The 56,797-nt window shown below is 72.6% G+C and carries 51 protein-coding genes (1 of these 51 running past the window's edge); 23 read left to right on the top strand and 28 right to left on the bottom strand.

Features of this window, described 5'->3' with window-relative positions; all coding sequences use genetic code 11:
• From ACIBUY_RS02625 to pssA, 8 genes are all read left to right on the top strand, one after another.
• On the top strand, positions 1-1,132 hold the 3' portion of the coding sequence (locus ACIBUY_RS02625) for a polysaccharide deacetylase family protein (RefSeq protein WP_399151490.1). Its footprint begins 173 nt before the window's first position; 1,132 of the gene's 1,305 nt are visible here — the last part of the coding sequence; the start codon falls outside the window, past its left edge; its stop codon occupies positions 1,130-1,132.
• 475 nt (positions 1,133-1,607) lie between these two features.
• The gene (ccrA, locus tag ACIBUY_RS02630; protein ID WP_365568274.1) at positions 1,608-2,945 is read left to right on the top strand and encodes a crotonyl-CoA carboxylase/reductase; all 1,338 of its coding nucleotides are present in this window, start codon (positions 1,608-1,610) and stop codon (positions 2,943-2,945) included.
• 22 nt (positions 2,946-2,967) lie between these two features.
• Complete coding sequence (locus ACIBUY_RS02635; protein ID WP_399151491.1) at positions 2,968-5,016, top strand: protein meaA; 2,049 nt, start codon at positions 2,968-2,970, stop codon at positions 5,014-5,016.
• Positions 5,013-5,975 (top strand): CoA ester lyase, encoded by a 963-nt coding sequence (locus ACIBUY_RS02640; protein ID WP_365568279.1) that lies wholly within the window; start codon positions 5,013-5,015, stop codon positions 5,973-5,975. Before ACIBUY_RS02635 ends, ACIBUY_RS02640 begins: the two co-directional genes overlap by 4 nt.
• A 7-nt stretch (positions 5,976-5,982) precedes the next feature.
• Positions 5,983-6,495: a MaoC family dehydratase gene (locus tag ACIBUY_RS02645; protein WP_361376955.1), complete on the top strand. Its 513-nt coding sequence runs from the start codon at positions 5,983-5,985 to the stop codon at positions 6,493-6,495.
• 2 nt (positions 6,496-6,497) lie between these two features.
• On the top strand, positions 6,498-7,712 hold the full coding sequence (locus ACIBUY_RS02650; protein WP_399151492.1) for an acyl-CoA dehydrogenase family protein: 1,215 nt from the start codon (positions 6,498-6,500) through the stop codon (positions 7,710-7,712).
• A 182-nt stretch (positions 7,713-7,894) separates the two neighbouring features.
• Positions 7,895-8,551, top strand: coding sequence for a phosphatidylserine decarboxylase (locus ACIBUY_RS02655; RefSeq protein ID WP_365568285.1), 657 nt, complete (start codon positions 7,895-7,897; stop codon positions 8,549-8,551).
• Positions 8,552-8,606: 55 nt separating this feature from the next.
• A complete protein-coding gene (gene pssA / locus ACIBUY_RS02660; protein ID WP_051127192.1) occupies positions 8,607-9,389 on the top strand; it encodes a CDP-diacylglycerol--serine O-phosphatidyltransferase in 783 nt (260 codons plus the stop codon).
• Here the strand turns inward: pssA and ACIBUY_RS02665 are convergent.
• Positions 9,346-10,842 carry a hypothetical protein gene (locus ACIBUY_RS02665; protein ID WP_399151493.1) on the bottom strand — a complete coding sequence of 499 codons (1,497 nt, stop codon included), beginning with the start codon at positions 10,840-10,842 and terminating at the stop codon, positions 9,346-9,348. The genes pssA and ACIBUY_RS02665 overlap by 44 nt on opposite strands.
• Before the next feature lie 84 nt (positions 10,843-10,926).
• Here ACIBUY_RS02665 and ACIBUY_RS02670 point away from each other — a divergent pair, with 84 nt between their 5' ends.
• Positions 10,927-11,052, top strand: a complete 126-nt coding sequence (locus ACIBUY_RS02670; protein ID WP_365568424.1) for a PaaX family transcriptional regulator C-terminal domain-containing protein — start codon at positions 10,927-10,929, stop codon at positions 11,050-11,052.
• On the opposite strand, the gene ACIBUY_RS02675 is transcribed toward ACIBUY_RS02670, so the two are convergent.
• From ACIBUY_RS02675 to ACIBUY_RS02695, 5 genes are all read right to left on the bottom strand, one after another.
• Positions 11,031-12,293, bottom strand: coding sequence for an ABC transporter substrate-binding protein (locus ACIBUY_RS02675; RefSeq protein WP_399151494.1), 1,263 nt, complete (start codon positions 12,291-12,293; stop codon positions 11,031-11,033). The two genes, ACIBUY_RS02670 and ACIBUY_RS02675, sit on opposite strands and share 22 nt — an antisense overlap.
• On the bottom strand, positions 12,290-13,351 hold the full coding sequence (locus tag ACIBUY_RS02680) for a branched-chain amino acid ABC transporter permease (protein ID WP_365568427.1): 1,062 nt from the start codon (positions 13,349-13,351) through the stop codon (positions 12,290-12,292). Before ACIBUY_RS02680 ends, ACIBUY_RS02675 begins: the two co-directional genes overlap by 4 nt.
• A gap of 61 nt (positions 13,352-13,412) precedes the next feature.
• Entirely contained in the window at positions 13,413-14,303 is an 891-nt protein-coding gene (locus ACIBUY_RS02685) for a branched-chain amino acid ABC transporter permease (protein WP_365568291.1), read from the bottom strand.
• On the bottom strand, positions 14,300-15,097 hold the full coding sequence (locus tag ACIBUY_RS02690) for an ABC transporter ATP-binding protein (protein ID WP_399151495.1): 798 nt from the start codon (positions 15,095-15,097) through the stop codon (positions 14,300-14,302). The genes ACIBUY_RS02685 and ACIBUY_RS02690 overlap by 4 nt, the downstream gene beginning before the upstream one ends.
• Complete coding sequence (locus ACIBUY_RS02695) at positions 15,097-15,924, bottom strand: ABC transporter ATP-binding protein (RefSeq protein ID WP_399151496.1); 828 nt, start codon at positions 15,922-15,924, stop codon at positions 15,097-15,099. The genes ACIBUY_RS02690 and ACIBUY_RS02695 overlap by 1 nt, the downstream gene beginning before the upstream one ends.
• 267 nt (positions 15,925-16,191) lie before the next feature.
• On the opposite strand from ACIBUY_RS02695, the gene ACIBUY_RS02700 reads away from it, so the two are divergent.
• Complete coding sequence (locus ACIBUY_RS02700) at positions 16,192-17,388, top strand: helix-turn-helix domain-containing protein (protein WP_365568299.1); 1,197 nt, start codon at positions 16,192-16,194, stop codon at positions 17,386-17,388.
• Here the strand turns inward: ACIBUY_RS02700 and ACIBUY_RS02705 are convergent.
• Positions 17,377-18,090: a class I SAM-dependent methyltransferase gene (locus ACIBUY_RS02705; protein ID WP_399151497.1), complete on the bottom strand. Its 714-nt coding sequence runs from the start codon at positions 18,088-18,090 to the stop codon at positions 17,377-17,379. The two genes, ACIBUY_RS02700 and ACIBUY_RS02705, sit on opposite strands and share 12 nt — an antisense overlap.
• A gap of 338 nt (positions 18,091-18,428) precedes the next feature.
• A complete protein-coding gene (locus tag ACIBUY_RS02710) occupies positions 18,429-19,580 on the bottom strand; it encodes a glycerate kinase (RefSeq protein ID WP_399151498.1) in 1,152 nt (383 codons plus the stop codon).
• A gap of 156 nt (positions 19,581-19,736) precedes the next feature.
• Here ACIBUY_RS02710 and ACIBUY_RS02715 point away from each other — a divergent pair, with 156 nt between their 5' ends.
• Both ACIBUY_RS02715 and ACIBUY_RS02720 read left to right on the top strand, forming a co-directional pair.
• A complete protein-coding gene (locus tag ACIBUY_RS02715; RefSeq protein ID WP_365568308.1) occupies positions 19,737-21,446 on the top strand; it encodes a BCCT family transporter in 1,710 nt (569 codons plus the stop codon).
• Positions 21,447-21,499: 53 nt separating this feature from the next.
• Positions 21,500-22,576 (top strand): ADP-ribosylglycohydrolase family protein, encoded by a 1,077-nt coding sequence (locus ACIBUY_RS02720; RefSeq protein WP_365568311.1) that lies wholly within the window; start codon positions 21,500-21,502, stop codon positions 22,574-22,576.
• Here ACIBUY_RS02720 and ACIBUY_RS02725 read toward each other — a convergent pair.
• A complete protein-coding gene (locus tag ACIBUY_RS02725) occupies positions 22,573-22,968 on the bottom strand; it encodes a hypothetical protein (protein ID WP_365568314.1) in 396 nt (131 codons plus the stop codon). The two genes, ACIBUY_RS02720 and ACIBUY_RS02725, sit on opposite strands and share 4 nt — an antisense overlap.
• Positions 22,969-23,026: 58 nt before the next feature.
• Here ACIBUY_RS02725 and ACIBUY_RS02730 point away from each other — a divergent pair, with 58 nt between their 5' ends.
• The 4 genes from ACIBUY_RS02730 (at position 23,027) to ACIBUY_RS02745 (ending at position 26,822) form a co-directional block, all read left to right on the top strand.
• Positions 23,027-23,521, top strand: a complete 495-nt coding sequence (locus ACIBUY_RS02730; RefSeq protein WP_365568317.1) for an NUDIX hydrolase — start codon at positions 23,027-23,029, stop codon at positions 23,519-23,521.
• Positions 23,522-23,698: 177 nt separating this feature from the next.
• Positions 23,699-24,646: a nucleoside hydrolase gene (locus tag ACIBUY_RS02735; RefSeq protein WP_365568320.1), complete on the top strand. Its 948-nt coding sequence runs from the start codon at positions 23,699-23,701 to the stop codon at positions 24,644-24,646.
• Positions 24,643-26,085 carry an MFS transporter gene (locus ACIBUY_RS02740; protein WP_365568323.1) on the top strand — a complete coding sequence of 481 codons (1,443 nt, stop codon included), beginning with the start codon at positions 24,643-24,645 and terminating at the stop codon, positions 26,083-26,085. The genes ACIBUY_RS02735 and ACIBUY_RS02740 overlap by 4 nt, the downstream gene beginning before the upstream one ends.
• Positions 26,086-26,099: 14 nt before the next feature.
• Positions 26,100-26,822 carry a Sir2 family NAD-dependent protein deacetylase gene (locus tag ACIBUY_RS02745; RefSeq protein WP_365568326.1) on the top strand — a complete coding sequence of 241 codons (723 nt, stop codon included), beginning with the start codon at positions 26,100-26,102 and terminating at the stop codon, positions 26,820-26,822.
• 34 nt (positions 26,823-26,856) lie between these two features.
• Here ACIBUY_RS02745 and ACIBUY_RS02750 read toward each other — a convergent pair whose 3' ends face one another.
• The 5 genes from ACIBUY_RS02750 to ACIBUY_RS02770 form a co-directional block, all read right to left on the bottom strand.
• On the bottom strand, positions 26,857-27,351 hold the full coding sequence (locus ACIBUY_RS02750) for a methylated-DNA--[protein]-cysteine S-methyltransferase (RefSeq protein WP_399151499.1): 495 nt from the start codon (positions 27,349-27,351) through the stop codon (positions 26,857-26,859).
• A 12-nt stretch (positions 27,352-27,363) separates the two neighbouring features.
• Positions 27,364-28,830 carry an AlkA N-terminal domain-containing protein gene (locus ACIBUY_RS02755; protein WP_399152149.1) on the bottom strand — a complete coding sequence of 489 codons (1,467 nt, stop codon included), beginning with the start codon at positions 28,828-28,830 and terminating at the stop codon, positions 27,364-27,366.
• Positions 28,831-29,002: 172 nt separating this feature from the next.
• Positions 29,003-29,785, bottom strand: a complete 783-nt coding sequence (locus ACIBUY_RS02760; protein WP_399151500.1) for a hypothetical protein — start codon at positions 29,783-29,785, stop codon at positions 29,003-29,005.
• Positions 29,786-29,954: 169 nt separating this feature from the next.
• A complete protein-coding gene (locus ACIBUY_RS02765; RefSeq protein WP_365568334.1) occupies positions 29,955-30,476 on the bottom strand; it encodes an O-acetyl-ADP-ribose deacetylase in 522 nt (173 codons plus the stop codon).
• Positions 30,473-31,882, bottom strand: a complete 1,410-nt coding sequence (locus ACIBUY_RS02770) for an NAD(P)/FAD-dependent oxidoreductase (RefSeq protein WP_365568433.1) — start codon at positions 31,880-31,882, stop codon at positions 30,473-30,475. Before ACIBUY_RS02770 ends, ACIBUY_RS02765 begins: the two co-directional genes overlap by 4 nt.
• A 98-nt stretch (positions 31,883-31,980) precedes the next feature.
• Here ACIBUY_RS02770 and ACIBUY_RS02775 point away from each other — a divergent pair, with 98 nt between their 5' ends.
• The gene (locus ACIBUY_RS02775; RefSeq protein WP_399151501.1) at positions 31,981-32,640 is read left to right on the top strand and encodes a hypothetical protein; all 660 of its coding nucleotides are present in this window, start codon (positions 31,981-31,983) and stop codon (positions 32,638-32,640) included.
• On the opposite strand, the gene ACIBUY_RS02780 is transcribed toward ACIBUY_RS02775, so the two are convergent.
• Complete coding sequence (locus tag ACIBUY_RS02780) at positions 32,576-33,439, bottom strand: inositol monophosphatase family protein (RefSeq protein ID WP_365568340.1); 864 nt, start codon at positions 33,437-33,439, stop codon at positions 32,576-32,578. The two genes, ACIBUY_RS02775 and ACIBUY_RS02780, sit on opposite strands and share 65 nt — an antisense overlap.
• A 146-nt stretch (positions 33,440-33,585) precedes the next feature.
• Positions 33,586-35,406: a gamma-glutamyltransferase family protein gene (locus ACIBUY_RS02785; protein ID WP_399151502.1), complete on the bottom strand. Its 1,821-nt coding sequence runs from the start codon at positions 35,404-35,406 to the stop codon at positions 33,586-33,588.
• Between the two features lie 113 nt (positions 35,407-35,519).
• On the opposite strand from ACIBUY_RS02785, the gene ACIBUY_RS02790 reads away from it, so the two are divergent.
• The gene (locus ACIBUY_RS02790) at positions 35,520-36,077 is read left to right on the top strand and encodes a GNAT family N-acetyltransferase (RefSeq protein WP_365568345.1); all 558 of its coding nucleotides are present in this window, start codon (positions 35,520-35,522) and stop codon (positions 36,075-36,077) included.
• Between the two features lie 42 nt (positions 36,078-36,119).
• Positions 36,120-36,893, top strand: coding sequence for a GNAT family N-acetyltransferase (locus tag ACIBUY_RS02795; RefSeq protein ID WP_365568348.1), 774 nt, complete (start codon positions 36,120-36,122; stop codon positions 36,891-36,893).
• Between the two features lie 22 nt (positions 36,894-36,915).
• Here the strand turns inward: ACIBUY_RS02795 and ACIBUY_RS02800 are convergent, their stop codons facing one another.
• The 4 genes from ACIBUY_RS02800 to ACIBUY_RS02815 all read right to left on the bottom strand — a co-directional run bounded on the left by ACIBUY_RS02800 (position 36,916) and on the right by ACIBUY_RS02815 (position 40,047).
• Positions 36,916-37,320, bottom strand: a complete 405-nt coding sequence (locus ACIBUY_RS02800) for a cold shock domain-containing protein (RefSeq protein WP_365568351.1) — start codon at positions 37,318-37,320, stop codon at positions 36,916-36,918.
• Between the two features lie 61 nt (positions 37,321-37,381).
• Positions 37,382-38,116, bottom strand: a complete 735-nt coding sequence (locus ACIBUY_RS02805) for a DUF4232 domain-containing protein (protein ID WP_399151503.1) — start codon at positions 38,114-38,116, stop codon at positions 37,382-37,384.
• Between the two features lie 9 nt (positions 38,117-38,125).
• Positions 38,126-38,818 (bottom strand): response regulator transcription factor, encoded by a 693-nt coding sequence (locus ACIBUY_RS02810; RefSeq protein ID WP_365568357.1) that lies wholly within the window; start codon positions 38,816-38,818, stop codon positions 38,126-38,128.
• Positions 38,815-40,047: a sensor histidine kinase gene (locus ACIBUY_RS02815; protein WP_399151504.1), complete on the bottom strand. Its 1,233-nt coding sequence runs from the start codon at positions 40,045-40,047 to the stop codon at positions 38,815-38,817. Before ACIBUY_RS02815 ends, ACIBUY_RS02810 begins: the two co-directional genes overlap by 4 nt.
• A gap of 389 nt (positions 40,048-40,436) precedes the next feature.
• Here ACIBUY_RS02815 and ACIBUY_RS02820 point away from each other — a divergent pair, with 389 nt between their 5' ends.
• The 4 genes from ACIBUY_RS02820 (at position 40,437) to ACIBUY_RS02835 (ending at position 45,787) form a co-directional block, all read left to right on the top strand.
• On the top strand, positions 40,437-41,441 hold the full coding sequence (locus ACIBUY_RS02820; RefSeq protein WP_365568363.1) for a carboxymuconolactone decarboxylase family protein: 1,005 nt from the start codon (positions 40,437-40,439) through the stop codon (positions 41,439-41,441).
• Positions 41,438-42,376, top strand: coding sequence for a class I SAM-dependent methyltransferase (locus ACIBUY_RS02825; RefSeq protein WP_399151505.1), 939 nt, complete (start codon positions 41,438-41,440; stop codon positions 42,374-42,376). The genes ACIBUY_RS02820 and ACIBUY_RS02825 overlap by 4 nt, the downstream gene beginning before the upstream one ends.
• Before the next feature lie 90 nt (positions 42,377-42,466).
• Complete coding sequence (locus ACIBUY_RS02830; RefSeq protein WP_399151506.1) at positions 42,467-43,159, top strand: hypothetical protein; 693 nt, start codon at positions 42,467-42,469, stop codon at positions 43,157-43,159.
• 102 nt (positions 43,160-43,261) lie between these two features.
• The gene (locus ACIBUY_RS02835; protein ID WP_399151507.1) at positions 43,262-45,787 is read left to right on the top strand and encodes an NACHT domain-containing protein; all 2,526 of its coding nucleotides are present in this window, start codon (positions 43,262-43,264) and stop codon (positions 45,785-45,787) included.
• Positions 45,788-45,816: 29 nt separating this feature from the next.
• On the opposite strand, the gene ACIBUY_RS02840 is transcribed toward ACIBUY_RS02835, so the two are convergent.
• The 8 genes from ACIBUY_RS02840 to ACIBUY_RS02875 all read right to left on the bottom strand — a co-directional run bounded on the left by ACIBUY_RS02840 (position 45,817) and on the right by ACIBUY_RS02875 (position 56,755).
• Positions 45,817-48,099, bottom strand: a complete 2,283-nt coding sequence (locus ACIBUY_RS02840) for a hypothetical protein (RefSeq protein WP_399151508.1) — start codon at positions 48,097-48,099, stop codon at positions 45,817-45,819.
• Positions 48,100-48,103: 4 nt separating this feature from the next.
• A complete protein-coding gene (locus ACIBUY_RS02845) occupies positions 48,104-49,690 on the bottom strand; it encodes a hypothetical protein (RefSeq protein WP_399151509.1) in 1,587 nt (528 codons plus the stop codon).
• Positions 49,691-49,736: 46 nt separating this feature from the next.
• Positions 49,737-50,867, bottom strand: a complete 1,131-nt coding sequence (locus tag ACIBUY_RS02850) for a hypothetical protein (RefSeq protein WP_365568381.1) — start codon at positions 50,865-50,867, stop codon at positions 49,737-49,739.
• Positions 50,864-53,518: a hypothetical protein gene (locus tag ACIBUY_RS02855; RefSeq protein WP_399151510.1), complete on the bottom strand. Its 2,655-nt coding sequence runs from the start codon at positions 53,516-53,518 to the stop codon at positions 50,864-50,866. Before ACIBUY_RS02855 ends, ACIBUY_RS02850 begins: the two co-directional genes overlap by 4 nt.
• Before the next feature lie 37 nt (positions 53,519-53,555).
• Positions 53,556-55,145 (bottom strand): Hsp70 family protein, encoded by a 1,590-nt coding sequence (locus tag ACIBUY_RS02860; protein ID WP_365568387.1) that lies wholly within the window; start codon positions 55,143-55,145, stop codon positions 53,556-53,558.
• A 6-nt stretch (positions 55,146-55,151) separates the two neighbouring features.
• The gene (locus ACIBUY_RS02865; protein ID WP_399151511.1) at positions 55,152-55,733 is read right to left on the bottom strand and encodes a nucleotide exchange factor GrpE; all 582 of its coding nucleotides are present in this window, start codon (positions 55,731-55,733) and stop codon (positions 55,152-55,154) included.
• Between the two features lie 32 nt (positions 55,734-55,765).
• Positions 55,766-55,888: a glycoside hydrolase family 95-like protein gene (locus ACIBUY_RS02870; protein ID WP_399151512.1), complete on the bottom strand. Its 123-nt coding sequence runs from the start codon at positions 55,886-55,888 to the stop codon at positions 55,766-55,768.
• Between the two features lie 138 nt (positions 55,889-56,026).
• A complete protein-coding gene (locus tag ACIBUY_RS02875) occupies positions 56,027-56,755 on the bottom strand; it encodes an aspartate/glutamate racemase family protein (RefSeq protein ID WP_399151513.1) in 729 nt (242 codons plus the stop codon).
• Positions 56,756-56,797: the final 42 nt, after the last annotated feature.

Raw genomic sequence — 56,797 nt, forward strand, 5'->3', positions numbered from 1 at the left:
CGACCACGGCATGAAGGCCACGTTCTACGTGAACAGCGGACGCCTCGGCGCCTCGGGCTACCTGACGGCGGCGCAGGTGCAGCAACTCCAGTCCGAGGGCCACGAGATCGCGGGCCACACCGTCACCCACGCCCGGCTCCCCGACCTCAGCCCCGACGACCAGCGCCGCGAGATCTGCAACGACCGCGTGGCCCTCCTGAACCTCGGCCTCACGGTCAAGAACTTCGCCTACCCCTTCGGCGCCGACACCGCCGCCACCCAGGGTTACGTCGCCGACTGCGGCTACAACTCGGCACGCGACGTGGGCGGCCTGGTCACGCCCGGCTCGTGCGGCGGCTGCCCGTACGCGAACACGGTTCCGCCCACGAACCCGTACGCCGTGCGCACGAACGACTCCGTGACGACCTCGACCACCCTTGCCACCCTGCAGAGTTACGTCACCCAGGCCGAGGCGAACGGCGGCGGCTGGGTGCCGATCGTGGTGCACCACGTCTGCAACGGCTGCGACCCGACGTACGCGACGACCCCCGCGATCCTGGACTCCTTCCTGGACTGGCTGGCCGCGCGCGGCACGGCGGTGGCCACGGTCGACGCCGTGATCGGCGGCCCGCTGCAGCCCGGCGTCCCGGGCCCTGCTCCGGGTCCGACCCTGCAGAACCCGTCCCTGGAGGCGTCCACGAGCGGCGTCCCCACCTGCTTCCAGCTCGGCGGGTACGGCACGAACACGTACGCCTGGACGTACACGACCGACGCCCACACGGGCTCGCGCGCGGAACGCGTCGACATCGCGGCGTACACCGACGGCGACCGCAAACTCGTCACGCGCCAGGACTCCGGCACCTGCGCCCCGACCGTCACCGCCGGCCACACCTACACGGTGGGCCTCTGGTACAAGGGCACCTGGCCGGCCGGCACCCCGGTGAAGATCAGCGCGTATCTGCGCAACGCCGCGGGCACGTGGTCGTACTGGACGTCCAGCTCCCCGCCCTACGCGCCCTCGCCCTCGGCCTGGCAGCACGGGGTGTTCACGACCCCGTCCGCCCCGTCGGGCTCCACGGCGATCAGCTTCGGCCTGTCGCTCCCGGCGGCCGGGAACGCGACGGTGGACGACTTCTCCCTCGTACAGAACTGACACAGAACTGACAGCGGAACACCTCACCCCCTCACGTGGCACGCAGTGCCACGCGAGGGGGCCTCCCCTTACCCTCCCCACCCCGTCCGACATGCGGACTGATCGATCATCGATCCCGTTCCCCGCCAGTAACCCACCTCTGACCACCAATGATCGATCATCGCTCACCTGTTGCGTAAAGATTTCACCTGAGCGCAATTGATGGCACGCAGTGCCTTGTGCGCTGTCACGGTGTGCCATACGTTGAAGGAGTCCGGGCGGCCGGCGTGCAGAGAACTTCCGTACGTCGGCTGTCCCCATCAGGTGCGACCGACCGTGCCCGATGCGCCCGGACGCCTGCGTCACAGGCAACCTTCCGCGCCACACCAAGCGCTGCCACGCACCACCCCGCCGAACCGACGGCACGCACCACCCATCCCGCAGCCACAACCCCGACTCAGCGTTTCCCTCAACGCTCTTCGCCGGAGGCAACACCGTGAAGGACATCCTGGACGCGATTCAGTCGCAGACCGCCACGTCTGCCGACTTCGCCGCCCTGCCGCTCCCCGACTCGTACCGCGCGGTCACCGTGCACAAGGACGAGGCGGAGATGTTCGCGGGGCTCACCACCCGCGAGAAGGACCCGCGCAAGTCGCTGCACCTGGACGACGTCCCGGTGCCCGAGCTCGGCCCCGGCGAGGCGCTCGTCGCCGTCATGGCCTCCTCCGTGAACTACAACTCGGTGTGGACCTCGATCTTCGAGCCGCTCTCGACGTTCAACTTCCTTGAGCGCTACGGCAAGTTGAGCGAGCTGACGAAGCGTCACGACCTGCCGTACCACGTCATCGGCTCCGACCTCGCGGGCGTCGTGCTGCGCACCGGCCCCGGCGTCAACGCCTGGCACCCCGGCGACGAGGTCGTCGCGCACTGCCTCTCCGTCGAGCTGGAGTCCAGCGACGGCCACAACGACACGATGCTCGACCCCGAGCAGCGCATCTGGGGCTTCGAGACGAACTTCGGCGGCCTCGCCGAGATCGCGCTCGTCAAGTCCAACCAGCTGATGCCCAAGCCGGACCACCTCAGCTGGGAGGAGGCCGCGGCCCCCGGCCTGGTGAACTCCACCGCCTACCGCCAGTTGGTGTCGAAGAACGGCGCCGGCATGAAGCAGGGCGACAACGTCCTGATCTGGGGCGCGTCCGGCGGACTCGGCTCCTACGCCACGCAGTTCGCGCTGGCCGGCGGCGCCAACCCCATCTGCGTCGTCTCCAGTGAGCAGAAGGCGGACATCTGCCGCTCGATGGGCGCCGAGGCAATCATCGACCGCAACGCCGAGGGCTACAAGTTCTGGAAGGACGAGCAGACCCAGGACCCCAAGGAGTGGAAGCGCTTCGGCAAGCGCATCCGCGAGTTCACCGGCGGCGAGGACATCGACATCGTCTTCGAGCACCCGGGCCGCGAGACCTTCGGCGCCAGCGTGTACGTCACCCGCAAGGGCGGCACCATCACCACCTGCGCCTCCACCTCGGGCTACATGCACGAGTACGACAACCGCTACCTGTGGATGTCCCTGAAGCGCATCATCGGCTCGCACTTCGCCAACTACCGCGAAGCCTGGGAAGCCAACCGCCTGATCGCCAAGGGCAAGATCCACCCGACGCTCTCCAAGGTCTACTCCCTCGAAGAGACCGGCCAGGCCGCGTACGACGTGCACCGCAACCTCCACCAGGGCAAGGTCGGCGTCCTCGCCCTCGCGCCCGAGGAGGGCCTGGGCGTGCGCGACCACGCCAAGCGCGCCCAGCACATCGACGCCATCAACCGGTTCCGGAACGTCTGAACTCCTCGGGGAGCACAGGATCATGACTGAGCGTCAGAAGGACCGGCCGTGGCTCATGCGCACGTACGCCGGTCACTCCACGGCGGAGGCGTCCAACGAGCTGTACCGGCGCAACCTCGCCAAGGGACAGACGGGCCTGTCGGTCGCCTTCGACCTGCCGACCCAGACGGGCTACGACCCCGACCACATCCTCGCGCGGGGTGAGGTCGGCCGCGTGGGCGTCCCGGTGTCCCATCTCGGCGACATGCGGCGGCTGTTCCAGGACATCCCCCTGGAGCAGATGAACACCTCGATGACCATCAACGCCACCGCCATGTGGCTTCTGGCGCTCTACCAGGTCGTCGCGGAGGAGCAGGGCGCGGACATCGCGACGCTCCAGGGCACGACGCAGAACGACATCGTCAAGGAGTACCTGTCGCGCGGGACGCACGTCTTCCCGCCCGGGCCCTCCCTCCGCCTGACGACCGACATGATCGCCTACACGGTGTCCCACATCCCCAAGTGGAACCCGATCAACATCTGCTCGTACCACCTTCAGGAGGCGGGGGCCACACCGGTCCAGGAGATCGCGTACGCGATGTCCACCGCCATCGCCGTTCTCGATGCCGTACGCGACTCAGGGCAGGTCCCCGCCGAGAAGTTCGGGGACGTCGTGGCCCGCATCTCCTTCTTCGTGAACGCGGGTGTCCGCTTCATCGAGGAGATGTGCAAGATGCGGGCGTTCGGGCGGATCTGGGACCAGATCACGCGCGAGCGGTACGGCATCGAGAACGCGAAGCAGCGCCGCTTCCGGTACGGAGTGCAGGTCAACTCCCTGGGACTCACCGAGGCCCAGCCGGAGAACAACGTCCAGCGGATCGTGCTCGAGATGCTGGCCGTGACCCTGTCGAAGGACGCGCGCGCCCGCGCCGTCCAACTCCCCGCCTGGAACGAGGCGTTGGGGCTGCCGCGCCCCTGGGACCAGCAGTGGTCGCTGCGCATCCAGCAGGTCCTCGCCCACGAGAGCGACCTGCTGGAGTACGAGGACATCTTCGCGGGCTCGCACGTCATCGAGAAGAAGGTCGACGCGCTGGTCGCCGAGTCCCTCGCGGAGATCGAGCGGATCCAGAAGATGGGCGGCGCGATGGCCGCCGTCGAGTCGGGCTACCTGAAGTCGCAGCTCGTGTCGTCGCACGCCGAGCGCCGGGCCCGGATCGAGGGCGGCGAGGAGAAGATCGTCGGCGTCAACATCTACGAGTCGACCGAGCCGAACCCGCTCACCGCCGACCTGGACGCCGCGATCATGACCGTGGACCACGCCGTCGAGGCGAAGGTCGTCCGGGCGATCGGCGACTGGCGCACCACGCGGCAGGAGTCGAGCGACCGGCAGGGCATGGGCGATCCGTTCCACTACCCGACCACCCAGCAGGCCCTGGAGCGCCTGAAGGAGGCCGCGGCCGGCACCGAGAACCTCATGGAGGCCACCCTCGAATGCGCCCGCGCCGGGGTCACGACCGGCGAGTGGTCCGAGGCGCTGCGCGAGGTCTTCGGCGAGTTCCGGGCGCCGACGGGGGTCTCATCCGCGCCGGTCGCCGTGACCGCCGAGGCGGGCACGCCGCTCGCCCTGGTCCGCGAGAAGGTGGCCCGCACCGGCGACGAACTCGGCGGAAAACTCCGCCTGTTGGTCGGCAAGCCGGGCCTCGACGGCCACTCGAACGGCGCCGAGCAGATCGCCGTGCGGGCCCGCGACGCCGGGTTCGAGGTGGTCTACCAGGGCATCCGGCTCACCCCGGAGCAGATCGTGTCCGCCGCGCTCGCCGAGGACGTGCACTGCGTCGGCCTGTCGATCCTGTCGGGGTCGCACGCCGAGCTGGTGCCCGACGTCCTGGACCGGCTGCGCGAGGCGGGCGCCCCCGACATCCCCGTGATCGTCGGAGGCATCATTCCGAATGCAGACGCCGAGGAACTGAAGCGGGCGGGTGTCGCCGCCGTCTTCACCCCCAAGGACTTCGGCATCACGGAGATCATCGGCCGTATCGTCGACGAGATCCGGAAAGCGAACAACCTCGACCCGTTGGAGGTCCCCGCATGACCAGCGTCAACCGTCTCCGTCCGCGCCGCTCCTGTCTGGCGGTGCCGGGGTCCAACCCCCGCTTCCTGGAGAAGGCCCAGGGTCTGCCGGCCGACCAGGTCTTCCTGGACCTGGAGGACGCCTGCGCGCCGCTGGCCAAGCCGGAGGCGCGGCACACCATCGTCAAGTTCCTCAACGAGGGCGACTGGACGGGCAAGACGCGCGTCGTGCGGGTCAATGACTGGACGACCGAGTGGACGTACCGCGACGTCGTGACCGTCGTCGAGGGCGCGGGCCAGAACCTCGACTGCATCATGCTGCCGAAGGTCCAGACGGCCGACCAGGTCGTCGCCCTCGACCTCCTGCTGACGCAGATCGAGAAGACGATGGGCTTCGAGGTCGGCAAGATCGGCATCGAGGCGCAGATCGAGAACGCCAAGGGCCTCAACAACGTCAACGCGATCGCTCAGGCCTCGCCCCGCCTCGAGACGATCATCTTCGGCCCGGCCGACTTCATGGCGTCCATCAACATGAAGTCCCTGGTCGTCGGCGAGCAGCCGCCCGGCTACGGCGCGGACGCCTACCACTACATCCTGATGAAGATCCTGATGGCGGCCCGCGCCAACGACCTCCAGGCGATCGACGGCCCCTACCTCCAGATCCGCAACGTGGACGGCTACCGCGAGGTCGCCCAGCGCGCCGCGGCCCTCGGCTTCGACGGCAAGTGGGTCCTGCACCCCGGCCAGGTCGAGGCGTCGAACGAGATCTTCTCGCCCTCGCAGGAGGACTTCGACCACGCCGAGCTGATCCTGGACGCGTACGACTTCTACACGTCGGAGGCGGGCGGCAAGAAGGGCTCGGCGATGCTCGGCGACGAGATGATCGACGAGGCCAGCCGGAAGATGGCGCTCGTCATCTCCGGGAAGGGGCGTGCGGCCGGCATGAAGCGCACGTCGAAGTTCGAAGCCCCGGAGGCGTGACAAACCCATGCAATTCGGCCGCACCTACGAAGAGTTCACCGTCGGGGACGTCTACAAGCACTGGCCCGGAAAGACGGTCACGGAGTACGACGACCACCTCTTCTGCCTCCTGACGATGAACCACCACCCCCTCCACATGGACACCAACTATGCGGAGAAGACGACGGACTTCGGCAAGAACGTCGTCGTCGGGAACTACATCTACTCCCTGCTGCTCGGGATGTCCGTCCCGGACGTGTCGGGCAAGGCGATCGCCAACCTGGAGGTCGAGTCGCTCAAGCACGTCGCGCCGACCTTCCACGGCGACACGATCTACGGCGAGACGACGGTCCTCGACAAGACCCCGTCGAAGTCCAAGTCCGACCGCGGGATCGTCTACGTGGAGACCAAGGGCTACAAGCAGGACGGCACGCTGGTCTGCGTCTTCCGCCGCAAGGTGATGGTGCCCACCGAGACGTACATCAAGGAGCGCGGCGGCGAGCAGCCCGGCCGCCCCGAACTCAAGCAGCAGGAGAAGTAGCCATGGCACGACTCGCCCAGACCGCCGGTATCACCGACGTCCAGCAGGAAATCCTCGCCACCGTCCGGGACTTCGTGGACAAGGAGATCATCCCGGTCGCCACCGAGCTCGAGCACCGCGACGAGTACCCGCAGGCGATCGTCGACGGGCTCAAGGAGTTGGGCCTGTTCGGCCTCATGATCCCCGAGGAGTACGGGGGTCTCGGCGAGTCGCTGCTCACGTACGCGCTGTGCGTGGAGGAGATAGCGCGCGGCTGGATGTCGGTCTCCGGCATCATCAACACCCACTTCATCGTGGCGTACATGCTCAAGCAGCACGGGACGCAGGAGCAGAAGGAGTACTTCCTTCCGCGCATGGCACTGGGCGAGGTGCGCGGCGCGTTCTCCATGTCCGAGCCGGCGCTCGGCTCCGATGTGTCGGCGATCACGTCGAAGGCGGTGCGGGACGGTGACGAGTACGTCCTCAACGGCCAGAAGATGTGGCTGACGAACGGCGGCACGTCAACGCTTGTGGCGGTTCTCACGCGAAGTGACGAAGGCCACGCCCAGTCTGAAACGGTCACCGCCCCGCACAAGTCGATGACGACCTTCCTCGTGGAGAAGGAGCCCGGGTTCGGTGAGGTCCGGCCCGGACTGACCATCCCCGGGAAGATCGACAAGATGGGCTACAAGGGCGTCGACACCACCGAGTTGATCATGGACGGGCTACGCATTCCGGCCAATCGTGTACTCGGCGGACAGACGGGCCGAGGGTTTTACCAAATGATGGACGGCGTCGAGGTCGGGCGCGTGAATGTGGCGGCACGTGGTTGCGGCGTCGCGCAGCGTGCATTTGAACTCGGTGTCTCATACGCCCAGCAACGGCACACTTTCGGCAAGCCGATCGCGCAGCACCAGGCCATCCAGTTCAAGTTGGCCGAGATGGCTACCAAGGTCGAGGCCGCCCATGCGATGATGGTGAACGCAGCACGCAAAAAGGACTCCGGGGAACGAAACGACCTCGAAGCAGGAATGGCCAAGTACCTGGCCTCCGAATACTGCAAAGAAGTCGTAGAGGACGCGTTCCGGATTCATGGCGGCTACGGGTTCTCGAAGGAGTACGAGATCGAGCGTCTCTACCGTGAGGCGCCGATGCTGTTGATCGGTGAAGGTACCGCCGAAATCCAGAAAATGATCATTGGTCGTCGGTTGCTCGAAGAGTATCGATTCCAGGGCTGAGCCTGGGCGGTATGTCCCGTTCGGGGTGTTTTCTTCGCGAAGAAGATCACACCCCGTCAACACTCTTCGGCCGCTGACTCGGCTTCCTGGCTTGCCCAGTTGTGGCTCGCAACCGATAACATCCCCGGAAAAGCCGCCGTCCCCCATAACCAGCGCGGCCTCATCCGCTACGAAGGTCATCCATGCCCCACAGCCAAACCTCTGCACCACGCGACGGCTTCCTCGGTGGTCGCCTTGCGCGCGGAGCATCGCCGTGGCTTCTCCCGACCGTCGCCACGGCTGCCCTCAGCCTGGCGCGCTCGCGTCGTTCAAAGAAGGCAGCAGCACTCGCCGTCCCGACCACCGCTCTGGCGGCCGGCATGCTGTGGTTCTTCCGCGATCCCGAGCGCGAGATCGCCCACGGCCGGGTCATCTCCCCGGCCGACGGCGTGGTGCAGAGCATCATGCCGTGGAAGGACGGTCGCACCCGCGTCGCGATCTTCATGAGCCCGCTGAACGTCCACGTCAATCGCGCTCCCCTCGCGGGCACCGTGACGTCCGTCGAACACATCCCCGGCGGTTTCGTCCCGGCGTTCAACAAGGAGAGCGAGAACAACGAGCGCGTCGTCTGGCACTTCGACACCGAGCTCGGTGACATCGAGATGATCCAGATCGCCGGAGCCGTCGCCCGCCGCATCGTGCCGTACATCCCCCAGGGCACGAAGGTGGAGCAGGGCGAGCGCATCGGTCTGATCCGGTTCGGTTCGCGCGTCGACATCTACCTCCCCGAAGGGGTCGAGGTGGACGTGGAGGTCGGCCAGAAGACGGTGGCTGGGGTGACTCGCATTGACCGTGACTGATCACGACACCACGGGCTGGGTCCCCGAGACCGACGAGGCGGACGACGCGGAGGAGATGCCGCTCTCACTGCGCCTGTCGATAGCGGACACCCTCACGCTCGGTAACGCGACGTGCGGCTTCATGGCGGTCTACTTCACGACGACCGGCATCCTGATCCCGCACATCCAGGGCAGCAACGACTCGGGCATGGCCCGGCACAGCGCGGCCACGGCCGTGATCCTGATGCTGGCCGCCGCGATCTTCGACCTGTTCGACGGCCTGGTGGCGCGCAAGCTCCGCTCGTCGCCGATGGGCGCGGAGCTGGACAACCTCTCCGACCTGATCAGCTTCGGCCTCGCCCCCGCGTACTTCGTGCTCGTCTACGGCATGGTCGCCGACGACGCGCACCAGAGAGTCGCGGCGGTGGGCGCCATCGTCGTCCTGCTGGCGGTGGTGCTGCGGCTTGCGCGGTTCTCGTGCGTGACGGTGAAGGACGGCACGTTCCAGGGCATGCCGTCGCCGTTCGGCGCGCTGACCGTGGTCTCGATCGTGCTGCTCGAGCTGCCGTTCGTGGCGACGCTGCTCGCGATCATCGGCACCGCGTGGCTGATGGTGAGTCGCGTCGAGTACCCGAAGCCCCGCGGCCGCCTCGCCGTCGCGATGCTGTCGTGGATCGTGCTGAGCATGGGCCTGCTGGCGGCGTGGGCGTTCGACGCCCCCGGCGGTCAGCTGCTCCTGCAGACCGGCTGCGCCCTGCAGCTCGTCCTCGGCGCGGTGATCCCGCTGTTCGCGACGGCGCGCCGCGTGAACAACTTCAGGGACAACCGCCGCGAGGCGCGGGCAGCGCAGTTGCCGTAGCCCGGCGGAACGTGTGAGCGGTGGGCCCGAACCTTTTGGTTCGGGCCCACCGCTTTATGTGCGGGCGGGTGCGGCGCCGCACCGTTTCGGGGCTCCGCCCCGAGCACTCCAGGACCATCAGCCGCTGCCCGGCGGCGCGGGGAGGGCTCCGAGACGACGACGGGGGCGACGCGCCGGGGCCGATGGGTCCGGCCCCGATGACGAGGGCGCCCGAGCCGGGCTCAGGGGCGGCCCTGGCGACGTTCCCGTAGCCGACGGCAAGGGGTGCGGTGAGGGTCGCGACGTGCGGGGGCAGGTGCTCGGGGACGGGGACGAGCGCGGCCTCCTGGAGCACGACCCGCTCGCCGAAGCCGCCGGGGAAGGCGGTCGCGCAGCCGACGGTGCGCAGGGTGCCGCCGCTGTCGAGCGCCCACGGGAGGCCGACCACGACGCGGCCCTCCCACTCCCCCGGGCTGAGCACCCGCGCGCACAGCTCGTGGCCGCGGACAGGTCGGAGCCGCGGATGCCGGTGGCGAGGGGCTCGGCGAGCACCTGGCCGGGGCCCGGCACGGGGACGGGGATCTCGTCGACCAGGAACCGGCCGCGGCGCAGGACGGCGGCCCGCATCGTCGCGGCGGCCCGGGCGGCCATCAGGCGCCGCCCTCGCGTACGGCCGCCTCCACCGCGGCGTGCATCGCCCCGACCAGCCGGTCGCTGTTCGCGTGCGCCCACTCCATCGAGGCGGCCCGGCGCCGGGCCGCACCGGTGCGGTGCGGGGCGACGTGCCGGGCGAACAGGTCGTACGAGTGCAGCTTCGCGGCCGGGGACGCCGTGGGCAGGTCGAGCAGGAGCAGGCCGCCAGGGCCTCGATGCGGGCGATCGCGTCGGCCGGGGTGCCGATGGTGGCGATGCCGAAGATCGGGAACCCCTCGGTCGTCCAGCGCTCGACGGCGCCCGCGGCGGTACGGCCCCACGGCAGCAGGGTGCCGGACAGCCCTTCGAGGTAGCGGACCATGTGGCGCACCCCGTACTCGGCCTGCTCGCGGGTCTCCGCGAGGTGCATGGGCACGACGAGGCGCCACTTCGCACGGTCCGGGGTGTGGCCGTGGCCCGCGCAGGTCTTCTCGTACGCCGCCCAGTTCGCGGTCAGCCCGGCGAGTCCGCCCGGGTCGGCGGCGGCGAGGGAGAGCAGCCCGATGCCGTGCCGGCCCGCCTGGACGGCGCCGGACGGGGACACGGTGGAGGCGACGGCGAGCTGCAGGCCCTCGGGGCGGTAGGGGCCCAACTGGAGCCGCGCCTCGGCCAGTTCGTACCAGCCGGTCTTCTCGGTGACCGTCTCGCCGCGCAGCAGCCGGACGAGCGCGTCGGGGGCCTCGGCCATCATGGCGCGCCGGCGCAGCGGGGTGCCCGTCCTGCGGACCCTGCTGCGCGAGCAGGGCCTCGAGGCGTACGCGCTGTGGCTGACGGCGCGCACCGATGACGACGCCGGGCTCGTGCGCAGGGCCTGGGACCTGGGCGGCGTACGGGAGGCGCACGAGGCTTCGAGCGGGATCCGCGGCTGCCCGAGGCGCTGCTGCCGCCCGACTGGCCGGGCCGCGACGCGACCCGGCTGTTCGTCGAGGCATGGCGGGCGCTGCGGTCACCCGCCTGTGCGTACTGGCGTCAACTGGCCGACTCCACGTAGGACTTGGCCTCGGGGGACTCTCCCGGCTCCCGTACGACCTTCAGGCCGCCGACCGTGGACTTGTCGGGCTGCAGGATCACCGACTGGTTCGACGACGGGGCCTTCGGGTCGCTGAAGTCCTGGGTGATGCCGAAGCCCATGTCGTAGCTGTTGAGGGAGAGCAGGGCCTTGTCGACGCCCTCGCGGGTCAGGTCCTTGGTCGTGCAGGCCTTCTTCAGGGCCTCGCCGAAGACGCCGGCCGCGGTCCAGCCGGCGACGACGCCGTTGTCGAGCCCGTCCTTCGGGTACGCCTTCTGGTAGTCGGCGACGAGCTTCTTCGCCGCGTCGGTGGTCGCGCCGATGGGCAGGGACGGGGACGCCACGTAGTAGTTGGCGAGCAGGGCCGGGCCCGCCTGGGTGCCGAGGAGCTGCGGGGCGAACGCCGAGTTGTTGCCGATGACCGGCACGTTCAGCTTCGCCGCGGCCGCGACGCCGACGAGCGAGGCCGCCTGGCGCGGGCCCGCGCTGATCACGATGCCCTTGACGCCCGCCTTCTTCAGGGCGGCGACCTGGGCCGTCATGTCGTTGTCGGTCGGCTTGATCTTCTGCTCGACGACGCTGAGCCCGGCCTTCTCGGCGATGAACTTGGAGCCCTTGAGCGCGTTCTCGCCGTAGTCGCCCTCGAAGTAGACGTGGCCGAGCTTGTCGCCCTTCTTGAGGCCCTTCTCCGTGAGCAGGAAGTCGACCGCGTTGATGGTCTCGATGTCGTACGTCGATCCGATGACACGGACGTACGGGTTGCCGAGCAGGTTCGCCGACCAGGCCTGCGGCAGCACGAGGGCCTTGTCGCGGCCGATGCGCTGCTCCACCGCGGCGACGAACGGGGAGCCGATGAACTGGGTGAAGCCGAGGACCTTGGGCGACAGTTCGGTGTATCCGGCGACGGCCTTCTGCGGGTCGTAGCCGTGGTCGCGGACGGTCAGCTTCAGCTGGTAGCCGCAGATGCCGCCGGCGTCGTTGGTCTGCTTCACGTACAGCTGCTGTGCCTGCGTGACGCTCTTGCCGAGGGTCGCGTACACGCCGGTCATGTCGGTGAGGACGCCGAGTTCGATGGTCTTGCCGGAGATGCCCTGGCCGGTCTTGATGCCGCCCGCGCTCTGCTTGTCGTCGTCGCCTCCCCCGTCCTTGGCCTTGGAGCTGCACGCGGCGGTCAGCGCGAGCAGTACGGCCACGGCCGTCGCGGTGAGCGTGCGCCTGGTCATGCGTCCTCCTGAGGGTGTTTCCGGGTGCGCCGGGCGGCGAGTTGGACGAGCCCGCCGGGCAGGAACAGGACGGCGGCCACGACCGCGGCGCCGTACAGGTAGCGGGCGGCCTCGCCGGGGGCGACGCCGCCGGTGCCGGGGGCGGAGACGAGCGGGAGTGCGTCGCTGTAGCGGGTGAGGATCTGCGGCAGCAGCGAGACGAACGCGGCGCCCACGACGGCGCCCGCCACGGAGCCGAGCCCACCGATGACGATCATGGCGAGGTATTCGAGGGAGAGCGTCATGCCGAAGTAGTCGGGCACGGTGCGCTGGAAGACGAGGGCGAGCAGGACGCCCGCGAGGCCCGCGTACATGGAGGACAGGACGAAGACGGCGCCGCGGTAGCGGGCGACGGGAACGCCGAGGACGCCGGCGGCGATGCGGTGGTCGCGGATGGCGTTCATGGCGCGGCCCGGGCGTCCGCGCAGCACCCCGCGGGCGAACAGTCCACCGGCGAGGGTGAGGACTAGCCCGAGGTACCAGAGCTTCTCGGCGGACCCGAACGGCACGCCCGCGACGGTGAGTTCGCTCTCGTCGAAGGTCAGACCGAAGAGGTTCATGACGGGCACGTCGCGCCCGTTCGCCCCGCCGGTCAGGTCCTCTGCGTTGAACAGGACGTGCTGCCCGATGAAGATCAGCGCGAGCGTCGCGATCCCGAGGTACGCGCCCTGCAGGCGCCCGGCGATGGGACTGAACAGGCCGCCCGCGACACCGGCGACACCGACCGCGAGCACGGCGGCCAGCCACGGCGGGAGCCCGAGCCCGTTCAGCGCCTCGCCGCGCTCCCCGGCGAACACGCAGTACGCGTACGCGCCGACGGCGAGGAAGAAGGCGTGCCCCATGGAGAGTTGGCCGGTGGCGCCGGTGAGCAGGTTCAGTCCGATCGCACCGATGGCGGCGACCATCGCGAACAGGCCCGCCTGCAGCCAGAAGCGGTCGAGGTAGAAGGGGAGCGCGAGGAGGACGAGGGCACAGGCGGCGACGGCGTACGTGCGGGGTCGCGTGAGCGCGGCGCGCAGCCAATTCCCGTACGAGGAGGCGGACTTGATCCGCGTCTCGCGGGCGGCGGCCAGGGCGTCGTCAGACACGGGCCAGCTCCTTCGTGCCGAAGAGTCCGGAGGGCCGCAGGAGCAGGATCACGGTCATCACCAGGTAGGGCGCGAGGTCGCCGAGTCCCCTGCCCATGAAGGCGAGTTCGCTCTGATAGCCGGTGGCGAGGGACTCGGTGACGCCGACGACGAGGCCGCCGACGAGGGCGCCCGTGGTGGAGTCGAGGCCGCCGAGGATGGCGGCGGGGAAGGCCTTCAACGCGGCCAGGGAGGTGGCCCGTTCGAGCCCCGGCGTCGGGAACACGGTCAGGAACAGCGCGGCGACGGCGGCGAGTCCCCCGGCCACGGCCCAGGCGCCGAGCGAGACCCGGCCGAGCCGTACGCCCATCAGCGCGGCCGTCTCCCCGCTCTCGGCGGCGGCGCGCATCGCGACGCCCCACGACGTGTAGCGGAAGACGAGCAGGAAGCCGGTGATCAGCAGGGCGGCGGCGACGAACGCGGCGATGCGGGTGTGGGCGACGGTCACGCCGCCGACGGTGAGCACGGCGTCGCCCCAGGGGTCGCCGAGGGTGAGGACGTCGGTGCCGAGGCGCCGGGTGAGTTCGGTGGTGAGCAGGATGTCGACGCCGATGGTGACGATGGCGAGGACGCTGTGGTCGTGCCCGCGGTAGCGCCGCATGACGAGGAACTCGACGCCCGCCCCGACGACCGCGGCGGCGGCGATGCCGACGCCGAGCGCGGGCCAGAAGCCGAGGTCGTCGTGGAGCGACGCGGTGACGTAGCCGCCGGCGAGGAGGAGGGAGGCGTGCGCGAAGTTGACGACTTCGGTGGCGCGGAAGATGACGACGAAGCCGAGGGCGATGAGCGCGTAGACGGAGCCCATCGAGACGCCGTTGAGGAGGAGTTCGAGGAACGTCGTCACGCGGCCCCTCCCTCCGGTGCGCCCAGGTAGGCCTGGATGACCGCCGGGTCGTTCTGGACGCGGTCCGGTGGGCCCGCGGCGATCCGGCGGCCGAAGTCGAGGACGGTGACCTCGTCGGCGAGGCGCATGACGACTCCCATGTCGTGTTCGACCAGAACGATGGAGATGCCGAGCCCTTCGCGGACGCCCGCGATGACGGCGGCGGTGCGGCGCCGCTCGTCCGCGGTCATCCCGGCGACGGGCTCGTCGAGGAGCAGGACGCGGGGTTCCATGCACAGGGCGCGGGCGAGCTCGGCGAGTTTCTGCTGCCCGTACGGCAACGCGCCCGTGGGGGTGTTCAGTTGGTCGCCGATCCCGACGAACTCGGCGATCTCCCTGACCCGTTCGCGGTGCGCCCGCTCCTCGCGCAGCGCGGACGGCAGTCGGAGCCCGGCGGCGACGAACCCGGCGCGGGTCAGCCGGTGGCGCCCGAGCAGCAGGCTGTCGGCGACCGTGGCGCGGGGCGGCAGGGCGAGGTTCTGGAAGATGCGGGCCACGCCGAGCGCGGCGATGCGGTGCGGGGGCAGGCCGGTGAGCTCCTGGCCCCCGAGGCGGACGCTGCCCGAGGTCGCCCGGTACACCCCGGACAGGACGTTGAAGCAGGTGGACTTGCCCGCGCCGTTGGGTCCGATGACGGCGTGCACGGTGCCGGGTTGGACAGTGAGGCCGACCCGGTCGAGGGCGGTGAGCCCGGCGAACCGGACGGTCAAGTCCCGTACCTCCAGGGGCAGTACGTCACTGTTGACCACGGCCATCACGCACCTCCCCAGCGGCGCAGGGTCGGTGCGTGTGCGGCGCCGCCGGTGGCGTCCTCGGCCGCCGTCTCGTCGACGACGCCCAGGTAGCGGCGGCGCACCTCGTCGGAACCGGCGAGCTCGGCGGCCGGGCCGTGCAGGGTGATCTCGCCGACCTCCATCACGTACGCGTAGGAGGCGAGTCGCAGGGCGAGGGCCGCGTTCTGCTCGACGAGGAGGACGGAGACCTGGCGGTCGCCCTGGGCGTTGATCTCGCGGACGGTGTCGGCGATGCGGGCGGCCATCAACGGGGCGAGGCCCAGGGACGGTTCGTCGAGCAGGAGCAGCCGCGGGCCCGCCATCAGGGCGCGGCCGACGGCCAGCATCTGCTGTTCGCCGCCGGACAGGAGCCCCGCGCGCTGGCCCGCCCGCTCGGCGAGGACCGGGAACAGTTCGTGCACCCGGCGCAGCGCGGCGGCCTTGTCGGCGCGCGAGCCCGTCGAGCCGAGCGCCCCGGCGCGCAGGTTGTCGGCGACGGTCATCCGGGCGAACACCCGTCTGCCTTCGGGGACTTGGCAGATTCCGGCGGCGACGACCCGGTCCGCGGACAGGCCGCTGATCCGGCGGCCGCCGAACCGCACCCGGCCCGAGGTGACCGTCCCGCCGTGGAAGCCGAGGGTGCGCGAGACGGCGCGCAGCAGGGTCGACTTGCCCGCGCCGTTGCCGCCGAGCACGGCCACGACGGCGCCCTGCGGCACGTTCAGGGTCACGCCGCGCAGGGCGCGCACGGGCCCGTAGCCGACGGACAGGTCGTCCACGGCGAGCCCGGGTACGTCTTGGTCGGTCACGGTGCCTGCTCCTCCTCGGTCCGGTGGCCACCAGCGGCCTCCAGCGGCCTCCGGTGGCCTCCGGTGGCGCTCACCACAGCACCGCGCGGGCGGCCCGTCCACGCCGCGACCGGGAATCGCTGCGCGGGACCAGCGCCCGCCCGCCTCGGTTGTGCGCGCGCACAAGACCCCGCGTCAGGGGCCTGCCGGGAAGGGCCGAGCAGTGGCATCCTCCGCACAAGCGGGAAAGTCCTTTGCCGTCGCTTTACGGGCCGTTGGGGAGGGGCGATGGGCGGGCGCAGGCATCGCACCGAGCAGGACTGGAAGCTGTTGAGGGAGGCGTGCGGGAAGCTGTCGGAGCGGTTGCCCGAGCTGGTCGACGAGCATCTGCAGCAGCTGTTCGCGTACTCCGACGTGTACGCGCGGGTGCTGCCGTACGACGTCCAGTGGCGGGAGGCCGAGCAGGCGATGCGGATCGGCGTCGAGACGATCGCCGCGCCGCGGGACGCGCCGCGCAAGGATCTGGAGTACGCGGAGGATGCGGGCCGGCGGCGCGCGGGCCAGGGCCTCCCGCTCGACCTGCTGATCCACGCCTACCGCAACGCGGGCTATCTGGTCTGGGACGCGCTGATCGAGAGCGCGTCGGCCGAACCGGACCGGCTCTCGGCGCTGATGCGGTCCGCGACGATGGTGTGGGCGGCGGTCGACGCGCAGGCCGAGGCGGCCTCGGAGGCGTACCGGGCCACGGAGTTGGAGCTGCGGCGGCGCACCGACGAGCAGATGCAGGCCCTGCTCGACGCGCTTTTGGAGGGCCGCCCCACGCCGGGCCTCGCGGCGCGCGCGGCGGCGGGTCTCGATCTGCCCGAGCACGGCCCGTACGCGGTCGTGGTGCTGCGGGTGGAGCGGCGGGACGGGCGCGAGGCCTTCCACCGGCGGATCCAGGACCCCGGGTTCCGTCTGGTGTGGCGGATGCGGGCGGACTGCGAGGTGGGCGTGGCGGCGCTCGGCGCGGGCCGCACCCTGGACGAACTGGCGGCGCTGCTCGACGGGCGGTGCCCGGGGCCCGGCGGCCTCAGCCCGGTCGTCACCGGCCTCGCCGAGCTGGGCCACGCCCGCCGCCTGGCCGAACTCGCCCTGCGCACCTGCCCGCCGGACACCAGCGGCGTCGTCCGCCTCGACCGGCGGATGCCGACGGCCCTGGTGGTGAGCCAGCCGGACCTGGCCCAGCGTCTCGTCTCCGGCGTCTTCGGTGAACTCCTGGCCCTCGAACCGGCGGACCGGGCGGTGCTGTTGGAGACGCTGGACGCGTGGCTGGCCTGCGAGGGTTCGGCGGGCCGGGCGGCCGGGCGGCTCTACTGTCACCGCAACACGGTCTTCAACCGGCTGCGCAGGCTGGAGCAGTTGACGTCGCGCTCGCTGTCGCGTCCCCGGGACCTGATGGAGATGACGCTGGCCCTGGACGCGTACCGCCTTTCACCGGGTTGAGCGCCGCCGGAAGATCCCGGTGAGCAGGAAGTCCTTCCCGTACGTGGCCGAGTCCTCGCCCTGGCCGGCCATGGCCCGGATCTCGACCTCCGCCAACTCCCCGAAGAGGTACCGCAGTTCGTCGGGGGCGAAGGCGAGCCCGCCGCCCAGGTCACGGGTGCGGTACAGCTCCTCATCACCGGCCACGGATCCCTCGGCCCCGGCGGCGAAGCAGACGAGGCCGAAGTGCCCGCCGGGGGCGAGGAGGCGGTCGAGGAGGGCGAGGTAGCTGACGCGGCGGTGCGGCGGGAGGTGGTGCAGGCACCCGGAGTCGTACACCACGTCGTAGGTCTGGTACGGCAGTTGGACGTCGAAGATGTCACCCTGATGGAACCGCACGCCGAGCCCGGCGGCGGCCGCACGCTCCCGGCCCCAGGCGGTGGCGGTGGCCGACTGGTCGACGGCGTCCACGTCACAGCCGCGCGCGGCGAGGTGCAGCGCGTTGCGTCCGGGCCCGCAGCCCAGGTCGAGCACGCGCGCTCCCGCCGGGAAGAGACCGGAGTCGAGGTGGGCGGCGAGGTTCTCGTCGGGCTTGTCGACGAAGAACGGCACGTCGCGGTCCCGGTCCACGTAGAACTGGTCCCACCAGTCGGCGCCGCCCCGGGGGAAGGCTCCGTCGAGCATGCGCAGGACGTCTTCGATGGTGCGGATGGTTCTGTTCAACGGGTCCCCTCCGGCGGCGAATCGGCCTACGGAAAGGTTAGTAGGGGCAAGGGTGTCTGCCCAGGTCAGAGGGTTTTCGGCACAGTCGGGCCAGGCGGCTGCCGCCCCGCTGGACGGGTGCCGCGCCGACGCCGGGGCCGCCTCCTCGGCCGGGGCGGGAGATTCCCTTCGGGGGCCGCTGCCGGGGCTGCACGGGGCAGTTCTCGGGAGCGGTGCGCCGACGGAAAACACCACGCCCCGCGGCGGAGATGTGCGGCTCCGCCGCGCGGGCGCTCAGCCCGACCCAGGTCAGATCAGATCAGTCCAGATCGGCCCAGATCGACTCAGGTCAGGTCAGGTCAGGTCAAAAAGTCCACGGCGATCCGCTCCGCCACGTCCTCGAGGATCGGCCCCGCCTCGGCGATGCACCGGGCCACGTCGGGCTCGACCTCCGTCAGGGGATAGGCGCGGCGAATGCCCGCCCGCCCGAGCGCCGCGGGCTCGAGGGCCAGACGGCCGCAGACCGCCACGACCTCGATGCCCGCCGCACGGGCCGCCGCGGCGACGCCCGCCGGGGCCTTGCCGTGCAGCGTCTGCTCGTCGAGGGAGCCCTCGCCGGTGATGACCAGCGTGGCGCGCTCCAGCGCCGAGGCGAAGCCGAGGACGTCGAGCATGACCTCGATGCCGGCCCGGAAACTCGCGCCGAGGCCGACGAGCGCCCCGTACCCGATCCCGCCCGCGGCACCCGCGCCCGGCGACTCGGCGTATTCGAGGGCCTTCGGGCCGACGGACTCGCCGAGGATCTTCGCGAAGTGGGCGAGGGCCGCGTCCAGTTCGGCCACGTCCTCGGGGCTCGCTCCCTTCTGCGGGCCGTAGACCGCGGGGGCGCCCTTGGGCCCGGTGAGCGGGTTGTCGACGTCGCTGGCGAGGACGATGTCCACGTCGGCCAGGCGCGGGTCGAGCCCGGACAGGTCGGCCGAGGCCAGGGTCGCGAGGGGGCCGCCGCCGGGGGCGACCGGCTTGCCGTCCGCGTCCAGGAACCGCGCACCGAGCGCGGCGAGCATGCCCGCACCGCCGTCGGTCGTGGCACTGCCGCCGACGCCGAAGACGATGGAGCGGGCCCCGGCGTCGAGCGCCGCGGCGATCACCTCGCCCGAGCCGTACGTCGTGGACGTGAGCGGGGCGAAGACGCCCTCGGGCAGCAGCTGCAGGCCCGACGCCTCCGCCATCTCCACCACGGCCGTGCCCTCGCGCAGCGCGTAGGAGGCCGTGACCTGCTCGCCGAGCGGGCCGGTCACGCGCACCTCGCGGCGCTCGAACCCGGCCGCGACCGCCGCCGCGACCGTGCCGTCGCCGCCGTCCGCGACGGGCACGGAGACGATCTCCACTTCGGGGGCCACCCGACGCAGTCCCGCTGTCACACGCTGTGCGACCTGCACCGCGGTGAGCGACCCCTTGAACTTGTCCGCCGCGATCAACACGTGCCGCGCGGCCTGTGCAGCGTCCGCCACCTTGCTCTCCCCTTGCTGTTCGGGCCTTGCTCGCGTCAAGGCAGTCGCGCCGCTGCGACCATAACCGCAGGAGGGGGCCCCTGCCCATGGTCGTCCGCTCCAAGGAACGGCGTGCCCAGCCGTTAAATGCTCCTATGTGCGGCCATAGTGGGTCGGATGAGCACGGAAATGATCGATCAGCCAAGACCGGAAGGCCCCGGCCCGGACCCCGCGGACCCTTCATCCGGTGACGACTCCCCCGATCTCACCGTCGTAGGCATCGGCGTCGTCGCCGTCCTCGCCGTCGTCGCCTGGGCGGCCCTCGGGAAGAAGTCCTTCGACAGCGCGTCCAGCACGGCCCTGGCCTGGGTCCTGGAGAACTTCGCCTGGCTGTTCGTGATCGCCGCGGACGTCTTCCTGGTGCTGTGCGTGGTGCTCGCGCTCAGCCGCTTCGGGCGGATCCGGCTCGGCGCCGACGACTCCGAGCCGGAGTTCACCAATCTCGCCTGGATCGCGATGATGTTCAGCGCGGGCATGGGCATCGGCCTGATGTTCTACGGGGTCGGCGAGCCGCTCACGCACTACCTCAACCCGCCGCCGGCCAGCGGTGCGCCGCCCCGCAGCGGCAGCTCTGCGCTGATCGCGATGGAGTACTCGTTCTTCCACTGGACGCTGACGCCGTGGGCGATCTACGGCATCGCCGGGCTCGCGCTCGCGTACGCGGGCTTCCGCAAGGGCCGTGGGAACCGGCTGAGTTCGGTGTTCGTGCCGCTCATCGGCGAGCAGCGGGCGGCGGGCTGGCCGGGCCGGGTCATCGATCTGCTCGCCGTCTTCGCGACGGTCTTCGGCACGGCGACGAGCCTCGGCGTCGGCGCGCTGCAGGTGGCCACGGGGCTCGAACTGACCGCGGGCGTGGACAACACGACGAGGGTCCAGCTGATCATCATCGTCGCGCTCGGTGCCGCCTTCGTCTGCTCCGCCTTCTCCGGCCTCAACAAGGGCGTGAAGTGGCTGAGCACGATGAACATCGCGCTCGCCGCGTGCCTGATGCTCTTCGTCTTCGTCCTCGGTCCGACCGTCTACATCCTGGACGCGATCCCGGCGAGCGTCGGCGGCTATCTGCACCAGCTGCTGCCGATGGCGTCGCGCACGGGCGCGTTCACGGACCGCAAGTGGCTCGGCGCGTGGACGATCTTCTACTGGGCGTGGTGGCTGTCGTGGGCGCCGTTCGTGGGCACGTTCATCGCGCGCATCTCGCGGGGCCGCCGCATCCGCGAGTTCCTGGTGGGCGTGCTGCTCGTACCGAGCGGGGCGACCGTCGTGTGGTTCTGCGTGATGGGCGGCACCGGCATCAGGCTCGACTCCACCGGCAAGGTCGACATGGCGTCGAAGGTGTCCGAGGGAGCGGAGTCGTCCCTGTTCGCCATGTTGGACGCGCTGCCGCTGGGCACGATCACGTCCTGGGTCGCGATGATCCTCGTCATGACGTACTTCGTCACGAGCGCCGACTCGGCGTCCCTGGTGATGGGGTCGCTGACCAGCCGCGGCGCGCTGCACCCGAAGACCTGGCTCGTCGTCACGTGGGGCGTGCTGATGGCGGCGGTCGCGGCGGTGCTGCTCGTCGCGGGCGGGCTCGACTCGCTGCAGAGCGCGACGATCCTGGTGGCGCTGCCGTTCGTGGTGGTGATGCTGGCGCTGTGCTGGGCGCTCCTGAAGGAACTGCGCGAGGACCCGGGGGCGGGTCCGGTGCGCGGGCACGCGCTGCACGGTCTGCGGGACGCGGTGCGGGCGATGGTCGGCGACGCGCTGACCGGCCCTTCGCCGAGCGGCGCCCATCACCGGCTGCGCCGGCGGGTCGCCAAGTCCCGTAACCAGGAAGACAGTTGAGCGAAGCCGGGATGGGCTGTCAGTTGATGTACGGAAACGGGTAGACCGGATTCATGACGCCAACGAGCCCCCCGCTCACCGAACGCGTCCTCGCCGACCGTGTGCTCGGCGGCTGGCTCGGCCGGATCGCCGGCAACATGCTCGGCAAGCCGGTCGAGCAGGGCGAGGTGTGGACGCGCGACCGCATCGACCGCTATCTGCGCCAGGCAGAGGCCCTCCCGCTCACCGACTATCTGCCCGAACCCCCGTCGGACGACGTGGAGTTGGCGCTGCGTCCGGAGTGGCGCCGGTGCGTCCGCGGACGCATCCACGGCAGCTGCCGGGACGACGACGTGGATTACGCGGTGCTCGGTCTGCACCTGTTGGAGACCCACGGCTTCGCGTTCACGACGGAACAGGTCGGTGAACTCTGGCTGCTGCGGCTGCCCTACCTCCAGACGTTCACGGCGGAGCGCGCGGCGTACCGCAATCTGGCCAACGGCCTCAAGCCGCCGCTCACCGCCACGTACGACAACCCGTACCAGGAGTGGATCGGCGCCCTGATCCGCGCGGACGTCTTCGGCTGGACCTGCCCCGGAGTGCCGCGCCGCGCCGCCTCGTTGGCCCGCCGCGACGCGGTGCTCTCGCACACGGGCAACGGCGTGTACGGCGCGATGTGGGCCGCGGCCCTGGTCTCGGCGGCGTTCACGGCGCCGACCCCGCGCGCCGCTCTCGACGCGGCCCTGGCCGTGATCCCGGCGAGCAGCCGCCTCGCCCGCGTCGTACGCCGCACCATCTCGCTCCACGACTCCCGCCTGACCTGGGAGGAGACCCTCGCCACGATCGAGGAGGAGACGGGCGGCCTCGGCTGGATCCACACGGTCCCGAACGCCGCGGTGATCACGGCCGGACTCCTGTACGGCGACGGCGACTTCACCCGCACGGTGACCCTGACAGTCCGCGGCGGCCTGGACACGGACTCCAACGGCGCGACGGCCGGCTCGGTCGCGGGCGTCCTGTGCGGCGCGACGGCGATCCCCGACCGGTGGAAGGAGCCGCTGGAGGACCGGGTGCGCAGCGCGGTGTTCGGCTTCGACGGCGTACGCATCAGCGAACTGGCTCAGCGGACCGTGCAGTTGGTGGAGATCTAGGGCGCCAGAAGGCAGGCCAGCGCCTTCGCCGCCCGGGTGGCGGACGGGGTCGACCCGACCAGCACGGGCCCGGGCGCCCTGCCGGTCGGCGCGCCGCTCCAGACCCAAAAGACGGCGGCCCCGTCCGGCCCCGAGGAGTCGAAGGAGACGGCACCCGGCAGCACCTTCACGTCCGGGCGGCCGCCGGGGTCCCATGGGAACGGGCCGTCCACGAAGCAGAGGCTCGTGTGACTCATGAAGGGACGCAGCCGGTGCAAGTGCGTCGACCGGGCCGCCCGCACCAGGGACTCCTCGACGGGCGGAACCCACGACGGTGCCCCCAGCACGCTCAGGTCAGCGGCCCGCGCGGCTTCCACCATCCAGTCCCACAGCCCGTCGAGGTCCGCCGTCATGCTCCGAGTCTGCCCGCGCCGCCGCGGCGCCGAAAGCCCCCGTCGCTAGGGTGAGCCGATGACTCTCCTCGACTACGCCACGTACATCGCGAGCCTCCCCCGCGTCCTCGTCGGCGCCGCCGTGCTGTTCCGGGACGACGCCGGGCGGGTGCTGCTCGTCGAGCCCAACTACCGCGAGGGCTGGGCGCTGCCCGGAGGGACCGTGGAGTCGGACACCGGGGAGACGCCGCGGCAGGGCGCGGGGCGCGAGACGCTGGAGGAGATCGGGCTCGACGTGCCCGTGGGGCGACTGCTGGCCGTGGACTGGTCGGCGGGGACGCGGCGGCCGCCGCTGGTGGCATACCTGTACGACGGGGGTGTGCTGAGCGGCGAGCAGATCGCGGCGATCCGGCTGCAGGAGGAGGAGCTGGACTCGTGGCGGTTCGTGGCGCGTGCGGAGCTGCCGGCGTATCTGCTGGGCTCGCTCGGGCGCCGGGTCGCGGCCGCCCTCGACGTCCTCGCCGCGGGCACCGGCGCGGCGGAACTCGAGAACGGTGAGCCCGTCACCGGCTGACTCGGCCGGCTGACCCGGGGCCCGCCCCGCCCGCCCACCCGCCTCGGAAGATTCGGACGTCTCTACGAAGCACAGTTCTCGCAGCGTGGTCATCTACGCGCGTTGACAAACTCATGTGGCGACAGGTGAGGTTTGCGTGGACAGTTTTTCCCAACCGGAGCAAAGGGGCTCGAACCGTTGGCCAGGAAGATCATCCTCGACTGCGACCCGGGGCACGACGACGCGATCGCCCTGCTTCTCGCGCACGGAAATCCCGACATCGAGCTGGTCGCCGTGACGACCGTCGTCGGGAACCAGACGCTGGAGAAGGTGACCCGCAACGCGCTGTCCGTGGCGGCCGTCGCGGGGATCACAGGCGTGCCGTTCGCCGCCGGGTGCCCGCGGCCGCTGGTCCGTCAGATCGAGACGGCCCCCGAGATCCACGGCGAGACCGGCCTCGACGGGCCCGACCTGCCCGCGCCCGCCTTCCCCCTGGACGAGCGGCACGCCGTCGACCTGATCATCGACACCGTCATGAGCCACGAGCCCGGCGAGATCACCCTCGTGCCGACAGCGGGCCTGACGAACATCGCGCTCGCCGCCCGCAAGGAGCCCCGCATCGTCGAGCGCGTCCGCGAGGTCGTGCTGATGGGCGGCGGCTACCACGAGGGCAACTGGAGCCCGGTCGCCGAGTTCAACATCGTGATCGACCCCGAGGCCGCGCACATCGTCTTCAACGAGAAGTGGCCGCTGACGATGGTCGGCCTCGACCTCACCCACCAGGCGCTCGCCACCCCCGCCGTCGAGGAGCGGATCAGGGCCGTCGGCACGAAGCCGGCCGCGTTCGTCCTCGAACTCCTCGACTTCTTCCGCGAGGCCTACCGCGAGAACCAGGGCTTCGAGCACCCGCCCGTGCACGACCCGTGCGCCGTCGCGTACGTCATCGACCCGGACGTCATGACCGTACGCAAGGCGCCCGTCGACATCGAACTGCGCGGCGCGCTCACCCTCGGCATGACCGTGACCGACCTGCGCTCCCCCGCGCCCGCCGACTGCCACACCCAGGTCGCCGTCGACCTCGACCACGAGCGGTTCTGGAACCTGGTCGTGGACGCACTCGTACGCATCGGAGAGCCCGCAGCATGAACCCCACCGCCTCCCCCCACACCCCGGCCGGCCGGACCCGCTCGGGTCGCCCGGCCCGGGTCGGCGCCCTCATGGTCGCGCTGCTCGCGGCCAGCTTCGCCTTCCAGCTCAACGCGTCGATGCTCAGCCCGGCGCTCGCGACGATGGCGGACGAGCTGAACACCACGGCCTCGGCGATCGGCGTGACCCAGACGGCGTTCTTCACGGCCGCCGCCCTGTTCTCGCTGTTCCTGCCGCGCCTCGGCGATCTGATCGGCCGCCGCAAGGTGCTCACCGCGATGATGGCCCTGATGGCCGTCGGCTGTGTGATCTCCGCGCTCGCCGGGTCCGTCGGCATGCTCGCCGTGGGCCGCGTCGTCCAGGGCGCCTCGGGCCCGACGATCCCCCTCGCGCTGATCATGCTGCGCGTCGAGGTCCCCGACCCGAAGAAGTACGGCACGCTGCTCGGCATCGTCACCGCGGTCAACGGCGGCATCGCGGGCGTCGACTCGTTCGCGGGCGGTTCGCTGGCCGAGCACTCGGGCTTCGCCGCGATCTTCTGGGTGATGACCGGCTTCGCGGCGCTCGCCGCCCTCCTCGTCCACTTCCTGGCGCCCGAGTCCCGCGCGGACGTGCGGCCGCCGATGGACTGGCCGGGCGTCGCGCTCCTGGTCGTCTCCGTCGGCGCGCTGCTGATCGCCTTCAACGAGGCGGGCAAGCTCGCCGACGCCAACTGGGCGCTCGCCGTCGGCCTGTTGGTCCTCGCCGCGCTCGCCTTCTGGGCGTTCTGGCGGATGGAGAACCGGGCCAAGCACCCGCTCGTCACCACCCACCTGCTGAAGCGCCGGGCGACCTGGTCGATCCTGCTGTCGACGATGCTCACCATGACCGGCGTCTTCGCGATCATGAACGGCCTGCTGCCCGGCTTCGCCCAGGACACCTCGGTCGGCCTCGGCCTCGGCGCCGAGGGTGCCACCTGGTGGACGCTGACGCCGTACGCGCTCGCGGGCCTGGCGATGGGCCCGATCGCCGGACGCCTCGCCGCGACGTACGGCTACGGGCGGATCCTGCGCATCGGCCTGGTCGCCACCGCGGCCGTCACGGTCCTCGCCCTGCTGACCCTGCAGACCGACTCGTCGGGCCTGCTGCTCGCCGTGTCGATCCTGCTCGGCGTGACGTACGCGGGCACGGTCAACATCATGCTGAACGGCCTGGGCATCGTCCTGTCCCCGTCGGAGAACCCGGGCTTCCTGCCGGGTCTGAACGCGGGCTGCTTCAACCTCGGCGCGGGCCTCAGCTTCGTCGTCCTGTACGCCGCCATGGACGCCATCGCACCCTCGGACGGCACGTCGATCGGCGGCTACAGCGCGGGCATCATCGCAGGCCTGGTGCTCATCGTGGCGGCCCTGTTCGCCTCGATGCTGATCCCGAAACCGGTGGACGCGGAGGCCACTGCCTGACCTACGGTGAGGTCATGACCCTGGTTGCGATCCTCACCGGCGCCGGTATCAGCACGGACTCCGGAATCCCCGACTACCGCGGGCCGAACGGGGTGTGGCGCAAGGATCCCGACGCCGAGAAGCTCGTCACGTACGAGTACTACATGGGTGACCCCGACATCCGGCGCCGCGCCTGGCAGGTGCGGCGCCGGGCGGTCACGCTCACCGCCGAGCCGAACGCCGCGCACCGCGCGATCGCGGAGCTCGCCGAGTCCGGCGTCCCGGTCCGCGTCATCACGCAGAACGTCGACGGACTGCACCAGCTCGCCGGGATGCCCGCCCGCAAGGTCCTCGAACTGCACGGCTCCGCCCGGCAGTTCGTGTGCACGGGGTGCGGCGGGCGCGGCCCGATGGAGTCGGCGCTCGCCCGCGTCGAGGCGGGCGAGGACGACCCCGCCTGCCTGATCTGCGGCGGCATCCTCAAGTCCACGACCGTCATGTTCGGCGAGAACCTCGACCCTGCGGTCCTCTCCGAGGCCGTCGCGATCACCCAGGCCTGCGACGTGTTCTTCGCGGTCGGCTCCAGCCTCCAGGTCCACCCGGCGGCAGGTCTGGCGGGCGTCGCCGCCGAGCACGGGGCGCGCCTGGTGGTGGTGAACGCCGAGCCGACGCCGTACGACGACGTGGCCGACGAGGTCGTACGGGAACCGATCGGGACGGCGCTGCCGCGGCTGCTCGGCGAACTGGCCCGGTCCTAGAACCAGTCCTGGAACCCGGTCCTGGAGCCCGGTCCTAGAACAGGGCCGTCCCACGCTCGAAGTCGAGCAGGCGGCGCTTGCGGTCCAGGCCGCCGCCGTAGCCGGTGAGGTCGCCGTTCGCGCCGATCACGCGGTGGCAGGGGACGATGACGCCGACGGGATTCTTGCCGTTGGCGAGCCCCACCGCGCGGGAGGCCGCGGGGTTCCCGAGCGCCTCGGCCAGTTCGCCGTAGGTGCGGGTCTCGCCGTACGGGATCTGCTGGAGCTGCTGCCAGACGGAGCGCTGGAAGGGCGTCCCGTGCAGGGCGAGCGGGAGGCCGAACTCCTTCAACTCCCCCTGGAAATAGGCCTCCAGCTGGTCGATGACGGCGCCGAAGGGCCGTTCGTCGCGTTCCCCGAAGGTCTCCTCGGCGGGGCGGTGACGCTGCCCGGTCATGTAGAGGCCGGACAGCGTGCCGTCGGTGGCGACGAGGGTGAGCGGGCCGTAGGGGCTGTCGATGACGGTGTGCTGTTTCGTCGCGTGACTCATGGTCGTACGTCCTTACGCGGGAAGGAAGTTGATCGGGTGGTCGTCGGTCGCCCACAGGTACTGGGTCGCGTACGCGCGCCAGGGGCGCCAGGCCGCGGCCCGTGCGGTGAGCGCGGCCGGCGTGTGGGGCAGGCCCAACTGCTGTGCGGCGCGCCGCATTCCGAGGTCGGTGGGCAGGAAGGCGTCCGGGTCGCCCAGGGCGCGCATCGCGATGGCCTCGATGGTCCAGGGCCCGAATCCGGGCAGCTCGGCGAGGCGGGCACGGGCCTGCGCCCAGTCGGACTCGGGGCCCAACGTGAGGGTGCCGTCGGCGAGTTCGCGGACGAGCGTGAGGAGCGTGGTCCGGCGGCTGCCGGGCAGGGCGAGCGACTCGGGGTCGAGCGAGGCCAGTGCGCCGGGCGACGGGAAGAGGTGGGTGAGCCCGCCCTCGGGGTCGTCGACGGGGTCGCCGTGGGCCAGGACGAGGCGTCCGGCGTGGGTGCGGGCGGCCGCGGTGGAGACCTGCTGGCCGAGCACGGCGCGGACGGCGAACTCGGCCTCGTCGACGGTCCGCGGGACGCGCCGCCCCGGCGCCTTGTCGACGAGGGACGCGAGCAGCGGGTCGGTGCGCAGCTGCTCGTCGACGGCGACCGGGTCGGCGTCGAGGTCGAGCATGCGGCGGCAGCGGCTGATGGCGACGGTCAGATCGCGCTGGTCGGTGAGCGTGAGCCGGCAGCCGATGTGCTCCGGGCCCGGGGTGAGTGCCACGATGCCGTGGCCGTACGGGAGGCGGAGCGTGCGGCGGTAGGAGCCGTCGCGCCACTCCTCGACGCCGGGGACGGCGGTCGCGGCGAGGTGGCCGAAGAGGTTGTCGGGGTTGAGCGGCTTGCGGAACGGGAGCCGGAGCGTGATCGCGCCGGGGGCGCCGGTACCGGCCTTGGGGGCGCGGGTGCGCAGCTCGCCGGGGGCCAGGGCGAAGACCTCGCGGACGGTGTCGTTGAAGGTGCGGATCGAGGCGAATCCGGCCGCGAAGGCGATGTCCGCCATGGGCAGTGCGGTGGTCTCGATGAGCAGCCGGGCCGTCTGGGCGCGCTGGGCGCGGGCCAGGGCGAGGGGCCCCGCGCCGAGCTCGGCGCGGAGCTGCCGCTCGACCTGCCGCTCGCTGTAGCCGAGGCGGCGGGCCAGGCCCGGCACGCCCTCGCGGTCGACGATCCCGTCGCCGATCAGGCGCATGGCGCGGGCGGTGAGATCGGCGCGCTGGTTCCACTCGGGGGAACCGGGGCTGGTGTCGGGGCGGCAGCGCTTGCAGGCCCGGTATCCCGCCTGCTGGCAGGCCGCGGCGCTCGGGTAGAACACCATGTTGGCGGGCTTGGGCGGCACGACAGGACAGCCGGGCCTGCAGTAGATGCGGGTGGTCAGGACGGCGGTGAAGAACACGCCGTCGAACCGGGTGTCCTTGGCCTGCACGGCGCGTACGCACCGCTCGGTGTCGGTGTGCATGGCTGCTGTGCCGCGGTCCGTGTCCGTTTCGGTGAGCACCTTGTCGGTGGGCATGAATCCAGCATCGGGCATGGTGAGCGGCTCGGCTGGCGAGATTCCGACAACGTCATCGACTCCCCCGCCGACTCGCGCAAGCCGTGGACGATGTGCTGGGTCCAGGTGCGGCCGCGCCCTACCCGTGGGGGTAGGCCTCCGCGATCAGCTTGGCCCGCAGCACCTGCCACTGGGCGGCCATGTCGTGCACGAGGTACAGCTCGCGGGTACGGGTCCAGGGCTGGCCCGACTCGGGGTCGTAGGTGCCGGGCATGGCGACACCACGGGGCGCGTACGCGGTGATGCCCCGGTCGCGCGTGGTCTGGACACAGCGCTTGTGGTGGTCGCGGAAGCCGACGACGCAGGCGGTGCCGATGCCGCCCGGCAGGTCCTTGCGGGCGTCGGCGACCTGGGCGGCCACTCCGTCGGTGCTGAGGTAGGTGATCGTGCCGTCCTCCGCGACGACCGGCTCGATGGAGGTGACGTCGTCCATCCCGTACTTGCTGTCCAGCCAGCGGGCGATCTCCCACTGGGCGTAGACGGGGATGTCGCGCTCGGCGCGGATCCGGGCGACGGTGTCCGCGAGCGCCTCGTTCACCGGGCCGGGCTCGGGCAGCGTCTTGGCGGGGTCGCCGCCGCCGGTCGCCGGGCGGTTGCCGAATCCGTAGGCGAGGACGAAATCCATGTGGCGCGCCGGGACGGTCTGCGGATGCCAGTCGAAGCCGACGTCGAGGAGGTGCGGCACGACGGCGTCGGCCGTGGCCCGGTCGTCCAACTCCCGCCCGAGCGCGGCGCGCATGTGCGGCGCGAGCCCGGCCGCCTTCCGGCCGGCGCCGTCGCTCGCGGCGGCGGGCGCGGCGGCGGCCAGCGGCGCTGCGGTGAGCGAGGCGGTCAGGGCTGCGGCGAACTGACGACGGTGCATGGACCCTCCGAGGACCTGGTGACCTTTGTGGTCGGCGTCATGATCGCGGCGGGGTGCGACGGGACCGTGAACGCGGGGTGGCCTTTACGGGTACCGCCGTGGCACGTGCGGCGTGACCGGCACTGAGCTACGGGCACCGAGCTACAGGCACTGAGCTACAGGCACCGAGCTACAGGTACTCGCCAAAAGCCGCCCCGGCCCGCTCGTCGAAGACCACGAAGCGGACCTCCGTCACCGACGAGGTCGCCGCCGCCCGCACCGTCTCCACCGCGATCCGCGCCCCGTCCGCGAGCGGCCAGCCGTAGATGCCCGTCGAGATGGCGGGGAAGGCGACCGTGCGCGCCCCCAGCTCGTCGGCGACGCGCAGCGATTCGCGGTAGCAGGAGGCGAGCAGCTCCGAGCGGTCGTCGGTCGCGGACCAGCGGGGGCCGACGGTGTGGATGACGTGCCGGGCCGGGAGCAGGCCCGCGGTCGTGGCCACCGCGCGGCCCGTCTGCAGGCCCTTGCCATAGTGCGAAGCGCGGAGCTTGCGGCATGCGGCGAGGATCTCGGGGCCGCCCCGGCGGTGGATCGCGCCGTCGACTCCGCCGCCGCCGAGCAGGGAGGAGTTCGCCGCGTTCACCACGGCGTCGACCTCCTGCCGGGTGATGTCGCCCTGGACCAGGACCAGTTGGGGCTTCACGGGCTTCATGAGGCGCGCAGCCTCTTCCAGACGGCCTTCGCCGCGTTGTGCCCCGACATGCCGTGCACGCCCGGGCCCGGCGGCGTCGACGAGGAGCAGAGGAAGACTGCCGGGTGCGGGGTGGTGTACGGGGACAGCGACAGCTTGGGGCGCAGCATCAGCTGGAGTCCCGCGACCGTGCCGGAGGCGATGTCGCCGCCCACGTAGTTCGCGTTGCGCACGGCCAGCTCGGGCGGGCCCGCCGTGGCACGGGCGAGGACGAGGTCCCTGAACCCCGGGGCGAAACGCTCCAGTTGACGCTCGATGGCGTCGGTCAGGTCGCCGTCCCAGCCGTTCGGCACGTGTCCGTACGCCCAGAACGTGTGCTTGCCCGCGGGCGCGCGCGTCGGGTCGACGACACCGGGCTGCACGGTGATCAGGAACGGCACCTCGGGGGCCCGGTCCTCGACGGAGGCCGCGCGCAGGGCCTTGCCGATGTCGGAGCGGTACGGGCCGACCTGGACGGTCCCGGCGGTCCTCGCCTCCTTCGCGGTCCACGGCACCGGTCCGTCGAGCGCGTAGTCGATCTTGAAGACGCTGGGGCCGTACCGGAAGCGGTCGTAGTAGCGGCCCAGGCCGGCGATCCGGGCGAGGGCGGTGGGCGTGGTGTCGAAGACGTACGCGCGGGCGGGCGGCAGGTCGTCGAGCCGCTTCACCTCGAAGTCGGTGTGGATCGCACCGCCGAGGTCCTCGAGGTACGCGGCGAGCGCGTCGGAGATCGACTGGGAGCCGCCCCTGGCAAGCGGCCAGCCGCGCGCGTGCGCGGAGAGCGCGAAGACGAGGCCGATCGCGGACGTCGCGAAGCCGCTGAGCGGGGCGATGGTGTGCGCGACGAGTCCGGAGAAGAGGGCGGGGGCCCGCTCGTCGCGGAAGCGGCGCATCAGCCAGGTCGAGGGCGGCAGTCCGAGCAGCCCGAACCGGGCGAGGGTGACGGGGTCGCGGGGCAGCGCGCTGAGCGGCAGCGACATGAAGTCCTGTACGAGGGTGTCCCAGCGGTGCAGCAGCGGCTCGACCATGCGCCGGTACGTGCCCGCGTCGCGCGGGCCGAACGAGGCGGCGGTCTCGGCGACGGACCGGGACAGGACGGCGGCCGTGCCGTCGGGGAAGGGGTGGGCCATGGGCAGCTCGGGCTGCGCCCACCGGAGCCCGTACCTCTCCAGCGGCATGGCGCGGAACGCCGGGGAGTTGACGCCCAGCGGGTGCGCCGCCGAGCAGGGGTCGTGGCGGAATCCGGGCAGCGTCAGCTCCTCGGTGCGCGCCCCGCCGCCGACGGTCCCCTCGGCCTCGAAGAGGGCCACGGAGAAACCGCGCCTGGCCAGTTCGACCGCTGCGGTCAGCCCGTTCGGCCCCGCACCCACCACGACGGCATCGAGCATCGCCGGCACCTCGGACTCCTTCGTCAGCCGATGGCCACACTGCCCGCACAGGATATGCCGGGGCACCGACAATCCCGGGCGGGGGTAGCGTGTGGCCGGTGATCAGCCGCTTCCGCCTCGTCGAGGGATCGCTCACCTCCTGGGTCGAGGTGGCCGCCGACGGGCTGGTGCTGCGGCAGGCGCTCTTCGACGCCGACCGGCCTTCTCCCGAGCTCCCCGCCGTGCTCGAACCGGCGCCCTGGGGCGGCTCCGTGGTCGCGTCCGCGCGGGGCGAACTCGCTTGGCTGGCCGGGCGGTTCGGCGCTCTGGGGGCGCGGCTCTACGAGGCGACGTACGGGCCGCTCACCGCGCGCACCCTGCCCGGCCTGCCCGACAGTCCGGCGGCGCGGCCTGTCACGGAGACCGCGTTCGAGCGGGCCTGGGGCGCGGCCCGCAGGGACCGGCACTTCGCGCCGCGGGTGAGCGGCCCACTGCCGAACGGGACCCGGTGCGTCGGCACGGTGCGGGCCGTCCCGTGGGGGCCGGGGGTGACCGGTCTGTTCCTGGACCTCGGGCCCGGGCTGCCGCTGCCCGCCTTCGTCGACATGGGGCAGCTGCCCCGGGCGCCCGAGGAGTGGCCGAGGGTCGGTGCGGCCGGCTCGTACGAGGTCACCGACGTGCGGTTCCACGCCGGGCCGCCGACCGGCCTTCAGGTCAGGCTCCGGCCGACAGCACCTCACGCACCCGCCGCGCGGTGGCCGCGTCGCGGGCCGCGGTGAACGGCAGCGCGTTCCCCCCGGTGATCGTGAACGGGACGCCGTCCCGCGTGAGGTGGGCGCCGCCCGCCTCCTCGACCAGCAGCAGGCCCGCCGCGTGGTCCCAGGCCAGCTCCCAGCTGAAGGCCGTGGCATCACTGGCGCCGCGGGCCACGGCCAGGTACTCCAGGCCCGCCGAGCCGCACGGGCGCGGGGCGAGGCCTTCGCTGCGCAGACCCAGCAGGGCGCGCTTTTGGGCCTCGGTCGTGTAGTCGGGGTGCGAGGTGGCGATGCGCAGGTCCGTGCCCGGCTCCGGCGAACCGGCGTGCAGCGGGCTCCCGTTGAGCGTCGCGCCCCGGCCGCGTACGGCCACGGCGAACTCGTCGAGCGCGGGCGCGTACGTCCACGAGGCGAGGACGACGCCGTCGAGCGCGAGGGCGACGAGGGTGCAGAAGCCCGGGTCGCCGTGCACGAACTGGCGGGTGCCGTCGACCGGGTCGACGATCCAGACCGGCGCCGTGCCGCGCACCGCCTCGTACGTCGACGGGTCGGCGGCGACCGCTTCCTCGCCGACCACGACGGAGCCGGGCAGCAGGGCGGGCAGTTCGCGCGTGAGGTACTCCTCGGCGCGCTTGTCGGCGACCGTCACCAGGTCGTGCGGGGCGCTCTTCTGCTCGATCTCGTGGGCGGCGAGCTGGCGGAAGCGCGGGGTGATCTCGGCGGCGGCCGCGGCGCGGACGATCCGCTCCACGTCCGTCAGGAGGCGGTCGGTGATGTGCTCGGTCAGAAAGTCGTCGATGCTTTCCGTACTGGTTGTGATCATGACTCCATGAGACCACGGCCCACTGACAACGCGTACCGGCAGGGTGAACAGGCGGTGGAATCGCCGTGAAATCGGCGATTCCACCCTCCAGGAGTCACTCGGCCCCACCTGCCGGGTCTCGTCTGCCGGACCTCACCTGCCGGACCTCACCTGCCGACCGCGTATCCCTGCATGCCGCGCGGGTTCGCCGCCGCCGACAGGACGCCGGTGCGCGGGTCGCGGGCGACGGCGCACAGGCGGCCCTCGGACCAGGCGCCGCCGACGGTCACGTCGTGGCCGCGGCGCCGCAGCTCGGCGACGACGCCCTCGTCCATCCGCCCCTCGACGGTGACGGCACCGGGGCGCATGCCGCGCGGGAAGAAGGAACCGGGGAACGAGTCGTTGTGCCAGTTCGGGGCGTCGATGGCGCCCTGGAGGTCGAGGCCGCCGCGGACGGATCCGCGCAGGGCCACCGCCAGGAAGAAGTGCACCTGCCACTGGTCCTGCTGGTCGCCGCCGGGCGTGCCGAAGGCCAGGACCGGGACGCCGTCCTTGAGGGCGAGCGACGGGGTCAGCGTGGTGCGCGGGCGGCGGCCAGGGGCGAGCGAGTTGGGCAGGCCCTCCTCGAGCCAGGCCATCTGCAGGCGGGTGCCGAGCGGGAAGCCGAGTTCGGGCACCACCGGGTTGGACTGGAGCCAGCCGCCCGACGGGGTGGCGGCGACCATGTTGCCCCAGCGGTCGACGATGTCGAGGTGGCAGGTGTCGCCGCGGGTCCCCCCGCTCTTCTGGACCGTGGGCTCGCCGGCGCCCGCGACGGCCGCGGCGTCGACGCCGGGCTCCCCGGCGGCGGCCACGCGCGCGTGGGCACTCAGCTGCGGCTCGACGCCGAGGGGGCTGCCGGGCCGCAGTTCGTACGACGCCTTCTCGGGGTCGATCAGGGCGCGGCGGGCGGCGTTGTACTCGTCGGACAGCAGCGCGTCCACGGGGACTCCTGCGGGAGCGGCGTCCCCGTACCAGGCCTCGCGGTCCGCCATGGCGAGCTTGCAGCCCTCGATCAACAGGTGGACGTAGTCGGCGCTCCCGTAGGCGGGCAGTTCCGGCGGGAGGAGGGCGAGCTGCTGGAGGAAGGCGGGGCCCTGGCTCCAGCCGCCTGCCTTGCACAGCGTCCAGCCGTTCCAGTCGTACGTGGCGGGGGCCTCGTACGTCGCCTCCCAGGAGGCCAGGTCCGCGGCCGTCAGCGTGCCGGTGTGCCGCTCGCCGCTGGTGTCCATGGTGGGCCGCCGCGCCTGGCGCACGAGCGCCTCGGCGATGAAGCCCTCGCGCCAGATGCGGCGGGCCGCCTCGATCTGCGCCACGCGGTGGACACGGCCGGCGCCGCCCGCCTCCTCGGCCTCCGCTATGAGCCGCTTCCAGGTGGCGGCCAGCTGCGGGTTGCGCAGCAGTTCGCCGGGGTGCGGCGCCCTGCCGCCCGAGAGGTACACCTCGGCGGACGACGGCCACTCCTCCTCGAAGAGCGCGCGCACGGTCTCGACGGTCTCGCCGACGCGCTCCACGGGCGCGTGCCCGTCCTCGGCGTACCCGATCGCGTACCGCAGGACGTCGGCGAGGGACTTCGTGCCGTGGTCCTTCAGGAGGAGCATCCAGGCGTCGAAGGCGCCGGGCACCGCTGCGGCGAGGGGTCCGGTGCCCGGGACGAGGTCGAGGCCCAGGGACCTGTAGTGCGCGACGGTGGCACCGGCGGGGGCGACGCCCTGCCCGCACAGCACCACCGGCTCGCCACCGGCCGGGGCGAGGATCATCGGGACCTCGCCCGCGGGCCCGTTCAGGTGCGGCTCGACGACGTGCAGGACGAAGCCCGCGGCGACGGCGGCGTCGTAGGCGTTGCCGCCGCTCTCGAGGACCGCCATGGCGGACTGGGAGGCGAGGTAGTGCGTGGAGGACACCATGCCGAAGGTGCCCTGGAGCGTGGGGCGCGTGGTGAAATGCATCTCTGACCTTGCGGTTCGCGGGAGTTGGCCGCCTCCATCCAACCCCAGGCGGAAGCCCGGGGGCCAGGAATTCTTTCTGCCCGGTCGTACCCGGTCGTGAAAGGATCAGCGCCATGGACTACCGGTACGCCACTGCCGCCGACGCCCCGGCGATGGCTGAACTCTTCGCGGCCAATCACCACGACGCCCTCACGGAGCAGCAGCGGGCCGAACAGGGCTTCGTGCAGGGCGGTTTCAGTGAGGACGTGCTGCGCTCGATGGCGGACGACGGCGGCCTTCTCGTCGCGGACGACGAGGGGCGCCTCGCCGGTCTGCTGGGACTCGCTGCCCCGGAGCGCGTGCCGAGCCCGCCTCCGCCGGTGCAGGCCCTGATCGATGCGCGGGATTCGCTGCACTGGGAAGGCCAACTCCTCAGTGCGGTAACCGTGTTGCTCTACGGGCCGGTGGTGGTCGCCGCCGCGTACCGCGGCAAGGGTGTGGCCCGGGGGCTGTTCGACGCGGCGCTCCGCGCGGCCACCGGTCGCGCCGACGTACTGGTCGCCTTCATCGAACTCGCCAATCGGACGTCTTGGAGGGTCCATGTCGACGGCTTCGGCATGACCCCTCTGGGAGAGTTCAGCATCGGCGATCGCGCCTACGGCGTGGTGGGTGCGTCGACCAGGGCCCAGTAGACATCGGTAGAGATCAGCAGACATCCATCGATAGGCATCGCCATGGAAGAACTCGCGCGGCTCAGCGATGTAGAGCAGGCCGCGGCCGGTCACGGGCAGGTGATCTGGGCCGCCCAGGGGCAGGGCGGCGAGGGGCTGGGGCCGGGGGTGCGGGCCTGGCGTCACGGGGCGGCGTTGGCGGTGGCCAGCCCCAGCAGGCAACAGGACCGACTCGTGGTGCAAGGTGACGGCGCGGACGCGGTCGCCTTGGTGCGGCGGGTCCTGGCGGAGGTCGGGGCGTCCTATCGGGTCCTGGGGGAAGCCGAGTTGGTCGATGGACTGGTGCGGCAGGTGCCCGGTCTGGTGCCTGTGCACCACTTCTTCTGGATGGAGACCACGTCCTCCCCCGGTGCCGCCGCCATCGAAGGCGTGCGGTGGCTGGACGCCGGTGAGGAGAAGGGGACGGCCTCGCTGTTCGATCGCTTCTTCCCCGACTCCTACGCGCAGCCGGGGCGCACCGGCGTACGCCGGTGGGCCGGCGTCGTCGGGGAGACGGACGGCAGCGGCGGGGCGGAGCCGCTGGCGGTCGCGGCCGACGCGTGGTCCGCTACCGGGTGCGGGTTCATGGGCGGAGTGCTCACCCACCCGTCCGCCCGCGGCCGCGGCCTCGCCCGCGCGGTGTCCGCCTTCGTCCTGGACGACCTCGTCGCCCGCTACGGCCGTGCGGCGCTCATGGTCCTCACCGGCAACGCGCCGGCCATCGCCACGTACGAAGGCCTCGGCATGGTCGGACGCCGGTGCGGGGCGGCGCAGATCCCGGCGCTTCGTGCCGCGTAGGCACGTCGCCGCTTCCTGCGGTTCAGCTGTCCACCCAGCCGTGCTTGCGGCCGCTCTGCACCAGCTCGCGGCGGATCGTCAGGATCTGTTCGCCGGTCAGTGACGGGGCGGCGCGCAGCAGCAGTTCCGTGACCTCGTTCGTGAACTCGTCGACCCGCAGGACGTCGCACAGCACGTCGTCGCCGTCGGCGGCCGCGTGCCGGCCGGGCGCCGGTGCGGAGGCGCCCTCGGCGAGCTGAACGGACGACGCCTTCGGGCCGCGATCGCCGTCCTCGATGTCGAACTCCACCTTCAGGCCCGTGCGCAGATACGACTCGGGGATGAGGAGGTCGTTGACGTGCAGGAAGACGTCCTCACCTCCGTCGTCCGGCGCGATGAACCCATATCCGCGCGCTCCGTCGAAGCGCACCACACGACCAGCGACCATGCCGACCCCCAACCACCACGGCGGACCAAAGTGTCCGCATCCTCTGCAACTTGAGCGGATCCTAGCGGCCCGCGGCCGCCTCCTGCGCCCGGTGCCAGGCGGTCGTGCCGAGCCGTCCCGTGCTGCCCAGGTCGAGCGGCGGGTCGGGGATGACGGTCGCGGTGCCGCGGGCCGGTCGCGGGTCGACGACGACCTGGTCGACGGTGACCGGCGGGTGCGTGGTGTCGTCGTAGGTGTTGCGCCAGACCAGGTCGGTGACGGCGGATTCGCCGGGGCGCAGGGTGATGCGGCGCGGTCCGGCGTCCACGCCGGTGGTGATGCCGTCCGTGCCTTCGAGCACGCGGACGCGCTCGACGGGAGTGCCGTCCGGCTTCTGGGGCGTCAGCCGGGGATAGCCGTACAGCTCGACCGTGGTGCTGCCGCAGTTGGTGAGGGTCAGATCGAGAACGCGCAGGCCCATGGCCGCGTCGCCGCGGCCCGCGGTGATGCGCGTCCCGGAGGCGGGGCAGACCGTCGGGGAAGAGGTCGAGGAGGAGGCCGAGGAGGAGGTCGAGGTGGGAGCCGGGGAGGCGGTCGGCTGCCGGGCGTCCTTCGGCTGCGGGGCCTCGCCGTACTGCGCGAACTTCGACGGGTCGAGCGACTCGGCGTGCACGCCCCCGGGGTACGTCTTCCGCGCCTCGGCCGCCCCGGCGGGTGTGGTCGTGGCGGTGCCGCAGCCCGCCAGGAGCGCCGCACCCGCGACCGCCCCCGCCAGCCGCGCGAGCGCCGCCCTTCTCCCGCTCCCCCTGATCCTCATGCGGCGATCCTATGCACCCGCTTCCCCGGCCTCTTGGGTGCGGGCGGTGACCAGACCCGACTCGTAGGCGAACACGACGAGTTGGGCCCGGTCGCGGGCGGCCAGCTTGGTCATGGCGCGGCTGATGTGGGTCTTGGCGGTGAACGGGCTGATGACCATGTGCGCGGCGATCTCCTCGTTGGTCAGGCCCCGTGCCGCGAGCGCGGTGACCTCGCGCTCGCGCGGCGTGAGGCACTCGAGGCCCGGCGCCGTCGCCCGGTCCGGCGGCCGGGCGACGAACTCGCCGATGAGGCGGCGCGTGACGGACGGCGACAGCAGGGCGTCGCCGCGCGCGACCACCGCGATGCCGGTGAGCAGGTCCTCCGGCTCGCTGTCCTTGAGCAGGAACCCGGAGGCTCCCGCGCGCAGTGCCTCGAAGACGTACGCGTCCACTCCGTAGTTCGTGAGCATCACGACGCGGACGGCGGCGAGGGCGGGGTCCGCGGCGATCCGCCGGGTCGCTTCGATGCCGCTCGTCCCCGGCATCTGTACGTCCATGAGCACCACGTCCGGCACGCGCGCGCGGACCAGTCCGACGCCCTCCTCCCCGTCGGACGCCTCCCCCACGACCTCGATCCCGTCCTCGGCGTCGAGGAGCGCGCGGAACCCGGCGCGCATCAGCGCCTGGTCGTCGACGAGCACGACCCTGATCGTCGGGCTCACGGGGCGACCCCGTGAACCCTGCGAGCCCCGTGCGCGGCACCGGGGGCGGCGGTCTCCGGGGCCGGTGTCCGCACCGGTGGTGGCGTGGGCGCGGCGCCGCCCGTCCGCCGTATCGCCTCGGGCACTCCGCCGAGGGGCAGCGTGGCCCGCACCTCGAAGCCGCCGTCCTGTCGCGGTCCCGCGTCCAGCGTGCCGCCGAGCGTGGCGACCCGCTCCCGCATGCCGGTCAGGCCCGTGCCCTCGGTGGGCGGGCTGTCCGGGGACGCACTGCCGGTGTCCGTCACGGTGATCGCCAACTCCTCGTCCCCGTAGGCGAGTCGGACCTCCGTCCGTGCCTCGCGGCCCGCGTGCCGTGCCACGTTCGTCAGGGCCTCTTGAACGATCCGGTACATCGCCCGGTCCAGCGGCGCCGACAGCGGCTGCTCGGTCCCGGTGACGGTGAGGGCGACGGAGATGCCCGCCGAGCGGGCGCGCTCGACCAGCAGGGCGGGGCTGCCCGTCGGCTCGTCCGTGCGCAGCACGTCCAGGGTCGCCCGCAGCTCGCGCATCGCCTCGCCGCTCGCCTCCTGGATCGCCAGCAGCGCGGGCGGTACGTCCTCGCCCCGCTTGCGCGCGAGGTGCACGGCGACTCCCGCCTGCAGTTTCACTATCGAGATGCTGTGGGTGAGCGAGTCGTGCAGCTCGCGTGCGATGCGCAGGCGCTCCTCGCCCGCGCGACGCAGGGCCGCCTCCTCGCGGGTGCGCTCGGCCTCCTGGGCGCGCTGCTCGGTCTGGTGCAGATACGCCCGCCAGTTCTTGTCGGCCTGCCCCGCGAGGACCGCGCACAGGAACCAGCCGCCGAGCAGGATGCCCCGTGTGGTGGCGCCGTCCGCGGTCAGCGCGTCCTGCGTGATGTAGAAGCCGAGGAAGACGGCGGCCAGGGCCCCGGCCAGGCTTCTGTGGCCCGCCCTGCACGCCGTGTTCACCGCGATGAACACCGGGAGGGCCGCCAGCGGTCCGGGGTGCGCGTGCGCAACGTACGCCGTCGTCAGGGCAGTTGAGACGAACAGGGCCTCGCGCGGCAGGCGGCGGCAGCCCGCGAGGGCCGCGGCCGACGCCAGCGTCAGTGCGTAGTCGAGCGCTCCCGTGCCCTCCTCGCCGAGCGCCGCCGCGAGCACGACGGCCGCTCCGACGATGACGGCGAGCGCCGCGTCTCCCAGGTACGCGAGCCGAGCCGCCGACGGCGACACGCTCCCCGTGGCCGTGGCCTCCGTGGCCGTGGCCTCCGTGGTCCCCGTAGTACCGGCAGTCGCCGCAGGCCCGGTAGTCCCCGTAGGCCCTGTGAGTCCTGTGGTCCCCATGGGCCCCGTGACCGCTCCCCCGCCGTCCCCGTCTCCCGCTCCGCTGCCGCTCATCCGCTCCCCCGATCCCCGGCTCCCGCGCCCAAGTCCCCCTGCCTGCCTCGAAGGTTAGACGCCGCCACTGACATCGTCCTCAGCCGCGAGGACGGCTCCGGGCGCGCGTCTACTTCCCCGGGAGTAGAGGGAGGTGGGCTCCGCCGTACGACGCCCGGAAGCAGGCCCCGGCGCGAGTCTGAGCAGGTCCGCAGCGCCACCGAGCACCGGCCCGAGGAGTCAGCATGTCCAGCCCGTACCGCTACACCCAGCCTCCGCACCCGAAGTCCGCCACCGGCACGGCCGCCGCGGTCTACGCGCAGACCGCGACGGACTTCGGCATCGCGCGGCCCGCGACCCTAGTCGTCCTCGCGTCGGCGCCCGAACTCCTCGCTCCCGCCTGGGCGTTGCTGCGGGAGTCCCTGATCGCGGGCAGCGGGTCGCGCACCGACCGCGAGCTGGTCGCGGCCGGGACCTCCCTCGCGAACCGCTGCCCGTTCTGCGTCGACGCGCACGCGGTGCTGCTGCACGCGACCGGCGACCACGCGCTCGGCGAGGCGGTGGCCCGCGCCGAGCAGCCGCGCGACGCGCGGGCGGCCCGGATCCTGGAGTGGGGCCGGGCGACCCGCGTGCCGGGATCGCCGGCGCTGACGCCGCCGCCGTTCGCCCGCGCCGACCTCGCCTCGCACATCGGCACCGCCCTGACCTTCCACTTCATCAACCGGATCGTGTCCGCCCTGCTCACGGAGAACCTGCTGCCCGCGGGCGCCCAGCGCTTCCATGCGGTGCGGTCCTGCGCCGGACGGGGCATCTCCCGCGTCGTCCGCGCCACGCACACGCCCGGCACCTCGCTGCCCCTGCTCGACTCACCGGGTTCGGGTCCCGCGTGGGCGGCCGGTACGTCCGTCGGCCCGGCCTACGACGCCCTGCGCACCGCGGCCACGAAGGGCGCGGGACTCCTCGACGACGCCGACCTCGCCCTCGTGCAGGACACGGTCGCCCAGTGGGACGGCTCGCACCCGCCGGCCGTCTGGCCCCAGTTGCCGGACCGGGCCGACCGGCCGGGCGCACGGCTCGCGCTGCTGGCCGCGCTCGCCCCGTACCGGATCACCGACGAGGACGTCGCGGCCTGGAAGGTGCCGCCGTTCACGGACCACTGCCTGGTGCATCTGATCGCGTTCGGGGCGTTCGCCGCCGTCGACCGGATCGAGTCCGCCCTGCCCGTACCCGACCTCATGGAGGTGTCATGACCCTCACCCGGGCCCGCATCGTCAACCTGCGCCAGGAACAGGCCTGGAACGGCCCGCTCGGCCGGCACTGGGCCACCCACCACCGCCGCTTCGACGCCCTGCTCGGGGAGGCGGACGAGGCGCTGTTCACGGCCGCCGCCATCGCGCCGGGCGACCGGGTCCTGGACATCGGCTGCGGCGCCGGGGCGACGACCCGGGCCGCGGCCCGGCTCGCGGCGCCCGGGCACGCCGTCGGGGTGGACATCTCGGCGCCGCTGCTCGACCGGGCCCGGGCCATCGGCGCCGAGGAGGGGGTGGGCAACGCGGCGTACGAACGCGCGGACGCCCAGGCGCACCCCTTCCCCGCGGGCGGCTACGACATCGCGCTGAGCCGCGGCGGCGTGATGTTCTTCGAGGACCACGTGGCGGCGTTCGCGAACGTGGCGCGTGCCCTGCGCAGGCGCGGGCGGCTCGTCTTCGTCTGCCCGCGGCGCCCGGGTCCCGACTCGGAGGAGAGCACGGCCCTCGCCCTGTTCGCCCGGCACTTGGCAGAGGAGACGAAGGAGACGGAGGAGACGGAGGAGATCGAGGAGGTAGAGGAGGTAGAAGAATTGGAGGCGATGAGCGAGGCTGCCGAGTCGGGGCACGAGCCCGACGCGCGGGCCGCGCACACCGCCATGTCGTCGCTGTCCGAGCCGTACCGGATCCACGCCGTGCTGCACCGCACGTACGAGAAGATCACCGTCAGCCCCGTGGACATCCACACCCACTGGGGCGATTCGCCGGCCGACGCCGTCGACTTCCTGTTGTCGCGCACCCCGACCCGGCGCGTGTCGGCTGCGACGCGCGCCGTGCTGGAGAGTTCGCTCCGTCCGTACGCGACCGCGCGCGGCGTGCGGACACGCGCCGGGGTGTGGCTGGTGACCGCCGTACGCCGGGACGATGCCGGTGTGTGATGCCCGCGTGACAGAAGTGGCGGTATCGCCGTACAGGAACTCATGTGAGACTGACGTCCCCCACCCCACCTGACGTAAGGGACGTACGCCGTGCGTTCTCTCCCGCTCCCGGTCACCCTGGCCGCCCGCCTGCTGCCGGTCGCCGTGCTCGCCTGCGCGGGCTGGGCCTGGTCCACCGGGCCGATGTCCGACTCCGCCGACCAGGACCACGCGAAGGCGTCGCCGCAGTCGTCGCAGTCGCCCGGTCCGAGCGACTCCGTCGCGGCGAAGACGTACGCGAAGCCGCCCGCACCGTGCGACACCATTGCCGACAAAACGGTCAATTCACTGGTGCCGGGTGCGAAAACGGCCGGCAAGGAGCTCGCGGCGACCGACGCGTCGGTCCGTCGCGGCTGCTCCTGGAGCGCCCTCAAGGGGTACGACTACCGCTGGCTCGACGTCTCCTTCGAGGTCAAGAGCTCGGACGCCGCCGCCAAGCAGGCGTTCAAGGACGGCAGCGACACCGCGGGCGCCACGGCTCAGGACATCGGCGACGAGGCGCGGCTGAGCACGAACGTCACCACCAAGGACAAGCAGCAGACCCGCGAGGCCGTCGTCACGGTCCGCAGGGCCAACACCCTGGTGACCATCACCTACAACGGCAGCGACTTCGAGTCCAAGGGCGCCCCGTCCGCCGACACGGTGCGCAAGGGCGCCACCATGGCGGCACGTGACGCGGTCGCCGCGCTGGAGGCGTCGGGCAAGGGGTCCCCCAGCTCCAGCTCCAGCTCCAGCACTTCCTGACCGCCGCGCCCTCAAAGCCCCCTCCTCCCACCCCTCCCCACCCTCAACTCCCTTTCCCGCTACGGTGGATCACCAGGCCGAGGTGTGGGGTGGCGGGGGCGCATGGGATCGCAGCGGGACGGCGGCGGGCAGCCGCACATCAGCAACACCGTCATCGACAGCACGGCCGACTATCTGATCCAGGTCGGCATCCTGCACGGCGACCTCAATCTGACGCTGCGGGCCGACATCCCCCCGGACGAGACCGAACTGCGCCGCGCGGAAAGGAGGTTGGCCAGCAGCCTCATCCACCAGTGGTGCGCCGTGGCCGACACCTGGCGGATGACGGACCCGGCCCCGCTGCCCGTGCGCTGGACGCCCAGCGATCGGCTCTCCCGGCAGGGATCCTCCGTGGCGCCCCGGTCCGGGACGGACACGATGGCCGGTACGTTCCTCGGCCTCGAGCCGCGCCGCCTCGTCATCCTCGGTACGGCGGGCTCGGGAAAGACCGTCCACGCGGTGCTGCTCACCATCGAACTCCTCGCGCAGCGGCTGAAGTTCGAGGAGGACGTGCCGGTGCCGGTGCCCCTGTCCCTCGAGTCCTGGGACACCGGTCGCCACGCCTTCGACGAGTGGGTGGAGCACCGGCTGCGCCTCGACCACCCCGGGCTGCCGTTCGTGGACGGCGCGCATCCCGCCCGGCGGCTCGTCGCCGACCGGCGCGTCCTGCCGGTCCTCGACGGCCTCGACGAACTGCCCGAGCACCGCCGCGCGGAGGTCCTGCGCGCCCTCAACCACGGAATCGCCTCCGCGGGCGGGGTCGTACTCGTCTCCCGTACGGCGGAGTACACGCAGCTCGACCGCAGTGGCAGCGGACTGCACGGCGCCGCGGTCATCGAGTCCCTGCCGCTGCGCGCGCAGGACGTCTCCGACCACCTCACCCTGGTCGGCCGCCACACGGGTACGTCCGATGCCTGGGCGCCGCTGGCCCGCCACCTGCGGGACGAGCCGGGCAGTCCGGTGTCCCAGGCGCTCACGCGACCGCTGATGGTGTGGCTGTTGCGGGCCACATACGGTCAACCCGGCGGCGATACCACGGACTTGGTGCGCGAGGAGCGTTTCGCTTCGCGGGCCGCCGTGGAGGAACACCTCCTCGACGGGGCCGTGCACGCCGCGTTCCCCTCCCTGCCGAGCCGGCCCGGGCTGATGCATCGGCCGCTGGCGTGGGACGCGGGGCGGGCGCAGGGGTGGCTTCGGTATCTGGCGCGGTGGATGACGCGGCGGCGGAGCTCGGAGCTGGCCTGGTGGAGGTTGTACGCGGCGCCGCTGCCGCGGGTGTTGGCGGTGCCGGCGCTGCTGGTGGTGGGGATCGTGATGTCGTTGGTGAGCGGGGCCCTCACGCCCGAGGATGGCTTCTCCTACATGCCGGACAGCCAAGTCCCCTGGGGAGGCGTCCTCTCCGTCCTCATCGGCCGCACGCTGACCGAGGTGTGGTTCGAACGCGGCCTCGGTGAACCGAGGCGCAGCGCCAACCCCCTGCTCTTCCTCTCCCATCTGCGTGCTGTCGAGCGGCATTCCAAGGCCGGTCCGCTCGTACGCCTCGCGGTGCTGAGCGGCGCTCCCACGCTCGCCGCCGTCATGCTCGGGCTGCACTTCTTCACCGACACCGACCCGGCCCTCGCCTGGATCGCGTTGAGCTTCATCCTGGCCCCGCTGCTGATGATCGTGTACGCGGCTCCGTCGGACACCGTGGACACCGCATCGCCCGAACAACTCCTGCAGAGCGAACAGTCCACGTTGATGGGCCTGTTGACGACCGTCGCACCGCTGTCCGGCCTCGGGCTGGGATTGTTCCTCGGGTGGCAGAACGGCATCTCCGCCTGGCTCGCCGCCTCCGCGACCCTCATCCTCCTGAGCCCCTGGAGCCGCTGGATCCTCGCCAAGTCCGTCATGGCCGTGGCCGGTCAGGGCCCGTGGGCGCTCATGCGGTTCCTCAAGGACGCGCGCACCGCAGGTCTGTTGCAACAGAGCGGCGGCGTCTACCGCTTCCGCAACCGCCGCCTCCAGGAGCACCTCGCCGGTGACGTGCCGCAGCGATCGGCGCTGCCGATCCCGGCCGCCCGCTCCGAGGACTTCACCGTCGTTCGCGACGCGCACCATTTCCGGCTCAGCGGGAAGTCCAAGCGGATCCCGGTGGCCCACTGGACAGGCATCTCGGTGATCACCGCAGGATTCGCCGTGCGCCTGGGCGTCACTGGCGCGTGGGACGAGGCACCGGCATGGGTCGCGCTGCTCCTGTGGCCGTTCATCGGCATCCTCATCACCGCCATCGGCTACGCCCTCCCGCCCCGCTCCCAAGACCTGGAGCTCACCCGCGAAGCCGTCTCCGCCACCACCGGACGCGTCCACGTTCGTTACGAGTGGCGGCACGTCGAGGAGATCGCGGTGCGGCGCGCAGTGGTGCGCGGGCGCGACGGCGGGTTCTACGCGCTCCAGGTGCGGCTCACCGCGGACGCGCCGCTGCCCAGGCGCCGGCTGCGCGCCGGGGCCGGCTGGTGCTTCGTGGCGCCACTGGGCTTCGCGCCCGAGCTGCCGCCCGCCGTGGACGCGGCGCTGGTCGACTTCGCGGGCGCACGCTGGCGCCGGTGACGCCCGACGCCCGACGCCCGGACAGGCTCTCAGCACAGAGGCCGGACTCCGGTCCCGCCGCCGGTGAGCAGCGCGAGGCAGCGCGTGGTGACGGTGCGGCCGTCGTCGGTGGCGTTCACGGCGTACGCGATCGGGGACGGGCCCTGCGCGTCGTGCGGGGCGGTGAGCCGCCAGCGGGCGGTGTAGGAGCGGTGCGCGTCGAGGGTGACGGTGGCGGGGCCGAGGAGTCGGGCCTGCCGGCCGGACGGGAGGATCGGCGGCTGGACGGCCACGTCCAGGGGCCGGTCGAGGGTGTTCTCGATACGGAGTGCGCCGTCGGTCAGCGGGCGCAGGCGCAGGGCGTCGGAGCTGGTCCAGCGGACGTTGACCTCGCGCAGCCGGGCACGGGCGCGGGCCTCGGCTCCGCCAGGGAGGGAGCTGAGGCTGAAGCGCACGGCGTCGGCGGTCCGCCTGAGGGGGTAGTCACGGCCGTACGTCTTGGTCATGTTCTTGCCCTCGGCCTGCTTGTGGTCGCGCACGCCCTCGTGCGACGGGAAGAACGTGCTCGAGCCGAGCTGGCCCTCCACCGACATCGTGACCGGCGACCACATCTCGGTGCTGTCCGGGTCCCAGTCGTACGAAACCTCGCTCAGCGGCAGCGGGAGCCCGAAGTCGAGCCGGAACCAGTTGTCCGCGAAGTCGAGGCCGAGGGCGTCCTTCTCCTTGGGCGCCCCCTTCACCGACCAGTACCCGGCGTGCCCCGGCAGCGTGTTCCTCGGGGACGTGCCGGGCGCGGAGTAATCCCCGGTGATCCTGGGCCAGTCGGCGGTGGTGTGGGCCAGGATGTCGACCTCGTGGACGGTCGCGGTCAGCGGGTGCCGCCAGCGGTCGTACGCGCGCGGGAGCCCGTGCAGTGACGCCGCCGGGAGGACCCCGGACTGCAGGACGACGAACGCGAGGGGCAGCGCCAGATACCCCATCACGTGGGCGAGCAGCAGTGTGTGGCGGGCAGGGCGGTGACGGGGCAACTCCCTTACGTGTTCCCCGGGTTCGCCGGGCGGTGACGGGGGCGCGAGATGCGCATCCGCCGCGCTCGCGCGCCCGGCACCGGACGACGACGCCCACAGCAGCGTCGCGTCGAGGCCGGGGTCGTCCGCCGCGACACAGCGCACCTCGCCGCCGGTCGCCTCCAGCACCCGCAGCAGATGACCGCCCCCGGAAGCCGTCAACTGCCCCCGCACATCGGTGTCTTCAGCCGCACCGGCGTACAGCACCGCGTAACGGCGACGCCGCGCCGGGAGGGTTTCGACGGCCCGCAGCACCCGGATCACGGCCTCCGCGTCCGCGCCGTACGGGGCCGGGTCGGAGACGAGCAGCAGCAGTCCGTCGGCGTGCCGCAGCGCGTCGAGCCCGTCGAGTGCCGCCTGCGTGGCGTACGTGCCGCCCGGCGGGCTGTGCAGGAGCAGCGGTCGTCCGGCGGTGCGGGCGAGCGGGACGCCCCGTGCCGCCGGTACGCCGAGTGCGGTGAGGCCGCGTCGCTGCACCTGGGCCCGGCGGCCGGCGGACGGGCCGACGATCAGGACCACCCGCGCCCGGTGCCAGCCCTTCGGCAGCAGGCCGGTGCAGTGCGGGCAGCAGGTGTCGAGCCGTCCCCGGCCGATGACGGTCGGCAGCCGGGCGCCGCAGCGGCAGCGGTGCGCCAGCACGCCGTACGCGTTCGGCTCCACCTGGGCGTGCTGGGCCCGGCAGTTGGGGCAGAGGGTCAGGGGGCGCACGATGGTGCCCGCACAGTTGGCGTACGGGCACAGGGCCGGGCGCCCCGCGCCGCGTACGGCCCGGTCCACGCGCGCGATCAGGAGCCAGAGGGCGTACCAGGCCGCCCACACCAGGCACGACACCGCCCAGACGAGCAGCACGCTCAGCAGGGGCAGCACGCTCAGGGCCGCCGTGATCAGCAGTGCGGTGGCGACGCTGGCCGCGAGCACGGGGTACAGGACGATGGCGAGGCAGCCGGGGAGCGGCCGGGGGCCCTGTCCGCTGGGCGTCGTGATGCCGGGCAGGAACCGCTCGGCCGCGGTCAGCACCCGGCGCTGCCCGGCGAAGCTCTCGCGCCAGGCGTGCAGGAGGTCGCGCGGGCCGGTGACGCAGGGGTAGGCGGGCACGGCGGGTTCGCCGTCCCGGGCGAGCGCGATGCGAGAGGCCCGACCGAACGTGGCCCACATCGCCGCGAGTTGGGCCCACAGCAGGCGCGGCAGGGCCACGAAAATGCCGTACGCCGCGCAGATCACGGCGAGGAAGGCGAGCCCCAGGACGAACATCACCAGGCTCTCCATGCGGTCACCCCGATTCCGGCGTGGATCCGCGCCGCCAGTGCAGCAGCGACGGACGTTCGCGCCGCTCGGACTCCAGCACCAAGTCCCGTAAGGCAGCGAATGTCTGAGCCTCCGTCAACAGGCCTTCTCCATAGAGCTTCAAGAGGCGCACACCGGATCGTTCCGGAGCCCACACCGCCTTGCGCAGCACATGCAGGGCGACGCCCGGCGCCTCCCGCAGCGGGACGTCATCGGCGTCGGCCAAGTAGGCGCACAGGGGCGGGTCGAGGGCGGTGGCGCGCAGCTCCGGGTTCCGTTCCAGTGCGGCGAGGAGTCCGGCGAGGACGGCTGTGCGGTACGGCTCGGGCAGGGGTGCGAGCGTCGCCGGTACGCCGCCGAAGGGAGGCGCGGCGTGCCGTGCGGCGGCGTCGCGGACCCGCTCGGGGTCGACACCGACGGACGGCAGCCGGAGTTCACCGAGAGTACGCACGAAGGACGACAGGTCGCTCCCCAACTCTGCCTCGTCCAGGGCAGTTTCGACCGCTGCGCGCGCCCGGTCGCGCATCTCCGGCGCGACGTCCGCGAGCCGTCCGGCGATCCCCGCGTCCGGCACCGCCTCCGACCGTTCGAGTACGGAGCGCACGGCCGCGGGCAGCAACTCCCGTGCCGCCGCGAACCTTTGGAGCAGCGGCGCCGCCTCCCGCGTACCGGCCAGGACTGCGCACGCTTCGCGCAGCCCTGGGACACCGCCGGGGGCCGCGTCCCACAGTTCGGCCACCGCGTCCACCGCGTCGAGATCGTCGCGCGCCCAGGCCGCCGCCAGGAACCGGGCGGCTGTGCACGGCTCCCCCGCATCCGTGGCCTCCAGCGTGTCGAGGTCGAGGCGGGGGCGTGCGCACCGCTCCCCCAACTCCCTTGTCGTGCCGACCAGATGGACGCGCTCCCCGTCCGGCTGACCGGAGTAGCTCGTGAACGTCAGGTCTGCGGCGAGGCCCGCCGGCAGGGCGTACGAGACCGCCGCGATCCAGTCGACGACGCGGTCCGTGCTGTCGGCGAGCAGGGCGGCGCCGGTTCCCCGCGTCCCGGCGTCGAGTGCTCGGAGCGTACGGTCGAGCAGCCGTGCCAGCAGCGCCTCGCCCCGTTCCCCCGTCTCGTCGAGCAGGCGGCGCACGCGCGCGGGTCCCACGGCGCCGCCGGGCAACGGCTCGGGCACGTCGCCGAGTTCGGCCGCGGGCGCGCTCGCCCACAGCGGGCTGCCCCACAGTTCGACCGGCCGGAGGCCGACCAGGATGTCGGGGGCCGCGACCAGGGCGTGGCAGAAGTAGTTGCCGAGGCGGCCCGAGTAGTCGCGGCCGGTGGCGTGCGTGCGGGTCAGCACGGCAAGGCCGTCGGCCGGGCGGTCGTACGCGAACGCCACGGGGAGAGCGGCGAGTTGACCCTCGTCGGGCGGCGGGAGGTACCGGGGCCGGATCGCGTCGAGTGCGCCCCGCGCCGCGGGCGAGACGGCCGTGAAGCGGAAGCCGCCGTGCCGCGATCCGGCGTCCGGAGGCGCGGACGTGTAGTGGGCCTGCCCCATGACCTGCCCCATGACCTGCCCCATGACCTGCCCCATCGCCTGTCCCTTGGCCTGCCCCAACGCGCCGTCCCTCACCTACCGTTCACCGCCCGCCCGTCTCGTCGAGCACTCCGAACCGGTGCAGCAGCCACATCAGCGGGTCCTCCGCCCGGTGCGGCCGCACCACTCCCCCGTCGCCGAGCCGGCCGCCCGTGGCGTGCGGCGCGTGGCCGAGGGCGGACAGGGCGAACAACTGGTACGTGGCGCAGAACCGGTCGAGCCTGAGCGGGAGTTGGTCCTCGTTCCAGCGGCGCAGCAGGGCGTCGAGTTCGGTGTGGACGGCGAGCCGGTCGTCGGCGTCGAAGACGGGGCCCGGGCGGCGGCCGCGGTGCAGCGGCGAGTTGTCGGGCAGGTGCGGCCACAGCAGGTCGGCCTTGGTGAGCGCCACGGCGACCGGCAGCGTCAGTTTCTCGTCGCCCGCCGTGCCGTGCGCGGCCCGCAGATGGGTGAGCAGGCGGGTCAGCACCTCGATCGAACCGCCAGAGGTGCCCGGCCCGCCGACGGGCCGGTCGAGCGGGCTGCCCGGCAGGTCGAGCGGGTCGACGAGGACGATCACGGCGTCCGCCTCGGCGAGATAGCGCAGCTCGCTCTCCACGCGGTCCTGGGACGTGAAGTGCTCGCCCGCCGTGTCGAGGAAAACCAGCGTCAGGACCCGCTCGCGCCTGCGCCCGAAGCGGCCTCGCCGGGTCCTGCCGAGCCGGTACACGAGAGGTGAACTCCCGCCCCCCGCCGCGGTCTTGGGGACGGTGTGCCGGGCCTCGTACAGATGACGTTCGTAGCGTTCGTGGTAGTCGGCCATCGTCGCGTCGTCGCAGGGCATGAGCGCGGCGTCGAGTTCGGCGCCGAGGCGGTGCAGGAGTTCGTGGAGCAGGACGCCGATGTACGTGCTCTTGCCGGAGCCGACGGGACCCGCGAGCGCGACGAGCCGTCCCGGGGTGCGCAGATACCCCTCGGGGAAGCGGCCGTCGCAGGCCGTGCAGCGCAGCCGGGTCGTGGACCTGCGGCAGACCGTGCACACGGCGCGTCCGGCGAGCGGGTCGGCGCGCCGCAGGCCAGCGCCGTCGGCGCAGTCGGAGCCGCCGGACACGCAGGCATACGCGATCTGCGCGCGGCCGACCCGCCGGAAGCAGTGCGGGCACACCCAGGTGCGGCGGCGTCGCGTGAGACTGCTCAACTCCCTTGCTCCTTGCCCAGTTTGAGCGACCCTTGCGGGGGGTCGCGGAGGACCAGCGGCGTGCCGTCGGCGGGTTCGGCGAAGCAGCGCAGCCAGCGCCGCTCGCGGCCGCGCGGCAGCGGGGCGGTCAGGCGGGCGCCCGGTGCGAGCAGCACGTCGTGGGCCTCGGCGAGGACCGTGCCGTCGGCCGCGTCGAGGGGCCAGCCCCGGCCGTGCGAGACGACGAGGAGCAGCCGGTGGGCGCGTACCGGGGTCTGCGCGGTGAACTCGGCGGTGACCGTGCGGCGTCCCGGCAGGCCCGCGCGGACGAGCCGGTAGTCGACGTGGGTGCGGCCCGCGAGGTGGGCCCGGGTGGTGGTGCCGTGCGCGCGCAGCCCGCCGAGCCGGACGACCGGGCGCACCTCCACGTCGAGGCCCCCGGCGCCGTCGGCCTCCGGGACGGGGACGCCGGTGTCCTGCTCGTAGGCGGCGCGGGTCACCGTGCGGCGGTGCTCGGCGCCGGTGCCGGGCACGCGCCACACCAGTTCGGCCTCGTCGCCCGCGTCCTGCGGCCAGGCGAAGACGACGAGCGGCCCGCTCGCGCCGTGCCGGGCCAGGCGCGGGGTACCGAGGGTCTGGGCGCAGGCCAGGGCGTGCCCGCCGGTGACGGCGCGGTCGTCGGCGACGGTGACGGCGAGGACGACGGTGGGCCGCTGCGGCGGCACGAGCCGCAGCCCCTCCGGGTCGGGTGCGGTGGCGAGCGGCTGCGCGGGCAGCGCGCCCGCGGGGATGCGGGTGCCCGTGGTCCACGGCGGCTCCGCGTCGAAGCCGTACAGCAGCACCGTGCCGGTCCGCGGCGGGGTGAACCGGGCCAGGAGGCGTCCCGGTTCGTCGGGCGCGGGCCCGACGGTCAGCGCGGCGACGGGCTCGGGCGCCCCCTGGGGTGTGACGGTGCGCCGGATGCCGTCGGTGCGCACCGGGCGTCCGTCGTCGTCGCGGTGGACGACGCGGATGCGGTACGTGTACGCCGTGCCGTTGATCAGGGTGCTGTCGGTGAAGCCGTCCCGGTGCGCGGGCACGGCCACGTCGGGGGCGCCCGGCGCGGAGCGCACCACGTCGACGGAGTCCGCCCCGGCCGGGCAGGTCCACGCGGCGGCGACCTCCGCGTCGCCGGCGCGCAGGTGCAGCTCGGCGACCTCGGGCCGGTGCACGAGCGGGCCGAACACCCTCAACTCCGAGACTGCGCCGTCGGGTTCGGCACCGCGGCGGGCGGCGACGGCGTAGTACAGGGGGACGTTCGGGGGCGGGTCCCGGTCCTCGTACGAGGTGGCGCGCGGGGACGCCGGGGTGAGCGGGACTCCGTCGCGCAGGGTGCGCGGGCGGTGGTGTGCGGCCCGGATCAGGACGTGGGTGGGTTCGCCGGTGGTCGAGGGGGTGGGGTCCCAGGTCACCACGATGACGGGGCCCTCCTGGGCCGCGGTGAGCGCGGGGACGGGGGCGACGGCGAGGTCGCGGCGGGCGGCGTCGACACCGGGCAGGTCGCGGACGATCGCCTCGGCGCGCTCGATGAGGTCCCAGGCACGGTCGGACTCGGCGGGCGGCAGCGCCCGTGCCCGGTCGACGAGCGCGCGGGCCTGCGCGAGGGTGGCGCGCACCTGCGTGACGAGGTCGGCGGCGGTGCCGGGCGGCAGCCGGTCGGCGACGGCCGCGGCCTCCACGAGCCGGCCGTCGGCGACGAGCCGGCCGAGCCGGACGGCGACCGGGTCGGCGCCCTCCTCGTGCAGGACGGCGAAGACGAGCCGCCGCGCGTCGGCCTCGACGATGCCCAACTCCCCTGTCGCGTACGCCAGGAGGGACCCGGCGGCAGCGCGTGCCGCGCGGCGCTCGCGCAGCGGCACCGTCACGTCGTACAGGAGCAGGCGCACAAGTCCGGCGGAGCCCTCGTCGGCGTGCACGGCGCGCACGGCGGCGACCAGGGTCTGGGCCGCGGTGTGCGCGGTGCCGTGCGGCAGGCGGCCCCAGCGGCGGGCCGCCGCCTCCAGTTCCGCCCTGTCGGGCCCGGGTCCGCCGAACACCCGGACCGGCCGTGCGGCCCGGCCGCCGGGTGCCGCGGCGGCCAGGAAGTCGGCGAGGTGGCGAAGGCCGAGGACCTCCAACTGGCGTCTGCCGCGCGCGTAGGCGGGGTGCGGGGCGGTCGGGGGCAGCGGGTCGGGCTCGGTGACGCGCAGGCCGAGGCCGGGGAGCAGGGCGCGCAGGCGCGGCTCGTCGGCCCGGTGTGCGGCGGCGGCTTCCGCGAGGGTCCCGGGGGCGAGCAGGCCGAGGCCGTCGGCCGCCTCCGTGAGGGCCGTGCGCAGCCGCTCGACGTCGGCCTCCGACTGTCGCCCGTGCGCGTCGAGCGCGGCCCGCAGAGGCCCCAGGTCACCGCCCGCGGCCGCGTCGAAGAGTGCCCGGTGGGCGAGGTGGCCCGCCTCCAACTCGTCGACTACGGCGCGGTACTTGAGCCGTCCGCGGCTGCGCCGCCAGCAGGCGCGCACGGCGGTGACGGCCGCGGTGACACCCGGCCCGTCCAGGCGGCGCGGCAGCTGGTAGCGCACGCGCAGATCCCCGGTCACGGGCGTACCGGCGTCCAACACCTCGGCGCGGTAACGGACTTCGTCGAACTCGTACGGCATGATCCGGTTCCCCCGCGGCCCCGTCGAAGAAGGGCGGTCAGCTCAGCCGCTGGTCGCCGAGTGCCTGGCGGGCCAGACCCACCGCTTCCTCGGTCATCCCGCCGATCTGCACGCTGATCTCGACCTGTTCGCCGGTCTCGTGCTCGGTGCCGACGACGCTCAGGAGTCCGGACGCGCTCAGCGTGAACTCGCACTGGATGGGCCAGCGTGCCGGTTTGTTCGGCGGGATCTTCAGCGTGCCCTGCGCGACGACCGTGTTGTGCACGACGTCGTCCGACTCCACCGAACCCGCCTGCTCCATGACCTCCAGGAGTACGCGGCGCTGGCCCGCGTCGAGGGTGTGGAAGGTGTCGGTCACGGAGGCGGGCAGTACGTCGTTGGCGTGCACGAGGTGGGTGACGTAGTCCTCGCGGGTGTCGAAGTGGGTGAGCTTGATGCCGTAGCCGCGCGAGGCGACGGTGGTGATGTCGTACGGGCGGTGCCCGAGCCCCGTCCCGTCCAGATCCGGCAGTTCGCCCTCGGTGAGCGTCCCGTCCGCGGCGCCGGCGAGGATGAACGCGGCCCGGTCCAGGGCGTACAGGGCGGCGCCGCGCGCGACCGCGAGGTCCGGGTTGTGCAGGCGCGGGTCGAAGCCGAACCGGTCGCGCAGCGCCTGTGCGACCGCGGGCATCTTCGTGGCGCCGCCGACCAGCAGGACCGCGTCGAACGCGCTCACCCCGCGCTCGGCGGCCAGCTCCACGGTGCGCTGCGTGATGTCGACGGTCCGGTCGAGCAGATCACGCGTGAGGTCCTGCACCAACTCCCTGGTCAGTTCGACGGGTTCGACGAGTCCTTGGTGCATGACGCGTACGGTGTAGCGCTCGCGGAACGACAGCGTCTTCTTCGCGTCCTCGGCGTCCTTGCGCAGCTGCGTCTCGGACTGCGGGTCGGCCAGCGGGTCGTCGGCGTCGGGGAACCGCTCCCGGAACCGCTCCACGAGGTGCAGCACGATCCGGTCGTCGAAGTCGGTGCCGCCGAGCTCCTTCGCGCCGTCCGTGCACAGCACGGTCAACTCCCGGCCGCGCAGCGTCAGTACGGTCGTGTCGAACGTGCCGCCGCCCAGGTCGTAGACGAGGACCGCCCGGTCGCCGCCCCCGGCTTCGTCAAGGCCTTCCAGCGCGCCGTAGTCGAGCGCGGCGGCGATGGGCTCGGCGACGACGTCCAGCACGTTCAGACCCGCGATCTCCCCGGCCTTGCGGGTGGCGTCGCGCTCGGCGAGGCCGAAGTACGCGGGCACGGTGATGACGACGTCCTTCACCGGGGCGCCGCCGCTGACCTCGGCGTCGTCGGCGAGCTTGCGCAGGATGCGGGCGGAGATCTCCTCGGGCGTGTACGGGCGGCCGTGGAACTCGCGCGGCACCACATCGCCCATGTCCCGCTTGATCAACTGCACGACGTGCTCGGGATCGAGCACGGTGGCGTCCTTGGCGCTCTGCCCGACCACGACGCTGTCGGCGCTCTCGAAGTACACGACGGACGGTGTGGTGTCCGTGCCCTCGATGCTGCGCAGCACGGTCGGCCTGCCGACCTCGTCGATGCGCGCCACGCACGAATAGGTGGTGCCGAGGTCGATCCCGTACACGGCCATGGTTCCTTACGCCCCTTCCACTTCCACGTCCACTTCCACGTCCGCTTCCACGGAAGCCTGCGGTTCCCACCGCGCGACGACGACATCGGCCTTGCGGATGACCCGCTCGCCGCGGGCGAATCCCGCGGTGCGGACGGCGGCGACGGTGCCGTCCGCCTCCGGTGCGGGCGCCGCGGACCTGGCCACCGGGCGGTGCAGCGCCCGGTCGAACTCCTCGCCCGGCTCGGGCCGGTAGCGCTCGGCGCCGGTGCGGGCGACGGCGTCGGCGGCCTCGTCGGCCAACGCGCCGAGCAGCGCCCGCAGTTCGTCCACGCCGAGGGGTTCGCTGACGTGCTCGGCCTGCCGCTGGATCTGGTCGTGCAGCCGGATCATCGACTGCCGGACGAGGTCGAGGGCGGCCTCGACCTCGCCGCGGCGCAGCCGCTCGACCTCGTCGTGCAGCCGGGTGACGATCTCCTCGCGGCTGCGCGCCAGTTCCTGCTGGCGGCCGAGCGCGGCGGCCAACTCCGCCGCGAGCGCCGCCGGTTCGGACGATCCCTCCGGAACCGCGTCGCCCGTGCTCCCCGTGCTCCCCGTACGCTCCGTCACACGATCACCCTAGAGGAGTCGGCCGCGGGGCGTCAGCGGATCGTCACCGCCTGCCCCGGCTCCAGGGTCACGTCCACGGCGAAGCCGCCGCGGGCGCCGACGCCGGTGACCGAGCCGGAGTCGGCCCAGGTGTCGGGCAGTGCGGCGAGCGGCACCGGCGCCGAACACGCCGGGGCGACGCTCCTGACGCACGGCCTGCCGCTGCGGCTTCCGAAGGGCGACAGGCCGAGCACGGCCGGTGCGGCTCACGCGGAAGCAGCGGGGGCGAGGGCCCCGCAGCTCCCGGCCCGGGGTCAACTCCCGCTACGCGGAGGCCAGTTCCGGATCAGCTTCGTGCGGGGCGTGGCGTACGTGCGTACCTTCGACGTGGACAGGCCGAGCCGCACCAGGGACTCGGCGACGGTCACCGCTGCCGCGACCCCGTCGACCACCGGTACCCCGGTCCGCTCCTTGACCCGCTCCGCGAGTCCGGCCATCCCGCCGCAGCCCAGGCAGATCACTTCGGCCCGGTCGACCTCGACGGCTCGTGCGGCCTCCTCCACGATCGCCTCGACGGCGGCGTCGGGATCCCGCTCCAGGTCGAGGACGGCCATCCCGCTGGCCCGCACCGACGCGCAGCGGTCGGTGAGTCCGGCCAGTTTCAGCCGGTCCTCGATCAGCGGCACGGCCCGGTCGAGCGTGGTGACGACCGAGTAGCGGTGCCCGAGGTACTGCGCGGTCGAGGCGGCGGCCTCGGTGATGTCGACGACCGGTACGTCGAGGAGTTCCTGCAGGCCTTCGCGCCCGTGCTCCCCGTACCCGGCCTGGATGACGGCGTCGAACGGCTCCGGGTACGCCCGCACCGCCTCCATGACGGAGATCGCGGCCAGGTAGCTCTCGTAGTTACCCTCGACCGACTCGGCGCCGAACGCCGGGGTGAGCGCCACGATCTCGGTGCCGGGCGCGGCGACGGACCGGGCCTGGGCGCCGATGGCGTCGGTCATCGTCGTGGTGGTGTTGACGTTGCAGACGAGTATGCGCATGGCGGTGATGGTGGCTGCTTTCTGTGCGGGGCCGCGACCGTG

The organism is Streptomyces sp. NPDC050085 (genome assembly GCF_044460595.1).
Classification (GTDB): Bacteria; Actinomycetota; Actinomycetes; order Streptomycetales; family Streptomycetaceae; genus Streptomyces.

Coding starts and splice junctions, on each gene's coding strand:
- ACIBUY_RS02635 (WP_399151491.1), top strand. CDS start 2,968: ATGACTGAGCGTCAGAAGGACCGGCCGTGGCTCATGCGCACGTACGCC.
- ACIBUY_RS02640 (WP_365568279.1), top strand. CDS start 5,013: ATGACCAGCGTCAACCGTCTCCGTCCGCGCCGCTCCTGTCTGGCGGTG.
- ACIBUY_RS02645 (WP_361376955.1), top strand. CDS start 5,983: ATGCAATTCGGCCGCACCTACGAAGAGTTCACCGTCGGGGACGTCTAC.
- ACIBUY_RS02650 (WP_399151492.1), top strand. CDS start 6,498: ATGGCACGACTCGCCCAGACCGCCGGTATCACCGACGTCCAGCAGGAA.
- ACIBUY_RS02655 (WP_365568285.1), top strand. CDS start 7,895: ATGCCCCACAGCCAAACCTCTGCACCACGCGACGGCTTCCTCGGTGGT.
- pssA (WP_051127192.1), top strand. CDS start 8,607: ATGCCGCTCTCACTGCGCCTGTCGATAGCGGACACCCTCACGCTCGGT.
- ACIBUY_RS02675 (WP_399151494.1), bottom strand. CDS start 12,293: ATGACCAGGCGCACGCTCACCGCGACGGCCGTGGCCGTACTGCTCGCG.
- ACIBUY_RS02690 (WP_399151495.1), bottom strand. CDS start 15,097: ATGGCCGTGGTCAACAGTGACGTACTGCCCCTGGAGGTACGGGACTTG.
- ACIBUY_RS02700 (WP_365568299.1), top strand. CDS start 16,192: ATGGGCGGGCGCAGGCATCGCACCGAGCAGGACTGGAAGCTGTTGAGG.
- ACIBUY_RS02715 (WP_365568308.1), top strand. CDS start 19,737: ATGAGCACGGAAATGATCGATCAGCCAAGACCGGAAGGCCCCGGCCCG.
- ACIBUY_RS02720 (WP_365568311.1), top strand. CDS start 21,500: ATGACGCCAACGAGCCCCCCGCTCACCGAACGCGTCCTCGCCGACCGT.
- ACIBUY_RS02725 (WP_365568314.1), bottom strand. CDS start 22,968: ATGACGGCGGACCTCGACGGGCTGTGGGACTGGATGGTGGAAGCCGCG.
- ACIBUY_RS02730 (WP_365568317.1), top strand. CDS start 23,027: ATGACTCTCCTCGACTACGCCACGTACATCGCGAGCCTCCCCCGCGTC.
- ACIBUY_RS02740 (WP_365568323.1), top strand. CDS start 24,643: ATGAACCCCACCGCCTCCCCCCACACCCCGGCCGGCCGGACCCGCTCG.
- ACIBUY_RS02745 (WP_365568326.1), top strand. CDS start 26,100: ATGACCCTGGTTGCGATCCTCACCGGCGCCGGTATCAGCACGGACTCC.
- ACIBUY_RS02750 (WP_399151499.1), bottom strand. CDS start 27,351: ATGAGTCACGCGACGAAACAGCACACCGTCATCGACAGCCCCTACGGC.
- ACIBUY_RS02755 (WP_399152149.1), bottom strand. CDS start 28,830: ATGCACACCGACACCGAGCGGTGCGTACGCGCCGTGCAGGCCAAGGAC.
- ACIBUY_RS02760 (WP_399151500.1), bottom strand. CDS start 29,785: ATGCACCGTCGTCAGTTCGCCGCAGCCCTGACCGCCTCGCTCACCGCA.
- ACIBUY_RS02765 (WP_365568334.1), bottom strand. CDS start 30,476: ATGAAGCCCGTGAAGCCCCAACTGGTCCTGGTCCAGGGCGACATCACC.
- ACIBUY_RS02770 (WP_365568433.1), bottom strand. CDS start 31,882: ATGCTCGATGCCGTCGTGGTGGGTGCGGGGCCGAACGGGCTGACCGCA.
- ACIBUY_RS02780 (WP_365568340.1), bottom strand. CDS start 33,439: ATGATCACAACCAGTACGGAAAGCATCGACGACTTTCTGACCGAGCAC.
- ACIBUY_RS02785 (WP_399151502.1), bottom strand. CDS start 35,406: ATGCATTTCACCACGCGCCCCACGCTCCAGGGCACCTTCGGCATGGTG.
- ACIBUY_RS02790 (WP_365568345.1), top strand. CDS start 35,520: ATGGACTACCGGTACGCCACTGCCGCCGACGCCCCGGCGATGGCTGAA.
- ACIBUY_RS02795 (WP_365568348.1), top strand. CDS start 36,120: ATGGAAGAACTCGCGCGGCTCAGCGATGTAGAGCAGGCCGCGGCCGGT.
- ACIBUY_RS02800 (WP_365568351.1), bottom strand. CDS start 37,320: ATGGTCGCTGGTCGTGTGGTGCGCTTCGACGGAGCGCGCGGATATGGG.
- ACIBUY_RS02805 (WP_399151503.1), bottom strand. CDS start 38,116: ATGAGGATCAGGGGGAGCGGGAGAAGGGCGGCGCTCGCGCGGCTGGCG.
- ACIBUY_RS02820 (WP_365568363.1), top strand. CDS start 40,437: ATGTCCAGCCCGTACCGCTACACCCAGCCTCCGCACCCGAAGTCCGCC.
- ACIBUY_RS02825 (WP_399151505.1), top strand. CDS start 41,438: ATGACCCTCACCCGGGCCCGCATCGTCAACCTGCGCCAGGAACAGGCC.
- ACIBUY_RS02835 (WP_399151507.1), top strand. CDS start 43,262: ATGGGATCGCAGCGGGACGGCGGCGGGCAGCCGCACATCAGCAACACC.
- ACIBUY_RS02840 (WP_399151508.1), bottom strand. CDS start 48,099: ATGGAGAGCCTGGTGATGTTCGTCCTGGGGCTCGCCTTCCTCGCCGTG.
- ACIBUY_RS02845 (WP_399151509.1), bottom strand. CDS start 49,690: ATGGGGCAGGTCATGGGGCAGGTCATGGGGCAGGTCATGGGGCAGGCC.
- ACIBUY_RS02855 (WP_399151510.1), bottom strand. CDS start 53,518: ATGCCGTACGAGTTCGACGAAGTCCGTTACCGCGCCGAGGTGTTGGAC.
- ACIBUY_RS02860 (WP_365568387.1), bottom strand. CDS start 55,145: ATGGCCGTGTACGGGATCGACCTCGGCACCACCTATTCGTGCGTGGCG.
- ACIBUY_RS02875 (WP_399151513.1), bottom strand. CDS start 56,755: ATGCGCATACTCGTCTGCAACGTCAACACCACCACGACGATGACCGAC.